61 protein-coding genes and 1 tRNA gene (1 of these 62 running past the window's edge) are annotated in these 53,963 nt (G+C 66.1%); 28 read left to right on the top strand and 34 right to left on the bottom strand.

Going from position 1 to position 53,963, the window contains the following annotated elements:
• Positions 1-427, bottom strand: the 5' portion of a protein-coding gene (gene recO / locus GEU84_RS19955; protein WP_174540069.1) for a DNA repair protein RecO. It extends 296 nt beyond the left edge of the window; 427 of the gene's 723 nt are visible here — the first part of the coding sequence; the start codon lies at positions 425-427; its stop codon lies beyond the left edge, outside the window.
• 82 nt (positions 428-509) lie between these two features.
• On the opposite strand from recO, the gene GEU84_RS19950 reads away from it, so the two are divergent.
• The gene (locus tag GEU84_RS19950) at positions 510-1,109 is read left to right on the top strand and encodes a Pr6Pr family membrane protein (RefSeq protein WP_174540068.1); all 600 of its coding nucleotides are present in this window, start codon (positions 510-512) and stop codon (positions 1,107-1,109) included.
• Here GEU84_RS19950 and GEU84_RS19945 read toward each other — a convergent pair.
• Positions 1,099-1,428, bottom strand: a complete 330-nt coding sequence (locus GEU84_RS19945; RefSeq protein WP_174540067.1) for a DUF1491 family protein — start codon at positions 1,426-1,428, stop codon at positions 1,099-1,101. The genes GEU84_RS19950 and GEU84_RS19945 overlap by 11 nt on opposite strands.
• Before the next feature lie 73 nt (positions 1,429-1,501).
• On the opposite strand from GEU84_RS19945, the gene GEU84_RS19940 reads away from it, so the two are divergent.
• Positions 1,502-1,693: a hypothetical protein gene (locus GEU84_RS19940; RefSeq protein ID WP_174540066.1), complete on the top strand. Its 192-nt coding sequence runs from the start codon at positions 1,502-1,504 to the stop codon at positions 1,691-1,693.
• 4 nt (positions 1,694-1,697) lie between these two features.
• On the opposite strand, the gene era is transcribed toward GEU84_RS19940, so the two are convergent.
• From era to folK, 9 genes are all read right to left on the bottom strand, one after another.
• The gene (gene era, locus GEU84_RS19935; protein ID WP_217438615.1) at positions 1,698-2,705 is read right to left on the bottom strand and encodes a GTPase Era; all 1,008 of its coding nucleotides are present in this window, start codon (positions 2,703-2,705) and stop codon (positions 1,698-1,700) included.
• Entirely contained in the window at positions 2,698-3,387 is a 690-nt protein-coding gene (gene rnc / locus GEU84_RS19930) for a ribonuclease III (protein WP_174540065.1), read from the bottom strand. Before rnc ends, era begins: the two co-directional genes overlap by 8 nt.
• Positions 3,384-4,172 (bottom strand): signal peptidase I, encoded by a 789-nt coding sequence (gene lepB / locus GEU84_RS19925; RefSeq protein WP_174540064.1) that lies wholly within the window; start codon positions 4,170-4,172, stop codon positions 3,384-3,386. Before lepB ends, rnc begins: the two co-directional genes overlap by 4 nt.
• A 76-nt stretch (positions 4,173-4,248) precedes the next feature.
• Positions 4,249-4,662: a holo-ACP synthase gene (gene acpS, locus GEU84_RS19920; RefSeq protein WP_174540063.1), complete on the bottom strand. Its 414-nt coding sequence runs from the start codon at positions 4,660-4,662 to the stop codon at positions 4,249-4,251.
• A gap of 76 nt (positions 4,663-4,738) precedes the next feature.
• Positions 4,739-5,497, bottom strand: a complete 759-nt coding sequence (locus tag GEU84_RS19915) for a pyridoxine 5'-phosphate synthase (protein WP_174540062.1) — start codon at positions 5,495-5,497, stop codon at positions 4,739-4,741.
• Between the two features lie 33 nt (positions 5,498-5,530).
• Positions 5,531-6,163, bottom strand: a complete 633-nt coding sequence (locus GEU84_RS19910) for a DUF2062 domain-containing protein (protein ID WP_217438614.1) — start codon at positions 6,161-6,163, stop codon at positions 5,531-5,533.
• Positions 6,164-6,212: 49 nt separating this feature from the next.
• A complete protein-coding gene (locus GEU84_RS19905; RefSeq protein WP_174540060.1) occupies positions 6,213-8,330 on the bottom strand; it encodes a RelA/SpoT family protein in 2,118 nt (705 codons plus the stop codon).
• Positions 8,331-8,355: 25 nt separating this feature from the next.
• Positions 8,356-8,709: a DNA-directed RNA polymerase subunit omega gene (gene rpoZ / locus GEU84_RS19900; RefSeq protein WP_174540059.1), complete on the bottom strand. Its 354-nt coding sequence runs from the start codon at positions 8,707-8,709 to the stop codon at positions 8,356-8,358.
• A gap of 79 nt (positions 8,710-8,788) precedes the next feature.
• Complete coding sequence (folK, locus tag GEU84_RS19895) at positions 8,789-9,382, bottom strand: 2-amino-4-hydroxy-6-hydroxymethyldihydropteridine diphosphokinase (protein ID WP_174540058.1); 594 nt, start codon at positions 9,380-9,382, stop codon at positions 8,789-8,791.
• Positions 9,383-9,510: 128 nt separating this feature from the next.
• On the opposite strand from folK, the gene GEU84_RS19890 reads away from it, so the two are divergent.
• The 7 genes from GEU84_RS19890 (at position 9,511) to GEU84_RS19860 (ending at position 15,957) form a co-directional block, all read left to right on the top strand.
• Positions 9,511-10,083: a LabA-like NYN domain-containing protein gene (locus GEU84_RS19890; protein ID WP_174540057.1), complete on the top strand. Its 573-nt coding sequence runs from the start codon at positions 9,511-9,513 to the stop codon at positions 10,081-10,083.
• A 339-nt stretch (positions 10,084-10,422) separates the two neighbouring features.
• Entirely contained in the window at positions 10,423-11,373 is a 951-nt protein-coding gene (ispH, locus tag GEU84_RS19885; RefSeq protein ID WP_174540056.1) for a 4-hydroxy-3-methylbut-2-enyl diphosphate reductase, read from the top strand.
• Positions 11,370-11,816, top strand: coding sequence for a DUF3429 domain-containing protein (locus GEU84_RS19880; RefSeq protein WP_174540055.1), 447 nt, complete (start codon positions 11,370-11,372; stop codon positions 11,814-11,816). The genes ispH and GEU84_RS19880 overlap by 4 nt, the downstream gene beginning before the upstream one ends.
• 96 nt (positions 11,817-11,912) lie before the next feature.
• A complete protein-coding gene (locus GEU84_RS19875; RefSeq protein ID WP_174540054.1) occupies positions 11,913-14,147 on the top strand; it encodes a caspase family protein in 2,235 nt (744 codons plus the stop codon).
• Positions 14,148-14,275: 128 nt separating this feature from the next.
• Positions 14,276-14,746, top strand: a complete 471-nt coding sequence (gene rnhA / locus GEU84_RS19870) for a ribonuclease HI (RefSeq protein WP_174540053.1) — start codon at positions 14,276-14,278, stop codon at positions 14,744-14,746.
• Positions 14,743-15,372 carry a trimeric intracellular cation channel family protein gene (locus GEU84_RS19865; protein ID WP_174540052.1) on the top strand — a complete coding sequence of 210 codons (630 nt, stop codon included), beginning with the start codon at positions 14,743-14,745 and terminating at the stop codon, positions 15,370-15,372. Before rnhA ends, GEU84_RS19865 begins: the two co-directional genes overlap by 4 nt.
• A gap of 78 nt (positions 15,373-15,450) precedes the next feature.
• A complete protein-coding gene (locus tag GEU84_RS19860) occupies positions 15,451-15,957 on the top strand; it encodes a transcriptional regulator (protein ID WP_174540051.1) in 507 nt (168 codons plus the stop codon).
• 21 nt (positions 15,958-15,978) lie between these two features.
• Here GEU84_RS19860 and GEU84_RS19855 read toward each other — a convergent pair whose 3' ends face one another.
• The 6 genes from GEU84_RS19855 to GEU84_RS19830 form a co-directional block, all read right to left on the bottom strand.
• On the bottom strand, positions 15,979-16,218 hold the full coding sequence (locus GEU84_RS19855) for a GlsB/YeaQ/YmgE family stress response membrane protein (protein ID WP_174540050.1): 240 nt from the start codon (positions 16,216-16,218) through the stop codon (positions 15,979-15,981).
• A 112-nt stretch (positions 16,219-16,330) separates the two neighbouring features.
• Positions 16,331-17,227 carry a methionyl-tRNA formyltransferase gene (gene fmt / locus GEU84_RS19850; protein WP_174540049.1) on the bottom strand — a complete coding sequence of 299 codons (897 nt, stop codon included), beginning with the start codon at positions 17,225-17,227 and terminating at the stop codon, positions 16,331-16,333.
• On the bottom strand, positions 17,224-17,739 hold the full coding sequence (gene def, locus GEU84_RS19845) for a peptide deformylase (RefSeq protein ID WP_174540048.1): 516 nt from the start codon (positions 17,737-17,739) through the stop codon (positions 17,224-17,226). Before def (GEU84_RS19845) ends, fmt begins: the two co-directional genes overlap by 4 nt.
• Positions 17,736-18,227 carry a peptide deformylase gene (def, locus tag GEU84_RS19840; protein WP_174540047.1) on the bottom strand — a complete coding sequence of 164 codons (492 nt, stop codon included), beginning with the start codon at positions 18,225-18,227 and terminating at the stop codon, positions 17,736-17,738. Before def (GEU84_RS19840) ends, def (GEU84_RS19845) begins: the two co-directional genes overlap by 4 nt.
• Positions 18,227-18,757, bottom strand: a complete 531-nt coding sequence (gene def, locus GEU84_RS19835) for a peptide deformylase (protein ID WP_174540046.1) — start codon at positions 18,755-18,757, stop codon at positions 18,227-18,229. Before def (GEU84_RS19835) ends, def (GEU84_RS19840) begins: the two co-directional genes overlap by 1 nt.
• Positions 18,754-18,918 (bottom strand): hypothetical protein, encoded by a 165-nt coding sequence (locus GEU84_RS19830; RefSeq protein WP_174540045.1) that lies wholly within the window; start codon positions 18,916-18,918, stop codon positions 18,754-18,756. Before GEU84_RS19830 ends, def (GEU84_RS19835) begins: the two co-directional genes overlap by 4 nt.
• A 58-nt stretch (positions 18,919-18,976) precedes the next feature.
• Here GEU84_RS19830 and GEU84_RS19825 point away from each other — a divergent pair, with 58 nt between their 5' ends.
• A complete protein-coding gene (locus tag GEU84_RS19825) occupies positions 18,977-20,149 on the top strand; it encodes a MalY/PatB family protein (RefSeq protein ID WP_174540044.1) in 1,173 nt (390 codons plus the stop codon).
• 3 nt (positions 20,150-20,152) lie between these two features.
• On the opposite strand, the gene GEU84_RS19820 is transcribed toward GEU84_RS19825, so the two are convergent.
• Together GEU84_RS19820 and GEU84_RS19815 are read right to left on the bottom strand one after the other, a co-directional pair.
• Positions 20,153-20,647: a hypothetical protein gene (locus GEU84_RS19820; RefSeq protein WP_174540043.1), complete on the bottom strand. Its 495-nt coding sequence runs from the start codon at positions 20,645-20,647 to the stop codon at positions 20,153-20,155.
• On the bottom strand, positions 20,616-20,966 hold the full coding sequence (locus GEU84_RS19815; RefSeq protein WP_174540042.1) for a hypothetical protein: 351 nt from the start codon (positions 20,964-20,966) through the stop codon (positions 20,616-20,618). The genes GEU84_RS19820 and GEU84_RS19815 overlap by 32 nt, the downstream gene beginning before the upstream one ends.
• 225 nt (positions 20,967-21,191) lie before the next feature.
• Between GEU84_RS19815 and GEU84_RS19810 the strand changes: the two genes are divergently transcribed.
• The 5 genes from GEU84_RS19810 to GEU84_RS19790 all read left to right on the top strand — a co-directional run bounded on the left by GEU84_RS19810 (position 21,192) and on the right by GEU84_RS19790 (position 25,724).
• Complete coding sequence (locus tag GEU84_RS19810) at positions 21,192-22,142, top strand: threonine-phosphate decarboxylase (RefSeq protein WP_338144845.1); 951 nt, start codon at positions 21,192-21,194, stop codon at positions 22,140-22,142.
• Entirely contained in the window at positions 22,139-23,050 is a 912-nt protein-coding gene (cbiB, locus tag GEU84_RS19805) for an adenosylcobinamide-phosphate synthase CbiB (RefSeq protein ID WP_174540041.1), read from the top strand. The genes GEU84_RS19810 and cbiB overlap by 4 nt, the downstream gene beginning before the upstream one ends.
• Positions 23,051-23,114: 64 nt before the next feature.
• On the top strand, positions 23,115-24,284 hold the full coding sequence (locus tag GEU84_RS19800) for a lytic murein transglycosylase (RefSeq protein WP_174540040.1): 1,170 nt from the start codon (positions 23,115-23,117) through the stop codon (positions 24,282-24,284).
• The gene (locus tag GEU84_RS21400; RefSeq protein ID WP_174540039.1) at positions 24,281-25,180 is read left to right on the top strand and encodes a glycosyltransferase family 2 protein; all 900 of its coding nucleotides are present in this window, start codon (positions 24,281-24,283) and stop codon (positions 25,178-25,180) included. The genes GEU84_RS19800 and GEU84_RS21400 overlap by 4 nt, the downstream gene beginning before the upstream one ends.
• A 4-nt stretch (positions 25,181-25,184) precedes the next feature.
• Positions 25,185-25,724 (top strand): MOSC domain-containing protein, encoded by a 540-nt coding sequence (locus tag GEU84_RS19790; protein WP_174540074.1) that lies wholly within the window; start codon positions 25,185-25,187, stop codon positions 25,722-25,724.
• 57 nt (positions 25,725-25,781) lie between these two features.
• Here GEU84_RS19790 and smc read toward each other — a convergent pair whose 3' ends face one another.
• Entirely contained in the window at positions 25,782-29,237 is a 3,456-nt protein-coding gene (smc, locus tag GEU84_RS19785; protein ID WP_174540038.1) for a chromosome segregation protein SMC, read from the bottom strand.
• A 180-nt stretch (positions 29,238-29,417) separates the two neighbouring features.
• Here smc and GEU84_RS19780 point away from each other — a divergent pair, with 180 nt between their 5' ends.
• The 7 genes from GEU84_RS19780 to GEU84_RS19750 all read left to right on the top strand — a co-directional run bounded on the left by GEU84_RS19780 (position 29,418) and on the right by GEU84_RS19750 (position 33,579).
• A complete protein-coding gene (locus tag GEU84_RS19780; RefSeq protein WP_174540037.1) occupies positions 29,418-29,801 on the top strand; it encodes a GFA family protein in 384 nt (127 codons plus the stop codon).
• Positions 29,798-30,256, top strand: coding sequence for a GNAT family N-acetyltransferase (locus GEU84_RS19775; RefSeq protein ID WP_174540036.1), 459 nt, complete (start codon positions 29,798-29,800; stop codon positions 30,254-30,256). The genes GEU84_RS19780 and GEU84_RS19775 overlap by 4 nt, the downstream gene beginning before the upstream one ends.
• Before the next feature lie 80 nt (positions 30,257-30,336).
• The gene (locus GEU84_RS19770) at positions 30,337-30,687 is read left to right on the top strand and encodes a CidA/LrgA family protein (RefSeq protein ID WP_174540035.1); all 351 of its coding nucleotides are present in this window, start codon (positions 30,337-30,339) and stop codon (positions 30,685-30,687) included.
• Entirely contained in the window at positions 30,684-31,400 is a 717-nt protein-coding gene (locus GEU84_RS19765; protein ID WP_174540034.1) for an LrgB family protein, read from the top strand. The genes GEU84_RS19770 and GEU84_RS19765 overlap by 4 nt, the downstream gene beginning before the upstream one ends.
• Before the next feature lie 87 nt (positions 31,401-31,487).
• Positions 31,488-32,030 (top strand): NADPH-dependent FMN reductase, encoded by a 543-nt coding sequence (locus GEU84_RS19760; protein WP_174540033.1) that lies wholly within the window; start codon positions 31,488-31,490, stop codon positions 32,028-32,030.
• A gap of 153 nt (positions 32,031-32,183) precedes the next feature.
• Positions 32,184-32,537: a cupin domain-containing protein gene (locus GEU84_RS19755; protein WP_174540032.1), complete on the top strand. Its 354-nt coding sequence runs from the start codon at positions 32,184-32,186 to the stop codon at positions 32,535-32,537.
• A 61-nt stretch (positions 32,538-32,598) separates the two neighbouring features.
• Positions 32,599-33,579: a P1 family peptidase gene (locus GEU84_RS19750; protein WP_174540031.1), complete on the top strand. Its 981-nt coding sequence runs from the start codon at positions 32,599-32,601 to the stop codon at positions 33,577-33,579.
• Positions 33,580-33,601: 22 nt separating this feature from the next.
• Here the strand turns inward: GEU84_RS19750 and GEU84_RS19745 are convergent, their stop codons facing one another.
• The 3 genes from GEU84_RS19745 to pgsA are packed head-to-tail and all read right to left on the bottom strand — an operon-like array spanning position 33,602 to position 34,957.
• The gene (locus GEU84_RS19745; RefSeq protein ID WP_174540030.1) at positions 33,602-34,042 is read right to left on the bottom strand and encodes a molybdenum cofactor biosynthesis protein MoaE; all 441 of its coding nucleotides are present in this window, start codon (positions 34,040-34,042) and stop codon (positions 33,602-33,604) included.
• Between the two features lie 4 nt (positions 34,043-34,046).
• Positions 34,047-34,295 (bottom strand): molybdopterin converting factor subunit 1, encoded by a 249-nt coding sequence (moaD, locus tag GEU84_RS19740; protein ID WP_174540029.1) that lies wholly within the window; start codon positions 34,293-34,295, stop codon positions 34,047-34,049.
• Positions 34,292-34,957, bottom strand: a complete 666-nt coding sequence (gene pgsA, locus GEU84_RS19735) for a CDP-diacylglycerol--glycerol-3-phosphate 3-phosphatidyltransferase (RefSeq protein ID WP_174540028.1) — start codon at positions 34,955-34,957, stop codon at positions 34,292-34,294. The genes moaD and pgsA overlap by 4 nt, the downstream gene beginning before the upstream one ends.
• A gap of 319 nt (positions 34,958-35,276) precedes the next feature.
• On the opposite strand from pgsA, the gene GEU84_RS19730 reads away from it, so the two are divergent.
• Together GEU84_RS19730 and GEU84_RS19725 are read left to right on the top strand one after the other, a co-directional pair.
• Complete coding sequence (locus GEU84_RS19730; RefSeq protein WP_174540027.1) at positions 35,277-35,612, top strand: hypothetical protein; 336 nt, start codon at positions 35,277-35,279, stop codon at positions 35,610-35,612.
• Positions 35,613-35,759: 147 nt separating this feature from the next.
• Positions 35,760-36,737, top strand: coding sequence for a Bug family tripartite tricarboxylate transporter substrate binding protein (locus tag GEU84_RS19725; protein WP_174540026.1), 978 nt, complete (start codon positions 35,760-35,762; stop codon positions 36,735-36,737).
• A 75-nt stretch (positions 36,738-36,812) separates the two neighbouring features.
• Here GEU84_RS19725 and uvrC read toward each other — a convergent pair whose 3' ends face one another.
• From uvrC to GEU84_RS19705, 4 genes are all read right to left on the bottom strand, one after another.
• The gene (uvrC, locus tag GEU84_RS19720) at positions 36,813-38,687 is read right to left on the bottom strand and encodes an excinuclease ABC subunit UvrC (RefSeq protein WP_174540025.1); all 1,875 of its coding nucleotides are present in this window, start codon (positions 38,685-38,687) and stop codon (positions 36,813-36,815) included.
• 313 nt (positions 38,688-39,000) lie between these two features.
• Complete coding sequence (locus tag GEU84_RS19715) at positions 39,001-39,792, bottom strand: SDR family oxidoreductase (protein ID WP_174540024.1); 792 nt, start codon at positions 39,790-39,792, stop codon at positions 39,001-39,003.
• A 5-nt stretch (positions 39,793-39,797) separates the two neighbouring features.
• Positions 39,798-39,998, bottom strand: coding sequence for a hypothetical protein (locus GEU84_RS19710; RefSeq protein ID WP_174540023.1), 201 nt, complete (start codon positions 39,996-39,998; stop codon positions 39,798-39,800).
• Position 39,999: 1 nt separating this feature from the next.
• Positions 40,000-40,794: a S49 family peptidase gene (locus tag GEU84_RS19705; protein ID WP_174540022.1), complete on the bottom strand. Its 795-nt coding sequence runs from the start codon at positions 40,792-40,794 to the stop codon at positions 40,000-40,002.
• Between GEU84_RS19705 and GEU84_RS19700 the strand changes: the two genes are divergently transcribed.
• The gene (locus tag GEU84_RS19700) at positions 40,786-40,923 is read left to right on the top strand and encodes a hypothetical protein (protein WP_174540021.1); all 138 of its coding nucleotides are present in this window, start codon (positions 40,786-40,788) and stop codon (positions 40,921-40,923) included. The two genes, GEU84_RS19705 and GEU84_RS19700, sit on opposite strands and share 9 nt — an antisense overlap.
• Positions 40,924-41,043: 120 nt before the next feature.
• Here the strand turns inward: GEU84_RS19700 and GEU84_RS19695 are convergent.
• From GEU84_RS19695 to GEU84_RS19685, 3 genes are all read right to left on the bottom strand, one after another.
• Positions 41,044-41,120, bottom strand: a tRNA-Arg gene (locus GEU84_RS19695).
• Positions 41,121-41,538: 418 nt separating this feature from the next.
• Entirely contained in the window at positions 41,539-41,952 is a 414-nt protein-coding gene (locus GEU84_RS19690; RefSeq protein WP_174540073.1) for a DUF1489 family protein, read from the bottom strand.
• A 186-nt stretch (positions 41,953-42,138) separates the two neighbouring features.
• On the bottom strand, positions 42,139-43,149 hold the full coding sequence (locus GEU84_RS19685; RefSeq protein WP_174540020.1) for a Hint domain-containing protein: 1,011 nt from the start codon (positions 43,147-43,149) through the stop codon (positions 42,139-42,141).
• Positions 43,150-43,498: 349 nt separating this feature from the next.
• Between GEU84_RS19685 and GEU84_RS19680 the strand changes: the two genes are divergently transcribed.
• A complete protein-coding gene (locus GEU84_RS19680; protein ID WP_174540019.1) occupies positions 43,499-45,775 on the top strand; it encodes an adenosylcobalamin-dependent ribonucleoside-diphosphate reductase in 2,277 nt (758 codons plus the stop codon).
• Between the two features lie 25 nt (positions 45,776-45,800).
• Here the strand turns inward: GEU84_RS19680 and hisG are convergent, their stop codons facing one another.
• The 3 genes from hisG to hisS are packed head-to-tail and all read right to left on the bottom strand — an operon-like array spanning position 45,801 to position 49,266.
• Complete coding sequence (gene hisG, locus GEU84_RS19675; RefSeq protein WP_174540018.1) at positions 45,801-46,511, bottom strand: ATP phosphoribosyltransferase; 711 nt, start codon at positions 46,509-46,511, stop codon at positions 45,801-45,803.
• Positions 46,508-47,602, bottom strand: coding sequence for an ATP phosphoribosyltransferase regulatory subunit (locus tag GEU84_RS19670; protein ID WP_174540017.1), 1,095 nt, complete (start codon positions 47,600-47,602; stop codon positions 46,508-46,510). The genes hisG and GEU84_RS19670 overlap by 4 nt, the downstream gene beginning before the upstream one ends.
• Positions 47,599-49,266, bottom strand: coding sequence for a histidine--tRNA ligase (hisS, locus tag GEU84_RS19665; protein ID WP_174540016.1), 1,668 nt, complete (start codon positions 49,264-49,266; stop codon positions 47,599-47,601). The genes GEU84_RS19670 and hisS overlap by 4 nt, the downstream gene beginning before the upstream one ends.
• Positions 49,267-49,407: 141 nt before the next feature.
• Between hisS and GEU84_RS19660 the strand changes: the two genes are divergently transcribed.
• Entirely contained in the window at positions 49,408-49,608 is a 201-nt protein-coding gene (locus GEU84_RS19660; RefSeq protein WP_174540015.1) for a SlyX family protein, read from the top strand.
• A 126-nt stretch (positions 49,609-49,734) separates the two neighbouring features.
• Here GEU84_RS19660 and dnaE read toward each other — a convergent pair whose 3' ends face one another.
• Positions 49,735-53,190, bottom strand: coding sequence for a DNA polymerase III subunit alpha (gene dnaE, locus GEU84_RS19655; protein ID WP_174540014.1), 3,456 nt, complete (start codon positions 53,188-53,190; stop codon positions 49,735-49,737).
• A 231-nt stretch (positions 53,191-53,421) separates the two neighbouring features.
• Here dnaE and GEU84_RS19650 point away from each other — a divergent pair.
• On the top strand, positions 53,422-53,963 hold a 542-nt coding region (locus GEU84_RS19650; protein WP_174540013.1), incomplete at its 3' end, for a 2Fe-2S iron-sulfur cluster-binding protein.

Below are 53,963 nucleotides of genomic sequence, written 5' to 3'. Positions count from 1 at the left end.
CCACCTCTTCCAGCAGCAGCACCTCCCACCGCAGATAGGCCAGGGGCCAGTCGGGCGATGCCCCCAGCGCATCCAGCAACGCCACTGTCATCACCCACAGATGCGGATGCGCCGCGCGTTCGGGCAGCGCCACATGCAGCAGCGCACAGATCGCGTTCAGCCCTGCCAGCGCCAGCCGGTCGCCCAGCAACCCGGCGCGCGACCGCACAGGTTCCACCGTGAAGATGCCGATGTGATCCTCCAGCCGCGCCCGCCAAGAGACATCCAGTTGCGCACCGGGTTGCAGGATGGGCGACATCCGGCGCGAGGCCCCGCCCCGCACCACCCCCGCATGCCGGCCATGGGCCACGGTGAACACCTCGATGATCGCGGCGCTTTCGCCATGCCTGCGCATGGTCAAAAGCACGCCTTCGTCGCGCCAATCCATCCCGGCACTATCGCGGGCCGCGTGCGGCAGGGCAAGGGTGCCACCCCTTGCGGCAAAGGCGGTTCCGGCGCAGAAATGCGGAATGATGCCCTTGCGACGCACCACGGCCCTGCTGATCGCGCTGACCGCCGGGCTTTCGGTGCTGGCGCAGGGCATCTATTCCTATGGCAGGCTGGCAGAGCCGGATCTGCTGGCCGAAATCTGGCGCATGGCGGGCTATTTCACCATTCTGACCAATAGCGCCGTTCTGGCGCATTTCGCGGCGCTGGCCGCAGGGCGACAGTTCAGCGCGGCCCGGCATGGCGGGCTGTTGGTGGCCATCGGCATGGTGGGGCTTTACGGGCAACCCTCGATCACCGGGGCGGGGCCGCCGCCGGGTCTGGGCTGGTGGGCGGATCAGGGGCTGCATACCGCCGTGCCGGTCATGGTGGCGCTGTGGTGGGCGGCCTTCGCCCCCAAGGGCGCGCTGCGCTGGCCGGTCATGCTGATGTGGCTTGTCTGGCCGCTGGCCTATTTCACCTATGCCATCGCGCGCGGCATGCTGACCGGCTTCTGGCCCTACGGATTTCTGGATCTGCACCAGCTTGGCCCTGCCGCCGTGCTGCGCAACATGGCGCAGGTTCTGGCGGCTTTCGCGGTGCTCGGCGCCACGGTGTTTGCCGTCGCGCGGATCAGCCGCTGAGTCCATCCTCATCCAGCAGGTGGCGGCCTTGCCGGTCTTCGACCTCGATCACCCACAGATCGGGGTCAAAGCGGCGCTGGCGGGCAATGGCTGCATCCACCTCGGCCTCGGCCCCCGCGGTCAAAGTAACCCATACCCGCGCGCCCGACATCAGATCAAACGAGCGTTGAAACGCCTGTGCCTGCCCGTCCAGCGTGGCCAGTTTCACCAGAACCGCCCCCGCCGTGGCATCGCCCTTCGCGGTGACAAAGGCCGGGATCGCGGCCAGACGCAGGCGGTTCAGATAGGCGCGCACCCAGAAATCGGCAGTCAGTTTCATGACGGGATTCTTCACTTGAGTTGTGATGCGCCCCGGCTAAAGTCGGGTCAGCGAAAGAACAGGAGCCTTTTCAATGACCACACCATTCCGCATTCCGCTGGGCGCGCGCCTTGTGCTGCTGGTGTTCATCGCCGTGCAACTGCTGATGCTGTTTGACGTGTTCGGTCTGGAGGGCAGCCCTGCGGCACAACTGGCCTCGGGTCTGGCGGGGTTGATCGCAATAGGGTGGATCATCCTCGCCTTCCTGCGCCACCGCAAGGGGTAGGGGCTCAGTTCCCGTCCTTGAAGTCCAGCCCCATTTCGGAATAGCGCTCGGGCTCTTCCAGCCAGTTCGGGCGCACCTTTACCTGAAGGAACAGGTGCACTGGCCGGTCAAGGAAATCGACCAGATCAATCCGCGCGGCCTGGCCGATGGATTTGATGGTTTCGCCCTTGTTGCCCAGCACGATGCCCTTGTGGCCGTCGCGGGCGACATAAACGATCTGGTCGATGCGCACCGAACCATCGGGGCGTTCCTCCCATTTCTCGGTCTCGACGGTCAGTTGATAGGGCAGTTCCTCGTGCAGGCGCAGGGTCAGCTTTTCGCGCGTCACCTCGGCGGCGATCATGCGCAGCGGCAGGTCGGCGATCTGGTCTTCGGGATAGAACCACGGGCCTTCGGGCAGTTCACCTGCCAGCCAGTGTTTCAGCTTGTCCACGCCATAGCCCTTTTCCGCCGAGATCATGAAGGTTTCGACAAAGGGAAAGGCGTTGTTCATTTCCTCGGTCAGCGCCAGCAGGGTTTCGGCCTTGACCCGGTCGATCTTGTTGATGGCCAGCGCCACCGCCTGCCCGCGCGGAATGCGGTCGCGCATGCTGTCGATGATGGATTTGGTGCCCTCGGTCAGCCCGCGGTGCGCCTCGATCAGCAGCACGATGATGTCGGCATCGGCGGCCCCGCCCCAGGCGGCAGCCACCATCGCGCGGTCAAGCCTGCGGCGCGGGCGGAACAGGCCGGGCGTATCGACGAACACGATCTGCGTCTGGCCATCCATCGCCACACCACGGATGCGGGCGCGGGTGGTCTGCACCTTGTGCGTCACGATCGACACCTTGGCACCCACCATGCGGTTCAAGAGGGTGGATTTGCCCGCGTTCGGCTCGCCGATCAGGGCCACGAAACCGGCGCGGGTGTTGCCGTCGCCACCCACGGCGCTGCCATCGGGGCCGGGCGCATCGGGATGAGGTTTTTCCGGGTGAATGCCGTCCGGCTGCGGGGCTTCGGGTTCGTCAGTCATCGGTCGTCTCCATCCGCGCCAGAAGCGCCCTTGCCGCTGCCTGTTCGGCCAGCCGTTTCGCCCCGGCTGTCGCCGTTTCCGCAGCGCCATTGTCAAGCCGCACCTCGACCGTGAACACCGGCTGGTGATCGGGGCCAGAGCGCGCCATTTCGGTATAGGCCGGGGGTGGCAGGCCACGCGCCTGCGCCCATTCCTGCAACGCGGTTTTCGCGTCGCGGGCGTCCTGTTCCACCGCGCCGATCCGGTCAGCCCACAGCCGCAAGATGGTCGCCCGGGCCGCATCGAACCCGCCATCCAGATAGACGGCGGCGATCACCGCCTCCAGCGCGTCGCCGAGCAGCGCCTCTTTGCGCCGCCCGCCCGACATCATTTCGGACCGGCCCAGTTTCAGCACATCGCCCAGCGCCAGCGCCCGGGCCACATCGGCGCAGGTTTCCTTGCGCACCAAGGCGTTGAAGCGGGGCGCAAGCTGCCCTTCGGTCGCACCCGGGTCGGCGGCCAGCAGCGCCTCCGCCATCACCAGCCCCAGCACCCGGTCGCCCAGAAACTCCAGCCGCTGATTGTCGGGCCTTGTGGCGGATGACAGTGAGGCATGGGTGACGGCGCGCAACAGCAGTTCAGGCGTGCGGAAATCGTGCCCCAGACGGCCCGAAAGGGCCTGAAGATCGGATGAAAGCCTCACTCCACCGCCTTGAAGAAGCGGTCGGAACGCCAGGTCCAGAAATACAGCATCGACCGGCCAGCGGAGGAAAACATGATCCGGTCGGCGCGGCCGATCAGATGGTCGGCGGGAACAAATCCAACGCCACCAACGGCCTGGCCAAAGCGGCTGTCCTGGCTGTTGTCGCGGTTGTCGCCCATGAAGAAGTAATGCCCGGCGGGCACGGTGAACACATCGGTGTTGTCGGCAAAACCGTTGGTGTCGATGTTCAGGATGTCATGCGTGCGCCCGCCCGGCAGCGTTTCGGTGAAGCGCGACGCGGTGCAGGTGCCGCCCTCGCCCACCGGGCCGTTTTCGCAGCGCGGCAGTTGCCCCATCGGGCCCTGCGGTTCCATCAGTTCCTCGAACGTGCCGGCCGGGGTCTGCGGCACTTCGGCGCCATTCAGGATCAGCACGCCATTGCGCATCTGCACCGTGTCACCGGGCAGGCCCACCAGCCGCTTGATGAAATCAGACCCGTTGACCGGGTGGCGGAACACCACCACATCGCCGCGTTCGGGTTCAGAAAACAGCAGCCGCCCCGAGAAGGGGCAGATCGAGAAGGGGCAGGAATAGCGCGAATAGCCATAGGCCATCTTGTTTACAAACAGGAAGTCACCGATCAGCAGCGTATCCTTCATGCTGCCCGATGGAATCCAGAACGGCTGAAAGAACAGGGTGCGGAACACGCCTGCGATCAGCAGGGCATAGACGATGGTTTTCACCGTCTCGACAATGCCGCCGTCGGATTTTGCCTTGCTAGCCATGCGTCCTGCCTTTTTGGGCTGCGGCGCCACGGGGCGCGCAGGGTTTGGCGCTACATGCGCGCGGGGCGCGCGGGAGTCAAGTTGGGGGAGGCAGGGGTCGCGCCTCGATCACCACAAAGGCCTGCGCCCAGGGGTGGTCGTCGGTCAGGGTGACGTGAACGATGGCCTCGTGGCCCGGGGGGGTCATGGCCGCCAGCCGTTCCGCCGCCCAGCCGGTCAGGTGCATCACCGGCTGGCCCGTGCGCAGGTTGGATACCGCCATGTCTTTCCACGCGATTCCCATGCGTAACCCGGTGCCCAAGGCCTTTGAGCACGCCTCTTTCGCGGCCCAGCGTTTGGCATAGGTGGCGGCCACGGCGCGGGGACGGCTGGCGGCCTTGCGCTGTTCGCGTTCGGTAAAAACCCGGTGCAGAAAACGGTCGCCAAAGCGGGCCAAGGTGCCCTCGATCCGTTCGATGTTGCACAGATCCGTGCCGATGCCGAGGATCATTGCGGGGCGATTCCGGCGATGCACAGGCCATGCACAGCCGATGCACGCATGATGCAGACGGTTTTGCGGGCGATTGTCACGCCTGCGCCTCGCAGGCCTCGTCCATCCGGCGGCGCATTTCCTCGATCGCATTGCCTAGGCCGCGGAAAATCGCCTCGCCGATCAGGAAATGGCCGATGTTCAGTTCCATCACCCCGGGCAGCACGGCAAGTTCGGCCACGGTGTCAAAGCTGATGCCATGGCCTGCATGCACCTCCAGCCCCAGCCCGTGCGCGAGGGTGGCACCCTGGCGCAACGCCTGCAACTCTGCCGCCGCTTCGGCCAGATGGCCATCGGCCACCAGATCGCAATAGGTGCCGGTGTGCAGTTCGACCACCGCCGCGCCGACACGGGCCGAGGCCTCGATCTGGCGGGGATCATGGCCGATGAACAGCGACACCCGTGCCCCCGCCGCGCGCAGGGGCGCTATGTAATCGGCCAGACGATTCTGGTCGCTTGCCACATCAAGCCCGCCTTCGGTGGTGCGTTCCTCGCGCTTTTCCGGCACGAGGCAGACGGCATGCGGCCGGTGTTTCAGCGCGATGGCCTGCATTTCCGCCGTGGCGGCCATTTCAAAATTCAGCGGCACGGAAATGCCCGCCATCAGGGCCGCAATATCCTCGTCCCGTATATGGCGGCGGTCTTCGCGCAGGTGGGCGGTGATGCCGTCGGCCCCGGCCGCCTCGGCCAGCAGGGCGGCGCGCAAAGGGTCGGGCCAGGCAGAGCCGCGCGCGTTGCGCACTGTGGCCACATGGTCGATGTTCACACCCAGCCGCACCCTGCCCTGCGATGTCATCATGCTCTCCTTCGCGTTTGTTCAAGCCTAGCGTCAGTCCGGCGTGCCGTCAGCCCCCGGCGTTGCCGCAGGGGGCGCAGCCTTGCTCTTGCGGCGCGCGTCGATCCGGTCGCGCAGTTTCTTGTCGCGCAGCTTTTGATAGGCGTTGGCCAGAGGGATTGTGATGTAATAGGCCATGGTCGAGATGATCAGGCCGGGAATGATGCTGCCCACCAGGTAGGGGAAGTAGACGCGCCGCCAGAATTCGGCCAGCGATCCCCATTCCGTCGGCGCGTCGGTGAACATCGCCTTGAAATTGCGCCACAGTTCCCCCCCTGCATCGCCAAATGCGGCCACGATGGAAAGAAACGTCAGCGATTCGTCGCGCCCCAGCATCCAGTAGCCGAGTTCCAGCGAACCCACGGCGATGATGGGCGTTGTGATCGGGTTTGACAGGAACGTGCACAGCACCGCCGCAAGGATGTTGCCCCGCATCACCCAGGCCAAGGCAATGGCCGACAGCGCCTGCACGCCAAAGATCGGCGGAAAGTTCACGAATGTGCCGGCAAACACCCCGCGCGCGATCTTGTGCGGCTTGTCGGGCAGGCGGCGCATGCGGTGAACGATGTATTGCGTGGCGCGGCGGAAACCGCCGGTCGGGTAGACAAATTCCCGCGCGTTCTCCATCAGGGAGCGTCGGTTGCGCCGCTTGAAGACCACGTTGAACCCCCGCCCCTCAGGGCTTTCGTGTCATGTCCCGGTGCCGGGCAATCTGCGCCACGTCGGTTTCCGCCTCAAGCGCGGTCATCACCATGTGCAGATGTTCGACATCGCGCAAATCGACATCGGCCAGAAGGCGGTAATAATCCGGTTTGCGGTCGGTGAACCGCAAGTCCGAGATATTGGCCTTCTGCTCGCCGATCAAGGTGCAGATCCGGCCCAACACGCCCGCGTCATTGGAAATCGTCAGATCCAGCGTGATGGTGTGCTTGGCGGCATGGCGGCCGGCGTGCCAGTGCAGATCAACCCAGCGGGCGGGCTGCTCCTCGAACTCTTCCAGCGCGCGGCAGTCGATGGCGTGGATCACCACGCCCTGCCCGCGATAGGTGATGCCCACGATCCGCTCACCCGGGACCGGCTGGCAGCATTGCGCGCGGCGGAACGACTGGTCGGCGGGCAGGCCCACGACGGGGCGCTGCGCGTCGACCTCGGGGGCGGTGGAGCGCGCCAGTTCCGGGTAAAGCGTTTCGACCACGCGCCGGGCGGTCAGTTCGGCGCTGCCAAGCTGCGCCAGAAGTTCGGTTTCATCCGACAGGCCCAGCATCTTGGCCGCCGTGCGCAAAGCCTTGTCGGTGGCCTTGCGGCCCACATGGTCAAACGCGGCGCGGGCCAGTTCCTGCCCCAGTTTCACGAAACGGCCCCGGTCCTCTTCGCGCAGGCTGCGGCGGATTGCAGCCTTGGCGCGGCCCGTGGTCACGATGTCGATCCAGGACGCCTGCGGGCGCTGGCCCTCGGCGGTGATGATCTCGACCGACTGGCCGTTTTTCAGCCGGGTCCACAAGGGCACGCGGATGCCGTCGATCTTGGCCGACACACAGGAATTGCCGATGCGGGTGTGGATGGCATAGGCGTAATCCAGCGGTGTGGCCCCGCGCGGCAACTGGATCACATCGCCCTTGGGGGTGAAGCAGAACACCTGATCGGTATACATCTCCAGCTTCACGTTTTCCATGAACTCGTCATGGTCGTCTTCGTCCAGCCGTTCGGTCAGGCCGGAGATCCATTTGGCCGGATCGACGGCAAAGGGGTTCTGCACCCGCACGCCCTCACGGTAGGACCAGTGCGCGGCGACGCCGGCCTCGGCCACCTCGTGCATCTGCCGGGTGCGGATCTGCACCTCGACCCGTTTGCCGTCGCGGCCTGACACGGTGGTGTGGATCGAACGGTAGCCGTTGGATTTCGGCTGGCTGATGTAATCCTTGAACCGGCCCGGCACCGCGCGCCAACGCTGGTGGATCACGCCCAGGATGCGGTAGCAATCAGCCTCGGACCCGCAGATGACGCGGAAACCGTAGATGTCGGACAGGCGCGAAAAGGCCAGATCCTTTTCCTGCATCTTGCGCCAGACGGAATAGGGTTTTTTCGCCCGGCCATAGACATCGGCCTCGATCCCCGCGCGTTCGGTTTCCAGCAGGATGTCGGCGCTGATCTTGTGCACCACATCGCCGGTTTCGCGTTGCAGGGTGATGAAGCGGCGGATGATGGAGTTGCGCGCCTCGGGGTTCAGCACGCGAAAGCCCAGATCCTCCAGTTCCTCGCGCATCCACTGCATGCCCATGCGGCCGGCCAATGGCGCAAAGATGTCCATCGTCTCACGCGCCTTTTGCGCCTGCTTTTCCGGCTTCATACTTTTGATGGTGCGCATGTTGTGCAGCCGGTCGGCCAGTTTCACCAGGATCACCCGCAGATCCTTGGACATGGCCATGAACAGCTTGCGGAAGTTTTCCGCCTGTTTCGACTGGGTGGAGGTGAGTTCGAGGTTGGTCAGCTTGGTCACGCCATCGACCAGTTCGGCGATTTCCTCGCCGAACAGGCGCGCCACCTCGGTGTAGGTGGATTTGGTATCCTCGATCGTGTCGTGCAGCAGGGCGGTGACGATGGTGGCATCATCCAGCCGCTGTTCGGTCAGTATCGCGGCCACCGCCACGGGATGCGTGAAATAGGGCTCGCCGGAATGGCGGAACTGCCCCTCGTGCATCTGCCGGCCATAGGCATAGGCCCGGCGGATCAGGGCATCATTGGTGCGCGGATTGTAGTTGCGGACAAGGGCGATGAGATCTTCAACGTCGATCATGCCCCTGCCGCTTTCCGTTCCGGACTCAGTTCTGGCCCTGCGCTTCCATCAGGGCGCGCAGCAGTTTTTCTTCGGACATGTCGTCCTGCATCGGGCGGTCATTCTCGCCACCCATCAGCAGGGCCATCTGGTCGTCCTCGGGTTCGTCCACCTCAATCTGGGTCTGGTGGCTTTCGATCATCCGCTCGCGCAGGGCCTCGGCGCTTTGCGTCTCGTCGGCGATTTCGCGCAGGGACACGACCGGGTTCTTGTCATTGTCGCGGTCCACCGTCACGGGCGAGCCTGCGGCGATTTCACGGGCGCGGTGCGCGGCCAGCATCACCAGCTCGAACCGGTTCGGCACTTTGTCAACGCAATCTTCAACCGTCACGCGGGCCATGGGATACTCCAGTTTCGGACAGGGGGCACGGAACGGCCTATGTAAGCCCTGCCAATTCCCTTGACAAGCGCAAATGCCCTTACGCCAGAGGCACCACCGCAGCCCTGTCGGCCGCGGGCAGCGCGGCCAGCATCTGCACCACCGTCAGCCCCAGCAGCGGGTGGTGCCAGTCGGGCGCCACATCGGCCAGCGGGACCAGCACAAAGGCGCGGTCCTGCATCCGCGGATGCGGCAGGATCAGCCGGTCGGGTGTGGTGGCGATCTGCGCACCGGGGGCCAAGCAGCGCCAGCGGGTCTGCTCTGCCGGATCGGGCAAAACCGAATCGCCCACCGCCAACAGATCAAGGTCAAGCGTGCGCATCCCCCACCTTTGCTGGCGTTCGCGGCCAAAGCGGGCTTCGATCCTGTGCAACTTTTCGAGAAGTAACGCCACGTCACAAGACATAGGAAAAGTGACGGCAGCAGCAGCGTTTACATAATCGGGTCCGGCCCCCGCCGGAAAGCAGGGCGTGGAAAACAAGCGGCTGAGGCCAGTGATCCCAATGCCTTCGTCGTGAAAACCCGCCACAGCCTGCCGGATTGTTGCAGCCGGAGGCTGTCCGTCAAACGACAGGTTTGCCCCAAATGCAACCAGTGCGTGCTTTGCAGATGCTGCGTGCGATGATATACTCATGAGAGGTGCCGCTTGTCGGTGCCTTATTTTGACTGATATTGGTTCAGTCATGTTTCGGCGATTTTCCTGCAATACCTGTTCCACACCGGAAGGATGATTGTCGAGACAGACTTTGAGGGGACAAGCTAATGTTTTACAAGGACGAACGGCTCGCGCTGTTCATTGACGGGTCGAACCTTTACGCAGCTGCAAAGGCGTTGGGGTTTGACATAGACTACAAACTGTTGCGGCAGGAATTCATGCGCCGTGGCAAGCTGTTGCGTGCCTTCTACTACACTGCGCTGCTGGAGAATGACGATTATTCGCCCATCCGGCCGCTGGTGGACTGGCTGCATTACAACGGCTTTACCATGGTTACAAAGCCCGCCAAGGAATACACCGACAGCCAGGGGCGTCGCAAGGTCAAGGGGAACATGGATATCGAACTGACCGTCGATGCCATGGAACTTGCGCCGCGCGTGGATCATATCGTGTTGTTTTCCGGGGATGGCGATTTCCGTCCGCTTGTCGAAAGCCTGCAAAGGCAGGGTGTCCGGGTGTCGGTGGTGTCAACCATCCGCAGCCAGCCGCCGATGATCGCCGATGAACTGCGCCGTCAGGCAGACAATTTCATCGAGCTGGACGAACTGCGTGACGTGATCGGCAGACCGCCGCGCGAACCGCGTTTCGACCGTGAAGATGTGGCCGTCGAGGCAAAGTAACAGCCGCACCGCCGGTAGATGGGGATGAGAGAAATGGGCGCGCATCGCAAGGTGCGCGCTTTTTCCATGGTGGCCGTCCCGCGGTGGCTGTTCTGTGGCGCGTTCAGCGCATTACCAATGGAAAACAATATCTTGCCAGACAGAGCCATGCCTGTGGCCCCGCTGTGCCATCGCCTGACACCCGCCGATGTGCTGGCCTTGCCGTGCCTGGCCGACCTGCGGGCCTTTGCTGCCCTTCGGGATGAATAGTCACAGCGCGCGGCGGCCTGAGGCGGGCTTGGCACTGGACCTTGGCCCGCCATCGCCTTACTTCTGCTGTGAGGAACCGACGAGGCCGCCATGACCCTGCCCCCGCTGACCCTGTATCTGGCCGCGCCGCGCGGGTTTTGTGCGGGCGTGGACCGGGCGATCAAGATCGTGGAGCTGGCGATCCAGAAATGGGGCGCGCCAGTTTATGTGCGCCACGAGATCGTGCACAACAAATATGTGGTGGACGGGCTGAAGGCCCTTGGTGCGGTGTTCGTCGAGGAACTGGATGAGGTGCCGCCCGACCGCCCGGTGATCTTTTCAGCCCATGGCGTGCCCAAGGCGGTGCCAGCCGCCGCCGAGGCGCGGCAGATGGTGTATGTCGATGCCACCTGCCCCCTGGTCAGCAAGGTGCATATCGAGGCGGAGCGCCACCACGAGGCGGGCCTTCAGATGGTGATGATCGGTCATGCGGGCCACCCCGAAACCATCGGCACCATGGGGCAGTTGCCCGAGGGCGAGGTGCTGCTGGTGGAAACCCCCGCCGATGTGGCCGGGCTCGTGGTGCGCGACCCGCAGCGGCTGGCCTATATCACCCAGACCACGCTTTCGGTGGATGACACGGCGGCGGTGGTGGCGGCGTTGCAGGCGCGGTTTCCGGCCATCATCGGGCCGCACAAGGAAGACATCTGCTATGCCACGACCAACCGGCAGGCGAGCGTCAAGGCGATTGCCGGGCGGATTGATGCGCTGCTGGTGATCGGCGCGCCGAATTCCAGCAATTCCAAGCGGCTGGTCGAGGTGGGGCGCGCGGCGGGCTGCGGCTATGCGCAACTGGTGCAGCGGGCGGCGGAGATCGACTGGCGCGCTTTGGATGGCATCCGGTCAGTGGGCATCACGGCGGGGGCATCTGCCCCCGAGGTGCTGGTGAACGAGGTGATCGACGCCTTTCGCGCGCGGTTCGCCACCACGGTCGAACTGGTGGAAACCGCCAAGGAGCGGGTGGAATTCAAGGTGCCCCGCGTGTTGCGCGAACCGGCATGATCCCGCGCGCCGCATTGCTGCTGGGTCTGGCCGGGCTGATCCCTTTCCTGTGGGGGGCCGCCACCGTGTTGTCGCCCGCGCTGGGTGACTGGGGCGCGCGGGCGCTGGGGCCGCGTTTCGTTGGGCCCTATGTGGGGCTGGCCTATGGCACGGTCATCCTGTCGTTCATGTCGGGGGTGCTGTGGGGCTTTGCCACCAAGGCAAATGGAACCGAGGCGGCGTTTGGCTATGCTTTGTCGGTGATCCCGGCGCTGTGGGCGTTTTTCCTGGTGGGCGGCGGGCCTGTGTCGGCGGCGATCTGGCTGGCGGCGGGGTTCGTCCTGCTGCTGGGGCTGGATGTGATGTTCTGGCGGCAGGGGCTGGCCCCGCATTGGTGGCTGCGGCTGCGGTTTGGCCTGAGTGCGGTGGTGGTGGCGTGCCTGATGGTGCCGGTGTTTGCCTGAGGACGCCTGCGCGGTGGAAAATCCGCATGACGGACAATTTCATGTGACGCAGAGCGCGCTCCCCCGCTAGTCTGGCAAAAAGCCAAAGGGGTGCCGATGCTGAAACTGCTGTGCTTGTGTCTGGGTCTTGCCGCCGCGACAGGCGCTGCGATTGCGGGTGTGACCGAGGATGCGGGTGCCGCCGAACCGGCGGACCTGGTTGGGGATGCCGCCGAACCGGCGGGCGTGGCCGGGGATGCCGACCTTGCTGACATGGACGAGTTGTTCACGCTTTACGAGCAACTGCTGGCGGCGCAGTTCGTCGGGCTGGAAACGCCGGTGCTGGCCGGGCCTGACACGCCGCCGCCCTGTGCGCCAGGGCGGGCGGGGGTGACGCGCGGCCTCCTTGTGGCAGCGGACCAATGGACAGGGCACGAGCCGTCATGGCTGCAAGGGCCAGTCAATGATGTGGCCTTTCTGCGCAACGCCATGGTGGCACGCGGGGCAGCGTCCGAAAATCTGCACATGCTGCTGGGTGATGATGCCACGCGCGCCGGGTTTGATGCGGCTGCCGCACAGCTGCTGGCCGCTGCCGGCTGTGGCGATTCGGTGATGCTGCACATCTCGGGCTGGGCATTTGGCGCGGAAATCATCGCGCCTTCGCTGGGCGATGGCGGCCCCTTTGACAGCGATGAGATTGCCCCGACGCTGGCGGAACTGGCTGCGCGCAGCCTTGAGGGCAACCGCTTTGACCGGCTGGCCGCCGCCGGACCGTTCGTGATCCTGAATCAGAGCGCACCGGGCGTGGCCGATGTGCTGTCGCCTGCGGCGCTGTCCGATTACATCACCGCGCTGCGTAACCGGGGCGCGGATGTGACGGTGATCCTTGACACATCGGATGCCGAAGCCCTGCGGCTGGAGGACCGGCAGGCACAGGTGGACCCGGCCCGCCTGTGGCGCGAAACCGTGCGGGCGGGCAGCACCGCGCCCGTGGCCCCGCCTGCGATGCTGTCGGCGGGGGCCGGGGCCATGACGGTGTATTACGGCACCGGCATTGGCGAGTTGACGGTGGAAATGCTGCTGCCACGCGGCGCGCCTGACCGGCGCTATTACGGCGTGTTCAGCTTTCGCCTTGCCACGGCGCTGTTGCAGGCAGAACGAACCTCGCCCCCCGCCCTGTCGCGGATGATCGCCACGCTGGAGGCGGATGGCCAGGTGGACCGGCAGTGGACCCATGTGTTTTCCACCACCGACCCGGAACGCGACCTGATCGCCGAAAGCCGCCCGCCCGCCAGCCAGCAGAAGGGCAGCATCCGCATCATCGACCCCGCCCCCACCCGCGCCGCCGCCCGGATGGACATGCCCCGCGTCACCCTGCGCGGGCAGGTGCAGGCAGCGGCGGAAACCATGATCGTGACGGTGAACGGCCAGACCGCCCTTTCGGCACCGGATGGCAGTTTCAGCCATGACATCGACCTGCAAGCCGGGGTCAACCGCATCGACGTTCTGGCGATGACGCGCGACAACCAGCCGCTGACGCATTCGTTTGAGCTGTATTTCGAGGGCGACATGGCGGCGCTGCGTGGCACGGGCACGCGCTATGCCCTGCTGATCGCCAATCAGGATTACCCCGAAGGCTCGGGGCTGGCCCCGCTGGAAACCCCGATCGGCGATGCCGAGGCGCTGGCGGCCTTGCTGACCGCCGATTACGGTTTTGTCACCGAAGCGGTGACACCCGAGGGCGAGGCGCTGCCGCTGTTCCTGCGCAATGCCGGACGGATCGAGATTGAAACCGCGCTTTACCAGATCAGCCGCATCGCGGGGGCGCAGGATACGGTGCTGATCTTTTACGCTGGCCACGGGATTTACGAACAGGCCACGCAGGGCGCGTTCTGGCTGCCGGTGGATGCGCGCGCCGGGCTGCCGTTTTCCTATCTTCCCGCCGCCGCGATCACCGATGCGATCCTGCGGATCGAGGCGGGGTCGGTGCTGGTGATTTCCGACAGCTGCTATTCCGGTGCGCTGCTGCGCGGCGAGGCGGTGGCCGAGGCGGTGGAGGGCGACCGGCTGCGCGCCTTGCAGCGGCTGGCGGCGAAACGGTCGCGCATCGTCATCGCCTCGGGCGGGAATGAGCCGGTGCTGGATGGCGGCGGGGGTGGGCATTCGGTGTTCGCCCGCGCGCTGCTGACAGGGCTGGCCGAAATGGAGGATGAGGCGTTTTCGGCGCGTGAGCTGTTCGACCGCTATCTGCTGCCCTTGGTGGTGGGTCAGGCGGCGCAGGAACCGCAATACCGCCCCATCGACCGCGCGGGCCATGAAGGCGGCGATGTGGTGCTGGCGCGGGTGGAGTAGCGGCGGGGCATCGGCAACCTGTGTGACACCAAAATCCTTCAAAGGACTTTGCCAAAAAGTTTCTGAAAACTTTTTGCCTGCGTCCCGCGCGGCTTGCCTCGCCCACGGCCTTCGGATACCCCGCCTGCATGCCAGAGCTTTACGCCTATACCGACGGTGCCTGCAGCGGAAATCCCGGCCCGGGGGGCTGGGGTGTGTTGATGCTGGCGCGCGACGGCGACAATGTGCTGAAGGAACGCACCCTGCAAGGCGGCGAGGCCGACACCACCAACAACCGCATGGAACTGCTGGCGGCGATTTCCGCGCTGGAGGTGCTGGAGCGGCCATCGACCCTGATCATCGTGACCGACAGCGCCTATGTGAAAAACGGCGTCACCACCTGGATCCACGGCTGGAAACGCAATGGCTGGCGCACGGCGGACAAAAAGCCGGTGAAGAATGTCGATCTGTGGCAACGGCTGGATCTGGCACAGGCCCGGCACAAGGTGGAATGGCGCTGGATCAAGGGCCATGCGGGCCATGCCGAGAATGAGCGGGCAGATGAATTGGCCCGCGCCGGGATGGCCCCTTTCAAGCCCGCGCCGCGGGCTGCAAAATGACGCTGCTGCTGGCGCTGGATTATGCGTCGGTGGCTGTGTTCGCGCTGACCGGGGCGCTGGTCGCGTCACGCTCGCAGCTTGACATCGTGGGTTTCATCTTCATCGCCTGCCTGACGGCGGTGGGGGGCGGCACTGTGAGGGATGCGCTGTTGAACCGCGAGGTGTTCTGGGTGCGCGACCCCGCCCTGCTGGCCGTGGCGGCGCTGGCGGCGGTGGTGGTGTTCTTTGCCGCGCACCGGCTGGAAAGCCGCTACCGCGCGATCCTGTGGCTGGATGCCTTTGCGCTGGCGGTGGCCGTGCCTGCGGGCGTGGGTGTGGCCATGGGGCTTGGCTGGCCGGTTGTGCTGGTGATGGGCATGATCACCGGCTGCATGGGCGGGCTGATGCGCGATGTGGTCTGCAACGAGGTGCCCTTGGTGCTGAAACAGGGCGAATTGTATGTGACGGCGGCCTTTGCCGGTGCGGTGGCGGCGGTGCTGGCCGGGGTCGCTGGTGCGGGTGACGCGGTCGCGCTGATGGCCTGCGCGGCGGTGACGCTGGTGCTGCGGGCGGGCAGCCTGCTGTTCGGCTGGCGCCTGCCGGTCTACAAGGCCCGCCCGCCCCGGCCGGAAACGCCAAAACGCTGACCGGCACTTGCGTGTATTTGTGTCGGGATACCGGGCTTTCGGGGTTGCATTACATGAACCAGCGTTCATAATTGCCGGATGCCACGCCCCCGCCTGATCCCCGATGCCCTGATTTTCTCTGCCATCCGCAGCCTGCTGGCCGCCGGGGGGGAAAAGGCCGTGGCCTTTTCATCCGTTGCGCGGGCCACCGGGCTGGCCGCGCCGACGCTGGTGCAACGCTACAAGTCGCGCGACCTGATGCTGCGGGCCGCGCTGGATGCGGGCTGGGACGCGCTGGAGGCCAGCACCACCGCCGCCGAGGCGGAGGCGGAGATGAGCGCAAAAGGCGCGCTGGCCTTGCTCAAGGCGCTGGGTGAGGTGGATATTGCGCTGCTGGCCGCCGATTTTCGCCATGCACGGCTGCGCCAGCGGGCGGCAGACTGGCGCGCGCGGGTGGAAACGGCGCTGGCGCTGCGGCTGGGTGGCGGGGCAAAGGGCCGCGAAACGGCGGCCGCCCTGTTCGCGCTGTGGCAGGGGCAGGCGATGTGGAATGACGCTGGCGGCAAGACATTCCGCCTGAAAGAGGCGGTGAAGCGGCTGATCTGACGTGCAGCCCGGCGTTCTGGCTCAGCGGGCGATATACATCCGCCACAGCCAGATCAGCAGCATCGCCCCGATCACTGCACCCAGAAACATCGCCAGCCAGCCGGTCACGGCCACCAGAATGCGCAGGGCGACCCAGCCGATCACCGCGCCCGCCACGCCGATGGCGATGGTGGTGGGCACATCCGTCTGCACCCGCATGAAGCGGGTGGCCAGAAACCCCGCCGCCGCCCCGATGATGACGATCAGCAGAAACATGGGCATGGCTTGTCCTTTCAGCGGTCTGCGCCGGTCTGGCGCATCGCCAATATGGGGGGCGCCGGGCGGGCTGTGAAGCCCTGCGGTGCCACGTGATCAGGCGGGTTGCGTTGGCCGGTCAGCCCAACCGCTGCGGCAGCACCAGCCCGCGCAGAATCTCGGCGGCCTCCATCGGGCGCTTGCCCTCGCGCTGTGCGGTGGTGATCTCAACCGCGCCGGTGCCGCAGGCGATCGTCAGGCCGCCCATCACCTCGCCCGGTTGGCCCTGCCCCGGCACCACGCGGCTGGCCAGCAGTTTCAGCCGCTCGGCCCCCGCCATGGTCCAGGCACCGGGGAATGGCGACAAGCCCCGGATCAGCCGGTCAACCTGATCTGCCGGGCGCGACCAGTCAATTTGCGCCTCGGCCTTGTCGATCTTGGTGGCATAGGTGATGCCGGTTTCGGGCTGGGGTTCCGGCACCAGATGCGGCAGGCGGTCGAGTGCCTGCACGATCAGCGCGGCCCCCATGGCTGACAGCCGGTCATGCAAAGCGCCTGTCGTTTCCTCGGCCCCGATGGCCGTCGCCTGCCGCAGCAGCACCGGGCCGGTATCCAGCCCCGCCTCCATCTGCATGATGCAGATGCCGGTTTCGGCATCGCCCGCCATGATGGCGCGGTGGATCGGGGCGGCCCCCCGCCAGCGCGGCAAGAGCGATGCGTGGATGTTCAGGCAGCCCAGCGCGGGTGCATCCAGCACGGTTTGCGGCAGGATCAGGCCATAGGCCACCACCACGGCGATATCGGCCCCCAAGGCGGCAAATTCGGCCTGTGCGGCCGGGTCGCGCAGGCTGACGGGGTGGCGCACCGGCAGGCCAAGTGCCTCGGCCCGGGCCTGCACCGGCGAGGGGCGGTCATGCTTGCCACGACCGGCGGGGCGGGGGGGCTGGGAATAGACGGCCAGCACATCATGCGCGGCAAGCAGCGCGTCCAGCACCGGCACCGAAAACTCGGGCGTGCCCATGAAGACCACCTTCATGCCCGGCCCATCCGTTCAATGGCCCGCAGCTTTTCCGCCTTTGCCAGCAGCATCTTGCGCTTCAGCGGGCTGAGGCGGTCGAAATACATTTTCCCTGCCAGATGGTCGATCTGGTGCTGCACCGATGTGGCCCAGAGGTTCACGAAATCGCGGTCCTCCACCATGCCATCGGCGTTCAGATAGCGCACCGTCACGGCCCGGGGCCGGGTGATGACCGCCGACACGCCGGGCAGGTTGGGGCTGGCCTCGTCATGGTCGCGGGGCTGGACGGAGGCATGCAGCACCTGCGGATTGGCCAGCAATATCGCCTGCCCCCGGCTGTCGGAACAATCCACCACCGCCAGCGTCAGGCCGACGCCGATCTGCGGCGCGGCAAGGCCGTAGCCCGGCATCGCATCCATGGTTTCCACCATGTCGGCCCAGATGGCGCGGATGTCATCGGTGATGGCGTCAACCGGCTTGGCCGGGGTTTTCAGCACCTTGTGCGGGTAGGGGATGAAGGCCCGCTTCATCCGGCAAACTCTGCCTCGGCCAAGGCGCGGGCTTCAGGGGAAAGGCGGTGAAAGGTCACGATGCCGTCGAGGTGGTCGTATTCATGCTGCGCGCAGATGGCGGCAAAGCCGGCCAGCGTTTCCTCGCGCAGCGTGCCGTCCAGCATCGTCCACCGCATGGTGACAGACCGGGGCCGAATGATCTGCGTGGTGATGCCGGGGATCGACAGGCAGCCTTCGGGCCCTTCGGCCAGTTCGGGCGAGGACCACAGGATTTCGGGGTTCACCACCACCTCGGGCATGGGATTGCCGTCTTTCCAGCCCACATCCATCACGAATATCCGCAGCAGCACACCCACTTGCGGGGCCGCCAGCCCCCGGCCCGGGGCGGCATACATCGTGTCCAGCATGTCTGCCGCCAGCCGGTTCAGATCGTCGCACAGCACAGCGGGCGCGCAGACCGTGGCAAGGCGTGGATCGGGCCAGCGCAGGATCGGAAGCACCGCCATCAGCGCGCGCCAGCCTCGCGGGCCTTGTCGCGTTTCAGCTTTTCCATCTTGCGGGTGATCATCTGGCGGCGCAGCGGGCGCAGATAGTCGATGAACAGCTTGCCATCCAGATGGTCAATCTCGTGCTGCACGCAGGTGGCCCAGAGGTCAGCAAACTGTTCTTCCTGCACTGCGCCATCCAGATCCATCCAGCGCACGCGCACCTCGGCGGGGCGTTCAACCTCGGCATATTGGTCAGGGATCGACAGGCAGCCTTCCTCATAGGACGAGCGGTCTTCGGATGACCAGATGATTTCGGGGTTGAACAGCACGATGGGGCGCGGGGCCACCAGCGGATCCTTCACGCAATCCATCACGATGATGCGTTTCGTCACGCCGACCTGCGGCGCGGCAAGGCCGATGCCCGGCGCGTCATACATCGTGTCCAGCATGTCTTGCGCCAGTTTGGCAAGCTCGGGTGTCACCTGCGCCACCGGGTCGCAGATTTTTTTCAGGCGCGGGTCGGGGTGGATCAGGATCGGGCGTATCATGCCATGTGATTTAGGGGAATCACCGCAAACGCGCAATGGCGGGATGGTGGCGGGAAGGCCAGAGCAACTTCGGAATTCTCGCCCGAAATTGACAAGATTTTCGGGAATATTTTCCACACTTGAATCAAGTTTTGGTAAATTTTCCCAATAATCAATTCCATATTGGAACTTCCTTTCCGGTTTGCTAGAAGCCGGCCAAACAGTGCAACGAGGCCCCGCATGAGCTTTGATACCCCCGTCAACCGCATCGGCACCCATTCGGTCAAATGGGACATGATGGAAAAGCTTTACGGCGTGCCTGCGGCCTCGGGCATCGCCATGTGGGTGGCGGATATGGAGTTTCGCCCCCCGCAGGTGGTGCAGGACGCAGTCGAGAAAATGGCGGCGCACGGCGTCTATGGCTATTTCGGCGATGACAGCCGGTATCTGGCCGCAATCCGCTGGTGGATGCAGACGCGGCATGGCTGGGATGTGCCGGCCGAGGCGATCTTCACCACGCATGGGCTGGTGAATGGCACGGCGCTGTGTGTGGATGCCTTTACGCAGCCCGGCGATGCGGTCGTGCTGATGACGCCGGTGTATCACGCCTTTGCCCGGGTGATCAAAGGCGCGGGCCGCAGCGTGACCGAATGCCCGCTGGTGATGCAGGACGGGCGGCAGATGATGGACTTCACCGCCTGGGATGCGCTGATGACCGGGCGCGAGACCATGCTGATCCTGTGTTCGCCGCACAATCCCGGCGGTCGGGTCTGGACGGTGGCGGAATTGCAGGGCGTGGCCGATTTCTGCGCCCGCCACAACCTGCTGCTGGTGTCGGATGAGATCCATCATGATCTGGTGTATCCCAGCCAGAAACACACCGCCATGCCATTGGCCGCCCCCGGCATCGCCGACCGGCTGGTGATGATGACGGCCACCACGAAAACCTTCAACATCGCGGGGGCACATATCGGCAATGTCATCATCACCGATCCGGCGCTGCGTGCGCGCTTTGCCGAACGGATGAACGCGATGGGCATTTCGCCCAATGCCTTTGGCATGCACATGGCCACGGCGGCCTACAGCCCCGAGGGCGCGGTCTGGGTCGATGGGCTGATGGCCTATCTGGACGGCAACCGGCAGATGTTCGATGCGGCGGTGAACGCCATTCCCGGCCTGCAATCGACGCCGCTGGAGGCGACCTATCTGGCATGGGTCGATTTTTCCGGCACGGGCATGACGCTGCCCGAAATGCTGGCGCGGGTGGAAAAGGGCGCGGGCATCTGCACCAACCATGGCACCAGTTTCGGCACCGGGGGCGAGACATTCCTGCGCTTCAATCTGGCCGCCCCGCGCGCGCAGGTGGCCGAGGCGGTGGCGCGCCTGCAACGCGCCTTTGCCGATCTGCAATAGCCCTCAGTCGCAGCCGGTCAGATACCAGATTTCATCGGCAAGGATGACCGGCTCGGCACCCCCATTGGTGGCATACCACAGCGCTGACCCCAGCCCCGTGATGAAGATCGCATCCGGGGCGCGGGCGCTGCCCTGCGGCAAAAACTCCGGGTAGGGCACAAGGCGGGCATCGGGGCCGGTGGCAAGGAACAGCACCGGAAAATCCAGATCGGCAAGGCGCGGGCCGTCGGCCAGCAGATAGGTGCCGCCAAAACCCTGCGACTGTTCGGGCCGCAGCACCTCGGGCGGGCGCCCGGCGATCAAAAAGTCAAGCTCCAGATCCGAATAGGCGGTCGGGTGGTCCACCAGCCGCAAGTGCAGGCGGGCCATGCTGCCTTCGGGGTCGCTGGCGGGCACATATTGCGCGCCTGCCCCCAGACATTCCGCCTGCGCCACCCCTGCAACCAGCAGCAGAGCCAGCGCAAGATCAGTTCTTTGAAAGATAGCCCACGGGCGCATTTTCATCTTTCCAGAAATCCAGCGGGGCCACGTCGCGCACAAGGGTGGATCGTTTGAAATCGCAGATCAACTCGCCATTCTCGACGTTGGAGGCCACGATCAGGCATTGGCAGATGTGCCGCGCGCCGTCATAGACATCGACCAGACCGCGCAACCGGGGCGTGCGGGCAGCATCAAGGGCAAAGCCTTCGTCCCACAGCCGCAGCACGGGAAACACCGCATCGCCCAGTTGCACCCGCAGCCGCGACTTGCGTTTCCTGTCACGCTTGCGCGCGGCTTCCAGCCCTTCACGGACTTCCTTCGGCAGAAACTCCAGCATCACACCCTCCCGTGCGTAAGGTAAGCCTCTGCCAATGCTGCGAAAAAATCAAGCCCAGCCGCTGTGTTGCGCAAGATCCACATGTAGCGTGCCGAAAAAGCCACGGGTGGGCGGGGTGACACGCTGCTGCGCCGCCAATGCTGCGACTGCACCTTCGCTGCGCCAGAATGGTTGCCTTGCGGCGGTGAATGCGCTTTCTGTGGCGCGACAGCGAAGGAGTCGCCCGTGACCCTGCCCTACCATCATGACGCGCCTGACCATGGCGGCGACATCGACGCAGCGGTGGCGCGTTTCGGCGGCGTGCGGGAGGGCTGGATCGACCTGTCGACCGGCATCAACCCGCAGCCCTACCCGCTGCCCGATTTTGCGCCGGATGTCTGGGCGGCGCTGCCCGACCGGGCGGCAGAGATGGCCTTGCAGACAGCCGCGCGGCGGTTCTGGCGCGTGCCCGAGGGGGCGGGGGTGCTGGCGGCCCCCGGGGCCTCGGCGCTGATCGCGCAATTGCCGCATCTGGTGCCGCCGGGGCGGGTGGCCATTCCGGGGCCGACCTATAACGAGCATGGCCGGGCCTTTGCGGCGGCGGGGTGGCGTCTGGGCGCAGGCGATGCGCTGGTGCTGGTGAACCCGAACAACCCTGATGGCCGGGTCTGGGCCGTAGCCGAGGCTGAGGCGCCGTTCTGCATCATCGACGAGAGTTTCTGCGATGTGGGCCCTGACGCATCGCTGATTTCGCTGGCCGCGCGGCCCGGCACGGTTGTGCTGAAAAGTTTCGGCAAATTCTGGGGGCTGGCGGGGTTGCGGCTGGGCTTTGCCATCGGTGATCCGGCGCTGCTGGCGGGGCTGGCGGCGCGTCTGGGGCCTTGGCCCGTATCCGGCCCCGCGCTGGTGGTGGGGGCGCTGGCGCTGGCGGATGAGGGCTGGGCTGCGGCCACCCGCGCCCGGCTGGATGTTGACGCCGCGCGGCTGGATGCGCTGGTGCCCGCAGCACTGGTAGGGGGCACGCCGCTGTTCCGGCTTTACGACACGCCCGATGCCGCGCGCTGGCAGGCGGCACTGGCCCGGCATCATGTCTGGAGCAGGGTATTCCCCTATTCCGCACGCTGGCTGCGCCTTGGTCTGCCCGGCACCGGCCAATGGGACCGGGTGGCTGCCGCATTGAGAGAGGTGAACGCATGAGTGCCGCCCTGCTGATCCCCGCGCTGCTGCTGGACGCGGCCTTGGGCGAACCGAAATGGCTGTGGAACCGCTGGCCGCATCCGGCGGTGCTGATGGGCCGGGCCGTGGACTGGGCCGATGCGCGGCTGAACCGGGGCGAGGGGCGCAAGGCGCGCGGCATTGCGGCGATGGCCGGGCTGGGGCTGGCGGCGCTGGGGCTGGGCTGGGCGATCCACCTGATCCCCGACTTCGGGCTGCTGGAGGTGATCGTGGCCGCGATGCTGCTGGCGCAAAGATCGCTGGTGGATCATGTGCGGGCGGTGGGCGATGCGCTGCGGCTGTCGCTTAACGACGGGCGGCGCATGGTGGCGCGGATCGTGGGGCGCGACACGGCCGCGATGGATGAACCCGCCGTAGCCCGCGCGGCGATTGAAAGTGCTGCGGAAAACCTCAGCGACGGGGTGATCGCCCCGGCCTTCTGGTTTCTGGTCGGCGGGCTGCCCGGGCTGCTGCTGTACAAGATCACCAACACGGCCGACAGCATGATCGGCCACCGCACCCCCCGGCATGAGGAATTCGGCTGGGCCGCCGCGCGGTTCGATGATCTGCTGAACCTGATCCCGGCGCGGCTGACGGCCCTGCTGATCGCCGTCACGCACTGGCGGCCGGATGCGGCATCGCCCGTGCTGCGTGACGCGCCGCTGCACCGTTCGCCCAATGCGGGCTGGCCCGAAGCGGCGATGGCCGTGGTGCTGGACGTGCCGCTGTCAGGGCCGCGCAGCTATCACGGGGCGCTGCGCGATTACCCTTGGGTCTATCCCGAGGGGCTGCGGGTGCCGGGGCCGGATGCCATTGACGCCGCCTGCGCCGCGCTGTGGCGGGCCTGGGGTGGGCTCTTGGTCATCGGGGTGCTGCTGGCGCTGATCTGACCAAGGCGGTTGCCTGATTTGCCCATGCTGCTAGGGTGGAGGCAGAATTTTACCGGAGTGTCCCATGCGTTTGCCCGTTTTCGCGCTGATCGCCGCCCTTGCCGCCGCCCCGGCGCTTGCCGCGCCCTGCGGCGGTGGTTTCAACGATTTCATCCGCGCCATGAAGGCCGAGGCCGTGGCCAAGGGCCAGCCACAGGCCGATGTGGATGCGTTTTTCGCCAACGTGAAACAGGACAGCCGGGTGATCAAGGCCGACCGCTCGCAAGGCGTGTTCCGCAAGACCTTCATCGATTTCTCGCGCAGCCTGATCAGCCAGAACCGGATCAGCAACGGCGCGGCCAATTCCCGCAAGTTCGACAGCACATTCAAACGAGCCGAGCGCGAGTTTGGCGTATCACGCGGCATTCTGCTGGCCTTCTGGGCGTTCGAGACCGATTTCGGCGCGGTGCAGGGTGATTTCAACACGGTGAACGCGCTGGTCACGTTGGGCCATGACTGCCGCCGGCCGGAACTGTTCCAGCCACAGGTGCACGCGGCGATTGAGCTTTTTCGTCAGGGCATGATCGACCCCGCGCGCACCACCGGGGCCTGGGCGGGCGAGATCGGCATGGTGCAGATGCTGCCTGCCGACATTCTGGCGCGCGGGGTGGATGGCGACGGGGATGGCAAGGTATCGCTGAAAACCTCGGCCCCTGATGCGCTGCTGTCGGGCGCGCGGATGCTGCAACACCACGGCTGGCGCGCGGGTGAGCCCTGGCTGCAAGAGGTGGTTTTGCCCGCCAACCTTGACTGGTCAAAGACCGGGCTGGATACCACGCTTTCCACGAATGACTGGGCAAAGATGGGTGTTCAGGCGCGTGAGGGCGGATTGCCCCGGGGGCTGCCCGCGTCAGTATTGCTGCCGCAGGGGCGCAAGGGGCCGGCATTTCTGGCCTATCCGAATTACAAGGTGCTGTTCGAATGGAACAAGAGCTTTGTCTATGTGACCACCGCCGCCTATTTCGGCACACGGCTGGAAGGCGCGTCGGCCTATGACGCGGGCAATCCGGACGAGGCGCTGTCGGAAAGCCAGATGAAATCATTGCAACAGAAACTGGCGGCGCGCGGGCATGACGTGGGCGCGATCGACGGCATTCTGGGCGCGTTGAGCCGGGCCGCGGTGCAGAAGGAACAGGTCAGGCTGGGCTTGCCCGCCGATGCCTGGCCCACGCGCGAGTTGCTGAACGCATTGTGAGTGGCTGGGGCATCTGCACCACGGTCAAGGCCCCGCCCGATCAGGTGCGGGCCTTTGCGGCCTATCATCTGGGGTTGGGGGCGGCGCGGATCTGGCTGTTCTTTGACGACCCCGATGACCCGGCGGCGGCTGTGCTGGAGACGTGGGACAGGGTAGAGGTGACGCGCTGCACCGAGGCCTGGTGGCACGCCACCTGCAAGCGGCGGCCCGAACGGCACCAGAACCGGCAGGCGCGCAACATGCAGGCGGTCTATGCGCGCACTACCCTGCCTTGGGTCGCGCATGTCGACGTGGATGAATTTCTGTTGCCCGATCTGCCGGTGGCCGAGGCTTTGGCCGCGATGCCCGACGACCGCGCGATGCTGCGCATGGCCCCGTGGGAGGCGCTGCACGACCCCGGCCTGCCCGATGACATCTTTACCGCGCGGGCCTTTCGGTCGGCGATCAAGGGACCACAGCGGCAGGCGCTGCGCGATCTGGCCTTCGGGCCTTACGCGCCGTTGCTGCCAGATGGGGTGCTGAGCCATTCAGCCGGAAAGTGCTTCTTCCGCACCGGCGTGTCGCGGATGGAGCCGCGGCTGCATGGCGCTTTCCGCGCCGGGGTGCGGATGGAGGGCGGGGCCTTTCACCCCGGCATAGCCTTGCTGCATTTCCATGCCGAAGACCCCGCGCGCTGGCAGGACCGGCTGGCCTTTCGCCTGTCGCATGGGGCCTACAACTACAACCCGGCGCTTCAGGCGCATCTGCTGGCCACCGATGCCGACGGGGTGGCGGATTTCTATGCGCGCGTGCAGGCCCCGGATGCCGATGTGCGGGCGGGGCTGGCTGCGGCGGGGATTTTGCGTGAAGCCGAACTTCACCTGCGCAAGGGGCTGTCGGCGTTCGAGGGGGGCTGAGATGATGGGTGTGAACGAGGCGGAACTGATGGCAGCCCTGCCGCATGTGCTGGCTGCGCCAAAGGATACGGGGGTGATCGCCAGCCTGTGTTTTCGCCCCGGCTACAACCTGCGGCAGTTTCCCGACCGGCTGCGGCTGACCCGGGCCGAAGGCGTGCCGGGCGAGCGTTGGCTGACCGCGCCCTGGCTGCGGCAGGCCGATGGGTCGCCCGATCCGCGCATCCAGGTGTCGATCCTGCCTGCGCGGGTCTGCGATCTGGTCTGGCGTGACCGCGAAGGCACGCCGCACCCCGGCGACACGATTGTGGCCGATATGGACATGACCGAGGCGAACCTGCCCGCGGGCACGCTGGTGCAGGCGGGCACGGCGGTGCTGCGTGTGTCGGCGGTGTTCAACGACGGCTGCGTGAAATGGAAAGCCCGCTATGGCGCAGCGGCTAAGGATTGGATCATTGCCCATCCGGCCCTGCGCCTGCGGGGCGTGCTGTGCGCCGTGGAGCGGGATGGCGAGGTGCACCTGGGCGACGTGCTGCGGAAGCTCTGACCATTCGCCATGGATCGCAGCGGTGACAGGCGTAGCGGAGTGTGATCGACAACGACGTCAGGCGACCAGCGCCTCGGCCCTCTTCAGGTCCACCGATACAAGCTGGCTGACCCCCTGTTCGGCCATGGTCACACCGAACAGCCGGTCCATCCGGGCCATGGTCACGGCATGGTGGGTGATGATCAGGAAACGGGTTTCGGTGCGGCGGGTCATCTCGTCCAGAAGGTCGCAGAACCGCGTCACGTTGGCATCGTCCAGCGGCGCATCCACCTCGTCCAGCACGCAGATGGGCGAGGGGTTGGCCAGGAACACCGCAAAGATCAGCGCCATGGCCGTCAGCGTCTGTTCGCCCCCTGACAGCAGCGACAGGGTGGAAAGTTTCTTGCCCGGCGGCTGGCACATGATTTCCAGCCCCGCCTCCAGCGGGTCATCGGATTCCACCAGCACCAGCTTGGCCTCGCCACCACCGAACAGATGGGTGAACAGCGTGGCGAAACTGGCGTTCACCTGCTCAAACGCGGTCAGCAGGCGCTCGCGCCCCTCGCGGTTCAGGCCCGCAATACCGGCGCGCAGTTTCTTGACCGCTTCGGTCAGATCGAATTTTTCCTGCGCCAGCATGTCATGTTCGGCCTGCACCGCTTTCGCATCCTCCTCGGCGCGCAGGTTCACGGCACCAAGCGATTCACGCTGGCGTTTCAGGCGGTTCACATCGGTTTCCAGCGCCTCGGCGGCGGGCATGCGGTCGGGTGGCAGGCCCAGACTGTCCAGCAATTGCTGGGGGGTCTGTTCGGCCTCTTCGCGGATGCGGGTTACGGCGGCGTCGGTGGCCTGTTCTGCCGCATCGGCGCGGGCCTCGGCGCGGGCCCGTGCCTCGCGCGCCTCGCCAGCCAGCCGTTCGGTGTCGCGTTCCTGCGCCTGTGCCGCGCGCAGGGCGGCCTCGGCGGCTGCCAGAGCCTCGGCGGCACGGGCGCGACGGTCCTCGGCGGCCTCCATCGCCTCGGCAAGTTCGGCGCGCTTTTCGGCGATTTCCTCGGGGGCGGCGGCGGCTTCGCGCAGTTCCTCTTCGGCATCGGCCTTGCGTTCGGCCAGTTCGGCGCTGCGGCGTTCGGCCGTATCCAGCCGCTGGCGCCAGTTGGCCAGTTCCTTGAACACCTCTTGCTGGCGGCGCAGCCGGGCCTCGCCCTCGCGCCGCAACTCGTCATGCGCCGAGCGGCGGGCCATCATCGTGATGCGTGCCGCCTCGACGGCGGTTTTCAGCGTCTCGACCGCCGCGCGGGCGGCCCCCAGATCAGGCAGGGCGGTGGCAGAATCGGTGGCTTCGCGCAGGCGGGCGCGGGCCGCCATCGCCTCGTCCTCGTGCCGGGTGACGGCCAGCCGCGCGGCCTCCAGCTTGCCAGTGGCGATCGATCGGTCGGCCTCGGCCCGCGACAGCGCGCGGTTGGCCTCGGTCACGCGGGCATCGGCGGCGCGGCGGGCGTCGCGCGCCATCTGGTCGGCGCGGGCCAGATCGGCAAGCCGGGCCTGGAGCTGTTCATGCACCGCTTTGGCGGCGTCGGCGCGGGCGGCCACATCCTCCAGCTCGGTTTTCAGGGCGGCCAGCCGGTTCAGCTGCCGCAGCCGCAGCGCAGCGGCAGAGGGCGCATCCTCGGCCCCTGCGCGAAAACCGTCCCAGCGCCAGAGATCGCCTGCCAGTGACACCAGCACCTGCCCGGGCAGCAGCGCCGGTTGCAACTGCGGCCCCTGCCCCGGCACCACAAGCCCGATCTGGGCCAGACGGCGGGTCAGCACGGCGGGCGCGGTGACATGGGCGGTGATCGGCGCGGCCCCGGCGGGAAGCGGCTGGGCTGCGTCATAGTCCGGCAGGGCGGCCCAGCCGGATCGCGCATCGCCCGCCACTTCGGGCGCGCGCAGGTCATCGGCCAAAGCGGCCCCCAGCGCCGCCTCATAGCCCGGCACCACTTGCAACCGGTCCAGCAGTTGCGTGCCTGCGGTGCTTTCGCGGTCCACCAGACGGGCCAGCGCGGCCACCTCCGCACGCAGGGCATTCGCCTCGCCTTCCGCAGATGACCGCGCAGCGCGGGCCTCGGCCTCGCGCCCTTGTGTCTCGGTGCGGGCGTCTTCGGCGGCGGCAAGCGCCTCTTCGGTGGCCTCGGCCAGTTCCGCAGCCTCGGTCTGGGCCTGTTCGGCGGCCTCGAAGGCCTCGGCGGCGGCTTGTTGTGCTGCGCTGGCTGCATCCACGGCGGCGCGGGCGCGTCCCGCTTCGCCCTCGGCGCGCTGCAAGCTGGCCTCGGTGTCCTGCGCAAGCCGCTGCGCCGACTGGTGGCGGGCGGCCAGCCGGGCCACATCCTCGGCCTGTTCCGCCTGCATGGCCTCGCGGTCTGACAGGATCGCGGCCGCCTCGCGCGCCACATCCTGCGCCTCGGCCAGCCGGGCATCGTGGCCATCATGCGCGCGGGCCAGTTGTGTCTGTTCCCAATCCAGCCGGGCGATGGTGTCTTCGGCGTCACGGTTCAGCCCCGCCTCGCGCTCGGCATCGCGGCTGAGTTGGTCGATGCGGGCCATCAGACTGTCCATCGCGGCGCGGGCACGGGCCTCTTCGGCGCTCAATGTATCGCGCTGCACGGTCAGGCGTTGCAGGATGGCGCCCGCAATCGCCTCTTCCTCGCGCCGGGGCGGCAGGGCGGCGTCAGCGGCATCGCGGGCGCTGGTCGCCGCACGCGCCGCAGCCTCGGCCTGTGCCGCCGCCAGCAGCCGTTCGCGCAAGGCGGTGTCGGCCTCGGACCGCGCCTGATCGGCCTCGCGCCAGCGGCGGTAAAGCAGGCTGCCCTCGGCACGGCGCAATTCCTCGCCGATCTCGCGGTAGCGGGCGGCCTGCCGGGCCTGCCGGGCCAGCGTGGCCAGTTGCTGCGCCAGCGCCTCGATCACGTCATCGACGCGGGCGAGGTTGGTCTCCGTCGCCGACAGCCGCAATTCCGCCTCGTGCCTGCGCTGGTAGAGGCCGGAGATGCCCGCCGCCTCTTCCAATATCCGCCGCCGGGATTTGGGCTTGGCGTTGATCAGCTCGGCAATCTGGCCCTGCCGCACCAATGCGGGCGAATGCGCCCCGGTCGAGGCATCGGCAAACAGCATCTGGATGTCGCGCGCGCGCACATCCTTGGTATTGGCCTTGTAGGCCGAACCCGCATCGCGGGTGATGCGGCGCACAATCTCGATCTGGTCCTGATCGTTGAAGCCTGACGGGGCCAGCCGGTCGGCGTTGTCGATGACCAGCGCCACCTCGGCAAAGTTCCTCGCGCCGCGCGTGGCGGCCCCGGCAAAGATCACATCCTCCATCCCGCCGCCGCGCATCGCCGTAGGGCGGTTTTCACCCATGACCCAGCGCAGCGCCTCCAGCAGATTGGATTTGCCGCAGCCATTGGGGCCGACCACGCCTGTCAGCCCCTCCTGGATCACCAGATCCGTGGGGTCCACAAAGCTTTTGAAGCCGTTCAGGCGCAGGCGGGTGAACCGCAAGGGGCAGCTCCGGGTCGGGGTGGGGCCGGTGATTCCGACAAGCTGCTATCCTCTGGCCCGTCGGCGGGCAAGTCAACCGCAGGCCCGCAGGATGTGGCGGTGCGGCTGGGCTTATCCCCAACATCTTGGCGGATTGACGCCATCCGTCCCCATAGTGAGTATGCGGAAAACGGAGGACGCATGACACCGCCCTATTGCGGCCATTGCCTGTGCGGGAAGACACGCTTTGCCTGCGACGCGGCTCCGCTGTGGCAGGGCCACTGCCATTGCGAAAGTTGCAGGCGGGCCACGGGGTCGCCCTTCACATCGTTTCTGGGGGTCGCGGATGGTCACTGGCGCTGGGTGGGGGCAGAGCCTGCCATCTATGCCTCCAGCCCCGGGGTCACGCGGTATTTCTGCCAAGGTTGCGGCACGCCGATGGCGTTCCGGGCCGAGCGGTTTCCGGGCGAGATGCATTTTTACGCCGCCACGCTGGATGCGCCGGAAACATTCCAGCCGACCCGGCACTACTTTGCCGCCGAACGCCTGCCATGGGTGCATCTGGCCGATGGCCTGCCGGAATGACACCGTTCCGCGCCGTTGCGCCTTTTGACTGGGCCGGGCTGCTGGCGCTGATCCAGCGCGCCTTTGCCGGGATGGAGGGGCGGATCGACCCGCCGTCATCGCTGCACGCGCTGACACCCGCCGACATCGCGCGCAGCGCGGCAGAGGGCGAGGTCTGGGTGATCGGCACCCCGCCCTGCGCCTGCGTGATACTGACGCCAAAGCCCCATGCGCTTTATGTCGGCAAGCTGGCGGTGGAGCCTGCGGCGCAGCGGCAGGGGCATGCGCGGCGGCTGATGGCGGTGGCCGAGGACAGGGCAAGGGCGATGGGCCTGCCGCTGCTGGAACTGTCGGCGCGGGTGGAACTGGTGGAGAACCACGCGACATTCCGCGCGCTGGGGTTTGAAAAGGTGGCGGAAACCGCGCATCCGGGGTTTTCGCGCACCACATCGCTCACCTTTGCAAAGCGGCTGTAGGCGCATGCCTGCCCTGCGCCGACGCCCGCTTCCCAGTGCCTCTGCCCGCCGCTAGGCTGGGTAAAAACCCGGAGGCTGCGATGATCCCTGCCCTGCTGACCCTGCTTATGTGCCAGTTGGCGGGCGAGGCTGCTGCCCGCGCGCTGGCCCTGCCCCTGCCCGGCCCGGTGCTGGGGATGGTGCTGCTGCTGGCGGGGTTTGCCGTCTTTCCCCGGCTGGTGGATGTGGTGCGCCCGGTGGCGCAAGGTATACTGGGGCATCTTTCGCTACTGTTCGTGCCTGCGGGCGTGGGGGTGGTGGGGCATCTGGGCCTGCTGGGCCAAAGCGGCCTGCCGATCCTGCTGGCGCTGCTGGTGTCAACCGTTCTGGCCATCGCGGTGGGCGCGCTGACCTTTGCCGCCGTGGCGCGCTGGACCGGAAACACGCCATGAGCGATTTCACCGAGATATGGAGCTATCTGAGCCAGGGGCCGCTGTTGTGGCTGACCGCCACGCTGGCCGCCTATGCGCTGGGGGATGCGGCCTTTCGCGCGGCGGGGCGGCGGCCGTTCGTGAACCCGGTGCTGGTGGCGGTGGTGCTGCTGGGGGTGGTGCTGTGGGCCACGGCCACCCCCTATGCCACCTATTTCGAGGGCGCACAGTTCGTGCATTTCCTGCTGGGCCCCGCCACCGTCGCGCTGGCCTTGCCGCTGTGGGACAATCTGGCCCATGTGCGGCGCGCGGCGCTGCCGATTGCGGCGGCGCTGCTGGCGGGGTCGGCCACGGCGGTGGTTTCTGCGCTGGGCATCGCCTGGGCTTTTGGCATCCGGGGCGAGGTGCTGATCTCGCTGGCTCCCAAATCGGCCACGGCGCCGGTGGCCTTGGGTATTTCAGATGCCATCGGCGGGTCGCCCACATTGACGGCGGTGCTGGTGATATTGACCGGAATCACCGGGGCGATTGTCGCCACGCCGCTGCTGAACCTGCTGGGCCTGACCGACTGGCGGGCGCGCGGCTTTGCCGTGGGGGTGGCCGCGCATGGCATCGGCACGGCGCGGGCGTTTCAGGTGAACCCGCTGGCCGGGGCCTTTGCGGGGCTGGGGATGGGGCTGAACGCGGTGCTGACGGCCTTTCTGGCCCCGGCGCTGCTGCGGCTGTTCCTTTAGGCGGCGCGAAGCCCTGCGGGCAACGGCGCGGGGTTGCCTTGCCGCCTCCGCGCTGTAGGTTCCGGGCAGGCACGACAAGGAGCATCCATGACCGACCTGACCCTGCTGGGCATCCCCGGCGCATTGCGCAAGGCGTCAACCAACCGGCTGCTGCTGGCCGAGGCGCGGCGGCTGTTCGGCGATGCCACGCATACCGAAGCCGATCTGCGGCTGCCGCTGTATGACGGCGATCTGGAGGAGGCGGAGGGCATACCCCCTGCCGTGCAGGCATTGGCCGACCAGATCAAGGCCGCCGATGTCATCGTCATCGCCACGCCGGAATACAACAAGGCCCTGCCCGGCGTGTTGAAAAACGCGCTCGACTGGGTCAGCCGGGTGCCGGGCGGGGTGTGGCGTGACAAGCCGGTGGCGATCTGTTCTGCCGCCGGGGGCCGTGCGGGGGGCGAGAGGTCGCAGTTTTCGCTGCGCCTGTGCCTGAACGCCTTCCGCCCCCGGCTTATAACCGGGCCCGAGGTGATGGTGGCGGATTCGGGCAAGGCCTTTGACGCCGACGGGCGGCTGCTGGATGCCCGCACGGTGAAGGGTCTGACGGAGTTGATGCAGGGGTTGCGGGCAGAGGCGCTGCGCTAGCCCTGCGCCCTGTGGCGCTGCGCCAGGGGTTCACACCCCCGAGGCCCGGCCACGGGCCAAGCATTCTTCGGGTAAACCCGCAACTGGAGGGTGTCTTATCTTTCACCACCCCGTAGGATGCTTCAACCACGATGAAAGCAAAGGGGGTGCCGCATGCAGGACGCAGTCAACCTGGCGGAAAAGCTGGCGCAGTTCAACACGCATTGGTCGCCGCGCATCGTGGCGGGCTACAATGGCAATGACGTGATGGTGGTGAAGGTGCAGGGCGCATTCGTCTGGCATGCGCACCCGGATACGGATGATTTCTTTCTGGTGCTGAAGGGCGAGATCGACATCGAGTTGCGCGACCGGGTGGTGACGCTGTGCGCGGGCGAGATGTTCGTGGTGCCTGCGGGGGTGGAGCATCGCCCCGTCGCGCGGGAAGAGGCGCATCTGCTTCTGATCGAGCCGCGTGGCACGCCGAACACCGGCGATCCGGCGACGGCGGCGGTAAAGGTGCAGATATGAGCGTGCTTCAGGGCGGCGCAGGGGCTGGTTCGGATGTGCTGCCGGGCCGGAGGGCACACTGATGCGCCCCGGTCCACGCAATCTGATCACCGATGTGGCGGGGCTGCGGGTGGGCAATGCCGCTGACTCAGGCCTGCGTTCCGGTGCCACGGTGCTGCTGGGCGACGCGCCCTTTATCGCCGCTGTCAGCGTGATGGGCGGGGCGCCCGGCACGCGGGAAACCGATCTGCTGGCCCCGGACAAGCTGGTGCATGGGGTCGATGCGCTGGTGCTGTCGGGCGGGTCGGCGTTCGGGCTGGATGCGGCGTCGGGCGTGGCCGATGGCTTGCGGCTGATGGGGCGCGGTTTTGCGGTGGGGGTTCAACGCGTGCCCATCGTGCCGGGCGCGATCCTGTTCGATCTGCTGAACGGCGGGGCAAAGGACTGGGCCGAGAACCCCTACAAGGCGCTGGGGCGGGCGGCTTTGGCGGCGGCGGGCGCGGAGTTTGCGCTTGGCACGGCGGGGGCGGGCTTTGGCGCGATGACCGGGCGGTGGAAGGGGGGCCTTGGGTCGGCCTCTTGTGTGCTGGAAAATGGGGTGACTGTGGGGGCGCTGGTGGCAGTGAATGCGCTGGGGTCGGTGACGGTGGGCGAGGGGCGGCAGTTCTGGGCCGCGCCATGGGAGCTTGACGGCGAATTCGGCGGGCTGGGCCTGCCCGGGGCTTTCCCCGCCAATGCTGAACCCGCACCGCGCAAGCGCATGGGCGAGGCCACGACCATCGCCATCGTGGCCACCGATGCGGCGCTGACCAAGGCGCAGGCGCAGCGCATGGCCACGGCGGCGCAGGACGGCATGGCGCGGGCCATCGTGCCATCGCATACGCCGTTTGATGGCGATCTGGTGTTTGCTGCGGCAACCGGGGCGCATGAGCTGGCCGACCCGCTGGCTGACAGTTTTCTGCTGGGCCATGCCGCAGCCTGCTGTCTGGCGCGGGCCATTGCGCGGGCGGTCTATCTGGCGCGGGCGATGCCGGGTGATCTGCAACCGGCCTGGGCGGGCTGAACAGGCTACCTGTTCGGGCGGGCTACCAGCGGTCGAGAGCATCTTCGTCGGCATCCTTGGCCGCCACCCATTCCGCACCCGTCGCGGTGATTTCCTTTTTCCAGAACGGCGCGCGGGATTTCAGGTAATCCATCAGGAATTCGGCGGCGGCAAAGGCCTCGGCCCGGTGCGCGGCGGCGGTGGCGACCATCATGATCGGCTCGCCCGGGCCAAGGCGGCCATGGCGGTGGATCACCAGGGCATCCAGCAGGTGCCAGCGGGCCACGGCCTCGGCCAGGATGCCCGCGATGGCGCGTTCGGTCATGCCGGGGTAATGCTCGATCTCCATCGCTGCCAGGGTGCCCGTGGTATCGCGCACCACGCCGGCAAAGGTGACGACAGCCCCCACACCGGGCATGCCCTGCCCGAAACCCGTCGCCTCATGCCCCGGATCGAACGCTTCTGCCTGCACGGCCACGCGCATCGCGTCAGCCCCCGGTCATCGGCGGAAAGAACGCCACTTCGCGCACACCGGCCAAGGGCGCGGAAAAATCGGCCAGCTCCTGATCCAGCGCCACGCGCAGGGCGGATGTATCGGCAAAGGCGGCGGCGTAACGTTCTTCACGCGCCACCAGTTCGGCCACCAGATCGGCCACGGTTTCTGCCGCCGTGTCCAGCCGTTCGCGCGGCAGGCCGATGCGTTCGCGCACCCAGGCGAAATACAGCACGTCGATCATGTGTCATCCCGCAGATAGGGCAGGGATTTGCGGAAATAATCCCAGCCGGTCAGGGCGGTCAGGATGGCCGCCAGCCAGATCAGGGCAAGCCCCGCGATGGTCGCAACTGACGAACAGCCCCGCGCGCCGCAGCTGCGGATCGGGTCGGCCAGACCGTCGCTGACCGCACGGGCATATTGCTCCATCGTCATGCCCTGGCGGGCGATGCCCTCCAGATGCTCCAGCCCGGTGCCCAGGAACAGCACGGCGATGGCCACCATCTGCGCCGTGGTCTTCCACTTGGCCAGTTTGGTGACGCTCAGCAGACCCGCCTTGGCCCCCAGAAACTCGCGCAGGCCCGACACGAACACTTCGCGGAACAGGATCACGGTGGCGGGCAGGATGAGCCAGGGATTCATGCCGGAATAGCCGGTGATGATGACCAGCGCGATGATGACCATCGCCTTGTCGGCGATCGGATCCATCATGGCGCCGAACTTGGATTCCTGCTTCCACAGCCGGGCCAGATAGCCATCGAAATAGTCGGTGATCGCCGCCGAGATGAACAGCGCAAGCGCGAACCAGTCGGCCCAGGGGCGGTGGAAATACAGGAACATCAGCGCCACGCCGGGCGCGGCCAGCAGGCGCAGGACGGTCAGGGTGTTGGGCAGCGTCCATCTCATAGGCCGAGTGGTAGCTGATGGTCAGGCAGTCGGAAAGGGGGAATGCGGCAGGCGGCATCGCGGTTGGCGGTTTCCGCCTGCGGGTGAAGGCTGTGATCACCGGTGCAGATGCTGCAAAACAAGGCAATTCCGAAGAAAATACCCGGCAGAGGTTTACCGAATGTTAACTATTTTGCCGGAGCGTGCCAGCATGCCGCCCGTGGCGCGGTTGAAGCGCCCCTGCACGGGACATGCAGCGGGGGCTTTACCAGCAACCAGTGCCATGGGCGGCAGCCCCCGCAAAGGGGCCTGCCGGGACGTTCGTTGGTGGGGGACAGACATGACGACGATGACGGTGCAGGAGGCAAAGCATGCCTTCGGCAAGATGATGGATGCGGCGCAGCGCGCGCCGGTGATCATCACGCGCGACGGCCAGAATTTCGGAGCGGTTTTTGCCATGGCGGATCTGTTGGCCATGGCCCAGGCGTTTCTGTCGCCACCGCTGCGCGACAGCTTGCGGGCCGGTCGCATCACCATCAGCGAGGCGCTGTTGCGCGAGGCCGAGTTGGCGATGCAGGCCGAACGTCTGCGGGTGGAAAAGGCCGAGGCCCGCAAACGAGAGCAGGCCAGATCGGTGATCCCGCTGCACAGCGCATCGCGGCGATCGGTGATCTGAACGCCGCGCCCTGCTGCGGTCGTATAGCGGCGCGCATCCTGCCTGAAGCTGAAACCGCAAAGGGGATTTTCGCTCAGAAGCAGATCCGCGCTTGAGTTTTGCGCCAGTGCCTTCATCCTTCGCATTGATCAATGGGAGGATCTGCACATGCCACACCCTGTTACCCGCCGCGCCGTTCTGGCGGTTTCGGCGCTTTTTCTGGCCGCCGCCGCTGCCCCGGCAGCCGCCGAATACCCCGAAAGCCCGGTCACGCTGGTGATCCCCTTTGCCGCGGGGGGCTCCACCGATGTGGTGGGGCGCATCGTGGCCGAACGCATGGGTGCCGAACTGGGGCAACAGGTGATCGTGCAGAATGTGGGCGGCGCAGGCGGCTCGCTGGGCGCGGGCCAGGTGGCACAGGCAGAGCCTGACGGCTACACCATCCTGATGGGCACGGTGGCCACCCATGCGCTGAACCCGCTGATACTGAAGCAGAAACCCTATGACGCCGTGACAGATTTTGCCCCGGTGTCGCTGCTGGTGGTGGTGCCGAACGTGCTGGCGGTCAACCCGGAACTGCCGGTGACAACGGTGCAGGAGCTGATTGATCTGGCGAAATCCGATCCGACGCTGCTGGCCTATGCCTCGTCCGGCAACGGCACGCCGCTGCACCTGTCGGGCGAATTGTTCAAGGCGATGGCGGGAGTTGAGATCACGCATATCCCCTACAAAGGGTCGGGCCCCGCGCTGACCGACGTGCTGGGCAATCAGGTGCCGGTCATCTTTGACAACCTTCCTTCCGCCTCGGGGCACATGACCAGCGGCGGGTTGCGCGCGCTGGGGGTGACGACGGCGGAACGCGCGCCATCCTTCCCCGATCTGCCGTCGATCGCCGAAACCCTGCCGGGCTATGAAACCTACACCTGGAACGCGCTGTTTGCGCCCGCAGGCACCCCGCCCGAGGTGGTGGCCCGGCTGAACGACGCCGCCAAAGTGGCGATGGCCGACCCGGCGGTGGTGGCGCGGATGGCGGAATTCTCGGCCACCATCGTGGCATCAACGCCCGAGGAACTGGCGGCGCATGTGGATGACGAGATTGCCAAATGGACGCCGGTTGTGGCGGATGCCGGGGTCAGCATGGATTGAGGCACCGGGCCGCTCATCACGCCTGACGGCTTGCACCGCTTGGCTAAGTTGCCCGTCAGGGCGGATGAGCGGCCGCTACCCCCGGTCGTGAAAGAAGTCATGGATGCTTTGCGCCATGGTGGCCGAAATCCCTTCGACCGCCTGCAAATCACCCAGACCGGCCCGGGCCACCGCCTTGGCCGATCCGAAATGCGCCAGCAGTGCCTTTTTGCGCGCCGCCCCCACGCCCGGAATGTCATCCAGCGGCGTGGCCGACACCGCCTTGGCCCGTTTGGCCCGATGCGCGCCGATGGCCCAGCGGTGCGCCTCGTCCCGCAGGCGCTGGACGAAATACAGCACCGGGTCGTTCATGCGCAGGGCAAAGGCGGGTTCGCCCGGGCGGTGGAATTCCTCCTTGCCCGCGTCGCGGTCCACCCCCTTGGCCACGCCGACCATGGCAATGTCATCCACCCCCAGTTCGGCCATGATCCCCGCCACCGCCGACACCTGCCCCGCCCCGCCGTCGATCAGCAGAAGGTCGGGCCAGGCATCGGATTTCCGCTCGGGGTCTTCCTTGATCAGCCGTTCAAAGCGCCGGGTCAGCACCTCTTTCATCATGCCGAAGTCGTCGCTGTTCGCCCCCGCCTCGGACCGGATGTTGAACTTGCGATACTGGCTTTTGATGAAGCCCTCGGCCCCCGCTACGATCATGCCGCCCACGGCATTGGTGCCCTGGATATGGGAGTTGTCGTAAACCTCGATGCGTTTCGGTGGGGCGTCCAGATCGAACGCCTCGGCCAGACCGGCCAGCAGCTTGTTCTGCGTCGCGCCTTCGGCCATCCGCCGGGCCAGGCTTTCGCGGGCGTTGCGCGCGGCGTTTTCCACCAGTTCGGCCTTTTCGCCGCGCTGCGGGATGCCCATCGTGACCTTGCGCCCCGCGCGTTCCGACAGCAGCGCCTGGACCAGATCGGGGTTGTCTACCGGATGGCTGAGCAGGATCAGCCGCGGCGGCTCCTTGTCATCATAGAATTGCGCCAGAAACGCCTCCATGATCTCGGGCTCCTCTGCCCCCGCGCCGGTGCGCGGATAGAAGTCGCGGTTGCCCCAGCTTTGGTTGGCGCGGATGAAGAACACCTGCACGCAGGCCTGCCCACCCTCCAGATGCAGGGCGATCACATCAGCTTCGGCCACGCCGCGCGGGTTGATGCCCTGGGATGATTGCACCTGCGTCAGCGCCTTGATCCGGTCGCGCAGGGCTGCTGCGCGCTCAAATTCCATCGCGTCCGACGCGGTGGACATTTCGCGCGCCAGATTGGCCTGAACGGCTGTGGTGCGGCCTTCCAGGAACCGCTGCGCATCGGCGACCAGATTGGCATAATCGGGCGCGGCGATCTTGCCCACACAGGGCGCGGCGCAGCGTTTGATCTGGTAAAGCAGGCAGGGCCGCGTGCGCGATTCAAAACTTGAATCAGTGCAGGTGCGCAAAAGGAACACGCGCTGCAACTGGTTCAGCGTGCGGTTCACCGCCCCAGCCGATGCAAAGGGGCCGAAATACAGCCCCTTCTCCGACCGTTTGCCCCGGTGCTTTTTCAGCATCGGAAACGGGTGGTCGGTGGGGATCAGGATGTTGGGAAAGCTCTTGTCGTCGCGCAGCAGCACGTTGTAGCGGGGCTTCAGCTGCTTGATCAGGTTCTGTTCCAGCAGCAGCGCCTCGGTTTCGGTGCGCGTGGTCAGGAACATCATCGAACAGGTTTCGCGGATCATCCGCGCAATGCGCCCAGAATGCCCCGAGGGGCGCGCATAATTCGATACGCGCGCGCGCAGGTTGCGCGCCTTGCCCACATACAGCACTTCGGAGGCCGCATTCAGCATGCGGTAGACGCCGGGTGATCCGTCCAGCGTCTTCAGATAGGCCTGAATGCACTCATGCCCCGTCAGCCCCGAAGCCTGTTCGTCGTCCTCACCCTGCACGTTGGTTCCCGCCCTTTCCGGCCCTCACGATTCCCGGACCTCGCTGCAATGATCTTGCCCCGGGGGCAAGAGAAAACCTATCCACCGTTTCTGTGGATAACTCTGCGCAAAACATTCTGCGAGGGGCAAATTTTCGTTGTTTTTGGCCCGCTTCCTGACTTTGCCCATTTTTTAGGCTACTTTGTAACCATATGAAAATAAACACAATAATTATTAACTTTGCGCAAATCCCTGAAAACCATGGGGAATTTGTAACGCCAGCGTGAACGCAATGCGAAAAGTGGACAACTTTCCCTACGTCACCCTGGCGACATCACTCCACCCCTTGCACATCGGGGGTTTGCCAGCCCAGATGCTGCCCGCCATCGACGCAGATCAGTTGCCCCGTCACCCCCGGCGCATCAAGGAAATAGCCCAGCGCCGCCGTGACATCCGCCGGATTCGCCCCCCGTTGCAGGATCGTGGCAGCCCGCTGCCCGGCGAAATGCGCCGCCGACTGGCGCGCGCCCTGCATCGTCGGGCCGGGGCCGATGGCATTTACCCGCACCTGCGGGGCCAGCGCCTGCGCCGCCGTCTGCGTCAGCGCCCACAGGCCCATCTTGGCCAGCGTATAGGTCATGAATTCCGGCGTCAGCTTGCGCACGCGCTGGTCGATCATGTTCACCACCAGCCCCTGCGCCACAGGCTCGCCCTGCATATCGGTCAGCGGCGGTGGCACCTGTGCCGCGAACCCTTGCGTCAGCACGAAGGGCGCGCGCAGATTGCTGCCCATGTGCCTATCCCAGCTTTGCCGGGTGGCACTGGCAAGATTGTCATACTCAAAGATCGAGGCGTTGTTCACCAGCAGGGTCAGCGGACCGCCAAGCCCCGCCGCCGCCTGCCCCACCAGCGCAGCCGTGGCATCCTCATCCAGCAGGTCGGCCTGCACCGCCACCGCCCGCCGCCCCATGGCGCGGATGAGATCGACCACCTCAACCGCCCCGGCCTCTGACCCCGCATAATGCACCACCACGTCATGACCGCGTTCGGCCAGATACAGCGCCATGGCGCGGCCAAGCCGTTTTGCGGCCCCTGTCACCAGTGCCCGTTTCGCCGCTGCCGCCATGCCTGTCACCCCTTGCGCGCCGGAGGTTTGCAGCCGGTGCAGCCGCCGCCCCCGATGATGTATCTGCCGCATTTAGGGCAGGTCGCGGGCTTGGCCACCCTGCCGCGCCGCAACTGCCGCGACAGCGCACCGGGAAACAGCCAGTTGCCGATCATGGCCACAATGGCCATGCCGCCCAGAAACAGGATGATGGCCTTGATCAGCATGTCACAGCCCGTAGCGCGCCCAAAGCGCGCGATCCTCTACCTCGGCCAGCGCCGAGCCCAGCAGGCCCGCGCCAAAACGGCTCAGCAGCCCGCGCTTTTGCCCGTAAGGCACCAGCCGCACCTTGTCGCCGTAAAGCTCTTTCAGCTTGGGCACCAGATGGGCGACACCATCGACCAGCCCCACGGGAACGGCACCCGCCCCCACCCAGATGTCGGCATTGAACAGATCGGCATCGGGGTTCAGCCGCGTGCCACGCCGCGCCTTCACATGCGCGATGAAGGCCTGATGGATCGGCTCTTGCAGCGCCTTCAGCCGGGCCACATCCTCGGGCTTTTCCGGCAGGAACGGGTCGGCCAGCGATTTCGACCGCCCCGCCGTCACCACCCGCCGCTCGATCCCCTGCCGGGCCATCAGTTCGGGAAAGCCGAAGCTGGCAAAGATCACCCCGATGGACCCGACGATCGAGCTTTCATCCACCCAGATCTGATCCCCCGCGCAGGCCAGCCAATAGCCACCCGAGGCCGCCACATCCTCGACAAACACATGCACGGGAATGGATTTTTCATCCGCCAGCCGCCGGATGCGCGCAGCAATCAGGCTGGACTGCACGGCCGATCCGCCGGGCGAGTTGATCACCAGCGCCACCGCCGCCGGTTTTCCCCGCGTAAAGGCGCGCTCGATCACCGGGGCCAGCCCCGAATCCGACAGGTTGCGCGCGCCGGAACTGATGGTGCCTTGCAGGCGGATCACCGAGACGACCGGCGGTTTCTTGATGAAGGGAATGAGATGTTTCATGCCACAGATGTAGAGGGCGGCAGCCCCGCGAACAAGGCTGCGGTGGCGCGGCCAGTCAGCAATCTGCACCACAAGCGTCTGGGTGCCATCGTCGCCCGTGTCGCACCGACCGGAACGCGGGTGGCATGATGAAGGAAACGCTGCGCATCCACAGCCAGCCGACGATCCGCAAATGCGACTGCCGCCCGCAAATCCGCCACCCGAACGGGTGCAGATTGCAAAGCCGTGGAAAGCAACTGAACGAAGATGTGGCGATCCCGGGACGACTCGAACGCCCAACATCCTGATTAGAAGTCAGGTGCTCTATCCAGTTGAGCTACGGGACCGTGATTCCATTGATAGCGGGTAAGAAAACGGTTCGCAACCTGCTGCGCTTTTCCTAACCAGTTGTCATTGCGCCCTTATTTAAACAGGGCGCCTGTATTCAGGCATCTTTTGCGCTGACGGGCCGCCCCGGGCAGGGTCGCATGCCAGATTGGCGCGCTGTGCATGCCGACATCCTGTGGCCGGTTGCGCAAAATTGGACATCTGACATGACAATGACGCGAGAGCCGATGCGAAAAGGAAGCCCTGCCATGCGCAGGCTGTCAGGCGGTCGGCAGACAGATGCGGCGCGTGGCATAGGCGGCCAACACCGGCCGCTTCTCGCGCAGGGCCTGGACCGGTATCCGGGGCGGCAAGTGAAATCCTTGCGAGAACCGTGGCCGCGCAGGGCCTGCCTTGATGGTGGCCGCGAGCCCCGCCCTAACGCAGCCCGATTTCCGCCAGCGCGCGGGCCAGTTCGGGGGGCAACGGCTCTTCCCGCGCGCGGCCCTGCGGCAGGTCGCGGGGGGCCTCGCCCGCGGGCAGATAGCGCCAGCCCTGAAACGGGCGGCGCGGGGCGCCTTCGGTGCGGATCACCGCCGGGTCCAGCCTTATGGCGCAACGGGTGATGCCATCGCTGCCCTGCACCTGTTCCAACCCCTTGATCGCCTGGCGGGCCAGCACAACGCCCTTGAACACCCAGTAAAGCGACCCGCCATCCAGCAGCTCATCGGCGCGTTTGGGCCACATGCGTGTGACATGCGCCGGGGTGCCGCCGATCCAGTGGCCCTGCCGGCTTTGCTGCCAGTCGATCAGATCCTCGACTTTCTCTGCGCCGACGCAGAGTTTGATCATGTGAAGCGGCACGAATGTCCCCCTGCGCGGCCCCGTGCGGGCGGAGGCAGAACCTAACCCCCTGCGGGGCAGAGGCAAGGGCCTTTGCGCCGCAGCGGTGGCAAGTGCGCTTCGCTTGGGCTTTTGGCCCGGTTTGGCAGGCTGATGCCGGGCGACCGCGGGGGGCCATCCTTCGGGCGTCAGGGTTCAGCGCGCGGCGCGGGCCACCGGGCGCAGCATGCGGCCCTCGCGGATGCGCAGCATCGGGTAATCGCTGTGCGGCTGGAACGGCACGCGCATGTCGGCCAGATCGGAAAACAGCGCCTCGGCCTCTTCCCGTCCCGGGCGGGCCAGCGCATCCTGGGCGATGGCATCCTTTGCGACGGGGCCGGGATACAGGCTTTCAGAGGGCAGCCCGTTCGCCATGAGGATGACGTGGCGGCGACACAGGATGTGATAGTAGGTGACCTGGCGCAGGTCGCGATCCAGCGCCACCACATCGCCCAGCAAGGCCTTGGCGGGCACCAGCACACGCGCATCGCCGAACAGCAGTTCCGGCCCCGAACCTTCGATCATCAGGCGGTGCTGCTGCGACACCAGCAGGTCGCGGGTGGGGCAGCCCGGCCCGAACGCCTCTGCAGGCACGCGCACTGGCAGCCACCTTACATAATCAGGACAAAGGCCGATGGGCAGATCCATCCTGCGCCCACCGATCCAGAGGATCTCATGCGGGGCACCATCGATGTCGTTCACCTGATCGCCGACATTCAGGGTTTCGATCAGCCGATCACCGTCCGGGGTCGCGATCCATGTGCCTTCGACAAAGCAGACCGGGTTGAACACGCTGTAGGGGGCCGAGGTGATGTTCGTCACAAGCGCAACCGCGCCCAGCAGGTTGGGCGGGCCCTGCGGAAAGTGGAAGTAGATCTGGCCACCCGCCTCGAATACAACCACCGGCTTCGCAACGCCCAGGGGCACTGTGACCCCCAGCACATTGACCCCCGGCTGCACCGTGCCGCTGCCGATGTAGTTCAGGCTGGCCCCGTTGAAGCTGGACAGACCGTCATCGGCATCGCTGAGCGTGCCGTCATTGTCGGTGAGCGTGCCGGAAAAGCTGCTGCCAAAATTGTTCAGCACCAGCGTGCGTTGCGCCGACAGAAGTTGCGCGCCGATCAGCGAGCCATTGTATGGTGTTACAGAAACGTTTGCATCAGGCATCGGGATCTCCTGTGTGCTGTACCAGTTAACGAACGTGCCGGCTCCGGTTGTAGTGTTGCATTGGTCTGTTAACTGCAACTTAAGCGCGAAATGTGTCTGAATGGGGGCCGAGATCGCGGCGAGAAACCGGCACCGCAGTTGCGGCGGCTGTGCTGCGGTCGAAACCGCCGTTCCTGTCAGGCGGAATGTCGCAGTGTGGCCGGGCGTCAGCACGGGTTGCCGGTGACAGGGTGACAATATATGGTGGTCTCTGGCCTTTGGACCACCGCCGCAGGCCCCGACCTGCGGGGCAATGCAACGCGTGGCCGGTACCAGCCCAGCGCAACCCGCCAGACCAAGGATCGCATCAATGACCCGTTTTTCCGCCCCGATTGCCGAACAGATTTGGGACATGAAGTATCGGCTGAAGGATGCGGCGGGCAGCGTGCTTGACGGCACGGTCGAAGATACCTGGCGGCGAATCGCCCGCGCGCTGGCCGAGCCCGAAGCAGAGCCCGCGCTGTGGGAGGACCGTTTCTATGCCGCGCTGGAGGGTTTCAAATACCTGCCCGCCGGGCGGATCATCGCGGGCGCTGGCACCGGGCGGGCGGTGACGCTGTTCAACTGCTTTGTCATGGGCACGATTCCCGATGACATGGCAGGCATTTTCCAGATGCTGAAAGAGGCCGCGCTGACCATGCAGCAGGGCGGCGGCATCGGCTATGATTTTTCCACCATCCGCCCGCGCGGGGCCGAGGTGAAGGGCGTGGCCGCCGATGCCTCGGGCCCGCTCAGCTTCATGGATGTGTGGGATGCGATGTGCCGCACCATCATGTCGGCAGGCAGCCGTCGCGGCGCGATGATGGCCACCATGCGCTGCGACCACCCCGACATCGAAAACTTCATCGACGCCAAGAAAGACCCCGCGCGGCTGCGGATGTTCAACCTGTCGGTGCTGGTGACAGACCCGTTCATGGCGGCGGTCAAGGCCGATGGGCCCTGGGATCTGCAATTCGGCGGCAAGGTTTACAAGACGCTGCAAGCGCGCGACCTGTGGATGCGCATCATGCGGTCCACCTATGACGTGGCCGAACCGGGGGTGATCTTCATCGACCGGATCAACGCGATGAACAACCTGAACTATTGCGAAACGATCGCGGCGACGAACCCCTGCGGCGAACAGCCCCTGCCGCCCTATGGCGCCTGCCTGCTGGGGTCGATCAACATGGCCACGCTGGTGGCCGACCCGTTCGGCCCCGGTGCCGCGCTGGACATGGACAAGCTGGATGATCTGGTGCGCCTTGCCATCCGCATGATGGACAATGTGGTGGATGCCAGCCGCTTCCCCCTGCCCGAACAGGCGGCCGAGGCGCAGGCGAAACGCCGCATCGGGCTGGGCGTCACGGGCCTTGCCGATGCGCTGCTGATGGTGGGGTTGCGCTATGGCTCGGCCGAGGCGGCGGCGCAGACCGAAGCCTGGATGAAGGCCATCGCCCGCGCGTCCTATCTGGCGTCGGTGGGGCTGGCGCAGGAAAAGGGGCCCTTCCCGCTGTTTGACGCCGAGGCCTATCTGGCCTCCGGCTCGCTGACCCAAATGGATGCCGATGTGCGTGACGCGATCCGCCAGCACGGCATCCGCAACGCGCTGCTGACCTCCATCGCGCCCACCGGCACAATCAGTCTTTACGCGGGCAATGTCAGTTCGGGCATCGAACCGGTCTTTGCCTATGCCTATACCCGCAAGGTGCTGCAAAAGGACGGCTCGCGCACCGAGGAAGAGGTGGTCGATTACGCCGTGCGGCTGTGGCGCGAGAAATTCGGCGACACGCCCCTGCCGGATTATTTCGTGAACGCTCAGACCCTGCCGCCGCTGGACCATGTGCGCATGCAGGCCGCCGCCCAGAAATGGGTGGACAGCTCGATTTCCAAAACCATCAACTGCCCCGCCGACATCAGTTTCGAGGATTTCGCCGATGTCTACATGGCCGCCTGGGATCAGGGCTGCAAAGGCTGCACCACCTACCGGCCAAATGATGTGACAGGATCGGTGCTGACCGTGTCGGAAACCGCCGATTCCGCCCCGGTGCCCGCCGCCACGCCGATGCCGGACGAAGGCGGCGAGGTTGTGTATCTTTCCGAACCGCTGGATCGACCGGCGGCGCTGGAAGGCGCCACCTACAAGGTGAAATGGCCGGGCTCGGAACACGCGCTTTATATCACCATCAACGACATCATCATCGCAGGCCACCGCCGCCCGTTCGAGGTGTTCATCAACTCCAAGAACATGGAGCATTTTGCCTGGACGGTCGCCCTGACGCGGATGATCTCGGCGGTGTTCCGGCGCGGCGGCGACATTTCCTTTGTGGTGGAGGAACTGAAAGCCGTGTTCGACCCGCGCGGCGGCGCCTGGATGGAGGGGCGCTACATCCCCTCAATCCTCGCCGCCATCGGCGGGGTGATCGAGCGGCATCTGGTGGCCATCGGCTTCATCGCGGGCGAGGGGCTTGGCCTGAAATCCGACCCCAAGGCCGAGGTCGTGGCGGTGGGTGCCAAGGGCAAAAGCTGTTCCTCCTGCGGCAGTTATGACCTGCGGATGGTCGAAGGCTGCATGACCTGCGCCAGTTGCGGATTTTCCAAATGCGGGTGACGCCCCAGCGCATTTGAACCACGGTTCAGCGGTGATCCGGCTGCGCCACACCGATCAGACGCAGCAAATCGCCGTAGACCCGCGTCGTCTGCTCATCCCATTCCGCCGCCCGCGACGCGAACAGCACCGCCTGCGAGGCGTGAACCAGCGCGTCATCCAGAACCTTCAGGTGGTTGGCGCGCAGGGTTTCGCCGGTGGTGGTGATATCGGCAATCGCCTCGGCGGTCAGGTTTTTCACCGTGCCTTCGGTGGCCCCCTGGCTGTCAACCAGTTGATAATCGGCGATTCCCCCCGCGGTCAGATAGTCGCGCACCAGCCGGTGATACTTGGTGGCGATGCGCAGGCGAAAGCCATGCGCCGCGCGAAACGCAGCCGCCGCCGCATCCAGATCGTCCAACGTATCGACATCAATCCAGCAGGCGGGCACGGCGATGATCAGATCGGCATGGCCAAAGCCAAGCGGGGCCAGTTCGGCCACCTGCCTGTCCCAGTCGGCCAGCTTGTCGCGCACAAGGTCAGACCCGGTCACGCCCAGGTGGATGCGCCCGGCGGCCAGTTCGCGCGGCACCTCGCCTGCTGACAGCAGCACCAGTTCCACGCCCGCGATGCCCTCGACACTGCCCGCATATTCCCGCTCGGCCCCGGACTGGCGCATCTGCACGCCGCGTTCGCCGAACCAGTCAAAGGTTTTCTCCATCAACCGGCCCTTGGAGGGCACGCCGATCTTCAGCATCACAGGGCCCCCTTCAGCGCGGCAACCAGATTGGGCCGGATCACGCCCCCCACGGCGGGGATCGAGCGGCCCTGCCCCAGCACCGCCGTCAGCGCATCATAACGCCCGCCCGAAGCGACGGGCGGCAAGGACGGATCGGCGGCATGGAAGGTGAACACAAAGCCGTCGTAGTATTCCAGCGTGCTGCGGCCATGGCTGGCCTCGAAGGGCAGTGTGGCCGGGTCGATGCCCCGCGCGGCCAGCGCATCCAGCCGGGCTGCGAAACTGTCGAGCGCAGGGGCCATAGCGGGCATATGCCCGACGATCTCGCGCAGCCGTGTCTGCGCCTGTGCCGCGGGTGCGCTCAGCGCCAGCAGCGCATCCAGCATGGCCGCCTCGGGCGCAGGCAGGGGGGGCGTGGCGGCATCGGCCACCAGCAGCGCGGCGCGGGTGGCTATGTCGGTGGCGCTGCGCAGGCCAATCTGCGGCCCGGCACCCTCGATCAGCGCATCCGGCGAGGCCTGGGCCAGCCGTTCCAGCAGGCGCAGGCGGCTGGGCGCGGGGGCGGCACGTCCGGCAAACCGATCCAGCAACGCGCGGAACCGGGCAGGCCGCCAGATGTGGCGCAGCAGGGCCGCCTTGCGCTGACTAGTGGTGGAAAGGCTGCGCACCGCCGCCATCAGGATGCCCAGATCGCCGGTGGCCGGGCGCAGGCCCAGCGGCGCCAGGAGGCCCGCGAACAGGGCGAACACCTCGGCATCCGCCGCCTCGGGTGCATCGCGGTCGAAAATCTCGAAGCCGACCTGCAGGTATTCCGAGGCGCGGTCGCCCAGGTGATCCTGTTTGCGGAATACCTCGCCCATATAGGTATAGCGTGCGGGGTCGGCGCCATGCGCCATATGTGCCTGCACCACCGGCACGGTAAAGTCTGGCCGCAGCATCATTTCGCCGCGCAGCGGGTCTTGCGTCACATAGGCGCGGGCGCGGATATCCTCGCCATAAAGGTCCAGCAGGGTGCCTGCGGGCAGCAATATGTCGGCCTCCACCGGCACCGCCCCCGCCGCCTGAAAGGCCGCGAACAGCGCCGCCGCCTCGGCCCTTATCGCGGCTTTCATGCCAGCATCGCCCGGGTGGCGGCGACCAGATCGGCCAGCGGCACCTCGACCTGCGCGGGGCGGGATTTCCATTCCTCCAGACTGGCCCCGGCAGCGATTTTCGCGCCCAGGATCAGGTCTTTCAGGATCACCACACCGCGCGCCGCCTCGTCCGCGCCCTGGATCACGGCGACGGGGGAATTGCGTTTGTCGGCGTATTTCAACTGGTTGCCGAAATTCTTGGGGTTGCCGAGGTAAAGTTCCGCCCGGATTTTACCTTTGCTTGGGTCATTCGGATCAATATCCGCCTGCCGCAGCGCGCCGACCATGGACATGTAATCTGCCATCCGGTCACGGTCCATCACCGTGACCACCACCGGGCCAACCGCCGCCTCGCCCGCCCGCCCCTTGGCGCGCAGCGCGGCCAACAGCCGGTCCACCCCGATGGAAACGCCGGTGCCCGGCACGGTCTGGCCGGTGAAGCGTTTCACCAGATCATCATAGCGCCCGCCCCCGGCGACAGAGCCGAACTGGCGCTTGCGGCCCTTTTCGTCAAGAATTTCAAAGGTAAGCTCAGCCTCGAACACCGGGCCGGTGTAGTAGCCGAGACCACGGACGACGGAAGGGTCGATGCTAATCCTATCAGATTCATAGCCTTGGGCACGAAGCAAGTCGGAAATAACTTCGAGTTCCCCCACGCCTTCCTTGCCGATTGAAGATTCAGCAACAAGATTTCGGAGATAACTGACAGTGAAGTCATTGCGCAGGTCGCCATCTGTTTTTGAGCGCGGCAAGAACGAGAAGTTAGAGTCGTTGAGCCAGCTTGCTGTTCGCAAGTCCAAAGAAAGGTTTTTGCTATGAGCATTAACCGAACGAGAGGCAGCTAGGAGTGCGTCGTCAACGGCTGCATTTGCGCCGACGAACTGCATTATGACATCGGCCTGTTCACCCGACAGACCCGCCCCCTTGGTGAAGTCGCCGCTTTCGTCCTTGCGGCCCTCGCCCAGCAGGGCGCGCACGCCCTCCACCCCCAGCCGATCCAGCTTGTCGATCGCCCGCAGAACGATCCCCCGCTCGGCGGAAAAGCGTTCGGGATCAAGGGGATCAAGGACGCCCGCCACCTCCATCACCCCGTTCAGCACCTTGCGGTTGTTCACCTTGACCACATAATCGCCACGCTCAATCCCCACGGCCTCCAGCGCGTCGGCCAGCATGGCGCAGATTTCGGCATCCGCCGCCACCGAAGCCGAACCCACCGTGTCCGCATCGCATTGATAAAACTGGCGAAAACGGCCCGGCCCCGGCTTTTCGTTGCGCCACACGGGCCCCATCGCATAGCGGCGGTAGGGGGTGGGCAGGTCGTTTCGGTATTGGGCGGCGACGCGGGCAAGGGGGGCCGTCAGGTCATAGCGCAGCGCCAGCCAGTCGGCGCCCGATCCGGTGTCATCCTCTTGCCAGGCGAACACGCCTTCATTCGGGCGGTCAACGTCTGGCAGGAATTTTCCAAGCGATTCAACGGTTTCCACCGCAGAAGTCTCCAACGGGTCAAAGCCGTAGCGGTGATAGACCTCGGCGATACGGTCGAGCATGGCCTTGCGTTCGGTCACTTCGGCCCCGAAATAGTCGCGGAAGCCGCGCGGGGTTTCCGCGCGGGGGCGGCGGGGGGCTTTTGCAGTGTCAGCCATGATCGGACCCTTCGCTATGCGTCGCGGGCGGTGTATCGGAAGGGGCGTTGCGGGACAAGCGGGGCGCAAATGCGGGCAGTATGATTCCCGTGCACGGATGATGCACAGGTGATGCACGGAATTTCGGGCAAGGGGGCGGGCATGGACCAGCGGGCGGCGGAAGAACAGATCGCGCATCTGACGCGGGCGGTGGATGACCTGTCAGAGGTGGTGGCGCGGCAACAAGCCGAGATCGACCGGCTTGCGCGGCGCGTGGGCCTGCTGCTGAGCCGCGAGGCGGAGCGTGAGGCCGAGAGCGGCGGCGGCGTGCCGCTGGCCGACCAGCGCCCGCCGCATTGGTAGGCTGGCGCTTTAGGCCAATACGCCGGGCAGGCTGCCACGGAGGAGCCTGATCGGGCCGGGCGTGGCCCTTGCCAAGGTGCTTTCCGGGCGGGCGGAGCAGCGTCGCCCGCATGTGCGGAGCAGCGTCTAAATCTCCTCCACCATCACCACGCCCTGCATCGCCTTGATCGCGCCCTTGATCTGGGGGGTGACGGGGTAATCCTGCGGCAGCGCCAGGTCGATCTCCTGCCCGGCGTCATCGGGCACGCAGATGGTGATCTGCCCGCGAGCGCGCCCGCCCTCGGCCGCAACCCGGGCGAACAGGGCGGCGACCGATGCCGCCGCCTCGGCCCGGTTCAGGTGGATGCGCAGGCTGGTGCCCCCGGCCTCGGCGGCGACGCTGTCAATCGGCTGGGCGGCGCGGGCCAGCAGTTTCAGGGTTTCGCCTTCCAGATTGGCCTCGACTGTCAGCACCACATGGCGGCCGGGTTCCAGCAGGTCGCGCGCGGCCTCCAGCGTGTCAGAGAACACGGTGACTTCGTAAAGCCCGGTCGGATCGCTGAGCTGCACAAAGGCGAAACGGTTGCCCTTGGCCGATTTGCGTTCCTGTTTTGACGACACCGCGCCCGCCAGCTTGGCCACCATCGGGCCGTTCTGCGCGGCGGCGGTCAGTTCGGCCAGCGTCACCACCTGCCGCCGTTTCAAGGGGCCCATGTAATCGTCCAGCGGGTGCCCTGACAGGTAGAACCCGATGGCCTGATGTTCCTGCGTCAGGCGTTCCACCGGCAGCCAGTCGTCGCGAGAGGCAAGGCGCGGTTCGGGCAGGTCGGCCCCAGCCTCGCCGAACAGCGATACCTGCGCCGAGGCACGCGATTCGTGAATGGCGGCGGAATACGCCACCAGCGCGTCCAGCGCCTCGAACACGCGGGCGCGGTTGGCATCCAGCACATCAAAGGCCCCGGCGCGGGCCAGCATTTCCAGCGGGCGCTTGCCCACACGTTTCAGGTCCACCCGGCGGGCCAGATCGAACAGGGTGGCAAAGGGCCGTGTGACGCCGTCCTTGCCATCGCGGGCCTCGACGATCAGGCGCATCGCCTCGACCCCCACGCCTTTCAGCGCGCCAAGGCCGTAGATCACCGCGCCGTCGCGCACGGTGAAGGTGGCAAGGCTGGCGTTCACGCAGGGGGCTACGGTGCGGATGCCCAGCTTGTCCACTTCGCGTTTATACACGGCCAGCTTGTCGGTCAGATGGATGTCGCAGTTCATCACGGCGGCCATGAATTCGACCGGGTGATTGGCCTTGAGGTATGCCGTCTGATAGCTGACCACCGCATAGGCGGCGGCGTGCGATTTGTTGAAGCCGTAGTTGGCGAATTTCTCCAAGAGGTCGAACACCTCGCCCGCCTTTTTGGCGTCGATGTTGTGGGTCTTCTTGGCGCCTTCAATGAACTTGGGCCGTTCCTTGGCCATTTCGGCGGCGATCTTCTTGCCCATGGCGCGTCGCAGAAGGTCAGCCCCGCCCAGCGAATAGCCCGCCATGACCTGCGCGATCTGCATCACCTGTTCCTGATAGACGATGATGCCCTGTGTCTCGCCAAGGATATGGTCGATGGTGGGGTGGATCGATTCCAGATCGCGCAGGCCGTTCTTCACCTCGCAATAGGCGGGAATATTTTCCATCGGGCCGGGACGATACAGCGCCACCAAGGCCACGATATCCTCGATGCAGGTGGGTTTCATGCGGCGCAGCGCATCCATCATGCCGCTGGATTCCACCTGGAACACCGCCACCGTCTTGGCCGCCGCGTAAAGTTCATAGCTGGGCGCATCATCCAGCGGGATCAGCGAAATGTCGATCTCGATGCCGCGCAGGCGCAGAAGATCCAGCGCGTTCTGGATCACGGTCAGGGTTTTCAGCCCCAGAAAGTCGAATTTCACCAGCCCCGCCGCCTCGACCCATTTCATGTTGAACTGGGTGGCGGGCATGTCGGACCGCGGATCCTGATACAGCGGCACCAACTCGTCCAGTGGCCGGTCGCCGATCACCACACCGGCGGCATGTGTGGATGCGTTGCGCAGCAGCCCTTCGATCTGCATGCCGTAATCCAGCAGGCGCTTCACCACCTCTTCCTTGGCGGCCTCGCGCAGGCGCGGCTCATCGGCCAGCGCCTTCTGGATGCTTACAGGTTTCACCCCCTCGACCGGGATCATCTTGGACAGCCGGTCTACCTGACCGTAAGACATCTGCAACACGCGCCCCACGTCGCGCACGGCGGCCTTGGACAAAAGCGCGCCGAAGGTGATGATCTGGCCCACCTTGTCGCGCCCGTATTTCGCTTGCACGTATTGAATGACCTCTTCGCGCCGGTCCATGCAGAAGTCGATGTCGAAATCGGGCATGGACACCCGTTCGGGGTTCAGGAACCGCTCGAACAGCAGCGCATAGCGCAGGGGGTCAAGATCGGTGATGGTCAGCGCATAGGCCACCAGCGACCCCGCGCCCGAACCGCGCCCCGGCCCCACCGGAATGCCCTGTTTCTTGGCCCATTGGATGAAATCGGCCACGATCAGGAAATAGCCGGGAAATCCCATCTGCTCGATCACGCCCAGCTCAAACTCCAGCCGGGCCTGATATTCGGCGGGTGTCACCGCATGCGGGATGATGGCCAGCCGGGCCTGCAACCCCTCATTCGCCAGACGCCGCAGTTCGGCCACCTCGTCATCGGCGAATTTCGGCAGGATCGGGTTGCGCTTGTAGGCCTTGAAGGCGCAGCGGCGGGCGATTTCCACCGTGTTCTCCAAGGCCTCGGGCAGGTCGGCGAACAGCGCGCACATCTCGGATTCGGTTTTGAAGTAATGCTGCGGCGTCAGGCGGCGGCGCGGGGCCTGCTGATCGACATAGGCGCCTTCGGCAATGCAGATCAGCGCATCATGCGCCTCATACATGTCCGCCTTGGGGAAATAGACATCATTGGTGGCGACCAGCGGCAGGCCCATGGCATAGGCCATTTCCACCAGCCCCTGTTCCGACGCACGCTCGGCCTCGGTCAGCCGCCCGCCCTCGCCGGGGTGGCGCTGCAATTCCACATACAGCCGCGCGGGGTAAATCGTGGTCAGCCGCGCCAGAAAGCCTTCCGCGCGGGCCCGCTGCCCGGCTTGCAGGAACCGGCCCAAAGGCCCGTCCGGCCCGCCGGTCAGGCAGATCAGGCCCGCGCCATGGGCGGCCAGTTGCTCCACCGTCACCTCGGGCAGCGCGCCGCCCTTGTCGATGTAAAGGCAGGAGTTCAGCTTCATCAGGTTCATGTAGCCGGCCTCATCCTGCGCCAGCAGCACGACGGGCGCGGCGGGGCGCGGCTTTTCGCCCGGGCCCGCCGGGTCATGCACGACCGAGATCTGGCAGCCGATGATGGGCTGCACCCCGGCCCCCGATGCCGTCACCGAAAACTCCAGCGCGGCGAACATGTTGTTGGTGTCGGTCACGGCCACGGCGGGCATCGCGCCCGCCACGCACAGATCGACCAGCTTCTTGACGGGAACCGCGCCTTCCAGCAGGGAATGTTCGGTATGGGTGCGCAGGTGGATGAATCGGGGGGTATGTGCCATGCGCACAGCCTAACGAAGCCGCAGCCGATGCGAAAGCCTGCCCCAGTTTTCGGCAAATCACGAAAGTGCTTCACCGAAAGGGGAAAAGGTTCTGCTTGCCATGTGACAGGCGGGCAGGCTTCATGGAACGAAGGATAAAAGGGCGCGTGGCCCGCTTTACGCCGCATCGGGCGGTCACGCGCTGGCTAGCCACAATAGCCAGCACCGGGGAGTAAGGCGGCAGGTTTTCACATGTCGGATATCGCGTTTCACCTGAACGGAACGCCGGTGCGTGTTTCGGGGACGAACCCCACACGCACCCTGCTGGACTGGCTGCGCGAGGAACGCGGGCTGACCGGCACCAAGGAGGGCTGCAACGAGGGCGATTGCGGCGCCTGCACCGTGATGGTCACGGATGAGAACGGGCCGCGCGCGCTGAACGCCTGCATCCTGTTCCTGCCGCAGCTTCACGGCAAATCGCTGCGCACGGTCGAGGGGATCAGCGGCCCCGACGGTGAAATGCACCCCGTCCAGCAGGCGATGGTGGACCATCACGGTTCGCAATGCGGCTTTTGCACCCCCGGGTTCATCGTGTCGATGGCCGTGGGGCATGCTTTGGGCCGCAAAGACCATGACGACGTGCTGGCAGGCAACCTCTGCCGCTGCACCGGCTATGCGCCGATCATCCGCGCGGCAAAGGCTGCGGAATCTGCCCCGGTGCCGAAATGGATGCAGGCCCCCCTTGCGGTTTCCCAGAGCGAAATATCCTCGGGGGTGGGGTCCGGGGAGGGGGA

The sequence above is a fragment of the Fertoeibacter niger genome (assembly GCF_009380135.2).
Taxonomy (GTDB): Bacteria; Pseudomonadota; Alphaproteobacteria; order Rhodobacterales; family Rhodobacteraceae; genus Fertoeibacter; species Fertoeibacter niger.
Note: the sequence above shows the minus strand (reverse complement) of the source record. Positions and strands in the feature narration are given on the sequence as shown.

Bases quoted from the DNA above. Each gene is read 5' to 3' on its own strand.
- era (WP_217438615.1), bottom strand. From the start codon at position 2,705: ATGACTGACGAACCCGAAGCCCCGCAGCCGGACGGCATTCACCCGGAA.
- GEU84_RS19705 (WP_174540022.1), bottom strand. From the start codon at position 40,794: ATGAAACATCTCATTCCCTTCATCAAGAAACCGCCGGTCGTCTCGGTG.
- GEU84_RS19730 (WP_174540027.1), top strand. From the start codon at position 35,277: ATGACGACGATGACGGTGCAGGAGGCAAAGCATGCCTTCGGCAAGATG.
- GEU84_RS19750 (WP_174540031.1), top strand. From the start codon at position 32,599: ATGCGCCCCGGTCCACGCAATCTGATCACCGATGTGGCGGGGCTGCGG.
- GEU84_RS19685 (WP_174540020.1), bottom strand. From the start codon at position 43,149: ATGCCTGATGCAAACGTTTCTGTAACACCATACAATGGCTCGCTGATC.
- GEU84_RS19825 (WP_174540044.1), top strand. From the start codon at position 18,977: ATGAGCTTTGATACCCCCGTCAACCGCATCGGCACCCATTCGGTCAAA.
- def (WP_174540048.1), bottom strand. From the start codon at position 17,739: ATGAAGCGGGCCTTCATCCCCTACCCGCACAAGGTGCTGAAAACCCCG.
- lepB (WP_174540064.1), bottom strand. From the start codon at position 4,172: ATGGCTAGCAAGGCAAAATCCGACGGCGGCATTGTCGAGACGGTGAAA.
- GEU84_RS19875 (WP_174540054.1), top strand. From the start codon at position 11,913: ATGCTGAAACTGCTGTGCTTGTGTCTGGGTCTTGCCGCCGCGACAGGC.
- dnaE (WP_174540014.1), bottom strand. From the start codon at position 53,190: ATGGCACATACCCCCCGATTCATCCACCTGCGCACCCATACCGAACAT.
- GEU84_RS19690 (WP_174540073.1), bottom strand. From the start codon at position 41,952: ATGATCAAACTCTGCGTCGGCGCAGAGAAAGTCGAGGATCTGATCGAC.
- cbiB (WP_174540041.1), top strand. From the start codon at position 22,139: ATGAGTGCCGCCCTGCTGATCCCCGCGCTGCTGCTGGACGCGGCCTTG.
- GEU84_RS19700 (WP_174540021.1), top strand. From the start codon at position 40,786: ATGTTTCATGCCACAGATGTAGAGGGCGGCAGCCCCGCGAACAAGGCT.
- GEU84_RS19865 (WP_174540052.1), top strand. From the start codon at position 14,743: ATGACGCTGCTGCTGGCGCTGGATTATGCGTCGGTGGCTGTGTTCGCG.
- GEU84_RS19800 (WP_174540040.1), top strand. From the start codon at position 23,115: ATGCGTTTGCCCGTTTTCGCGCTGATCGCCGCCCTTGCCGCCGCCCCG.
- GEU84_RS19855 (WP_174540050.1), bottom strand. From the start codon at position 16,218: ATGCCCATGTTTCTGCTGATCGTCATCATCGGGGCGGCGGCGGGGTTT.
- GEU84_RS19780 (WP_174540037.1), top strand. From the start codon at position 29,418: ATGACACCGCCCTATTGCGGCCATTGCCTGTGCGGGAAGACACGCTTT.
- GEU84_RS19940 (WP_174540066.1), top strand. From the start codon at position 1,502: ATGACCACACCATTCCGCATTCCGCTGGGCGCGCGCCTTGTGCTGCTG.
- GEU84_RS19910 (WP_217438614.1), bottom strand. From the start codon at position 6,163: ATGGAGAACGCGCGGGAATTTGTCTACCCGACCGGCGGTTTCCGCCGC.
- moaD (WP_174540029.1), bottom strand. From the start codon at position 34,295: ATGATCGACGTGCTGTATTTCGCCTGGGTGCGCGAACGCATCGGCCTG.
- GEU84_RS19950 (WP_174540068.1), top strand. From the start codon at position 510: ATGATGCCCTTGCGACGCACCACGGCCCTGCTGATCGCGCTGACCGCC.
- GEU84_RS19820 (WP_174540043.1), bottom strand. From the start codon at position 20,647: ATGCGCCCGTGGGCTATCTTTCAAAGAACTGATCTTGCGCTGGCTCTG.
- GEU84_RS19905 (WP_174540060.1), bottom strand. From the start codon at position 8,330: ATGATCGACGTTGAAGATCTCATCGCCCTTGTCCGCAACTACAATCCG.
- pgsA (WP_174540028.1), bottom strand. From the start codon at position 34,957: ATGAGATGGACGCTGCCCAACACCCTGACCGTCCTGCGCCTGCTGGCC.
- GEU84_RS19660 (WP_174540015.1), top strand. From the start codon at position 49,408: ATGGACCAGCGGGCGGCGGAAGAACAGATCGCGCATCTGACGCGGGCG.
- GEU84_RS19725 (WP_174540026.1), top strand. From the start codon at position 35,760: ATGCCACACCCTGTTACCCGCCGCGCCGTTCTGGCGGTTTCGGCGCTT.
- GEU84_RS19760 (WP_174540033.1), top strand. From the start codon at position 31,488: ATGACCGACCTGACCCTGCTGGGCATCCCCGGCGCATTGCGCAAGGCG.
- hisS (WP_174540016.1), bottom strand. From the start codon at position 49,266: ATGGCTGACACTGCAAAAGCCCCCCGCCGCCCCCGCGCGGAAACCCCG.
- GEU84_RS19860 (WP_174540051.1), top strand. From the start codon at position 15,451: ATGCCACGCCCCCGCCTGATCCCCGATGCCCTGATTTTCTCTGCCATC.
- GEU84_RS19770 (WP_174540035.1), top strand. From the start codon at position 30,337: ATGATCCCTGCCCTGCTGACCCTGCTTATGTGCCAGTTGGCGGGCGAG.
- GEU84_RS19790 (WP_174540074.1), top strand. From the start codon at position 25,185: ATGGGTGTGAACGAGGCGGAACTGATGGCAGCCCTGCCGCATGTGCTG.
- def (WP_174540046.1), bottom strand. From the start codon at position 18,757: ATGATACGCCCGATCCTGATCCACCCCGACCCGCGCCTGAAAAAAATC.
- GEU84_RS19890 (WP_174540057.1), top strand. From the start codon at position 9,511: ATGTTTTACAAGGACGAACGGCTCGCGCTGTTCATTGACGGGTCGAAC.
- GEU84_RS19830 (WP_174540045.1), bottom strand. From the start codon at position 18,918: ATGGAATTGATTATTGGGAAAATTTACCAAAACTTGATTCAAGTGTGG.
- GEU84_RS19880 (WP_174540055.1), top strand. From the start codon at position 11,370: ATGATCCCGCGCGCCGCATTGCTGCTGGGTCTGGCCGGGCTGATCCCT.
- folK (WP_174540058.1), bottom strand. From the start codon at position 9,382: ATGAGTATATCATCGCACGCAGCATCTGCAAAGCACGCACTGGTTGCA.
- GEU84_RS19765 (WP_174540034.1), top strand. From the start codon at position 30,684: ATGAGCGATTTCACCGAGATATGGAGCTATCTGAGCCAGGGGCCGCTG.
- GEU84_RS19755 (WP_174540032.1), top strand. From the start codon at position 32,184: ATGCAGGACGCAGTCAACCTGGCGGAAAAGCTGGCGCAGTTCAACACG.
- GEU84_RS19945 (WP_174540067.1), bottom strand. From the start codon at position 1,428: ATGAAACTGACTGCCGATTTCTGGGTGCGCGCCTATCTGAACCGCCTG.
- rnhA (WP_174540053.1), top strand. From the start codon at position 14,276: ATGCCAGAGCTTTACGCCTATACCGACGGTGCCTGCAGCGGAAATCCC.
- GEU84_RS19670 (WP_174540017.1), bottom strand. From the start codon at position 47,602: ATGAAAGCCGCGATAAGGGCCGAGGCGGCGGCGCTGTTCGCGGCCTTT.
- rpoZ (WP_174540059.1), bottom strand. From the start codon at position 8,709: ATGGCCCGCGTGACGGTTGAAGATTGCGTTGACAAAGTGCCGAACCGG.
- GEU84_RS19680 (WP_174540019.1), top strand. From the start codon at position 43,499: ATGACCCGTTTTTCCGCCCCGATTGCCGAACAGATTTGGGACATGAAG.
- GEU84_RS19715 (WP_174540024.1), bottom strand. From the start codon at position 39,792: ATGGCGGCAGCGGCGAAACGGGCACTGGTGACAGGGGCCGCAAAACGG.
- ispH (WP_174540056.1), top strand. From the start codon at position 10,423: ATGACCCTGCCCCCGCTGACCCTGTATCTGGCCGCGCCGCGCGGGTTT.
- acpS (WP_174540063.1), bottom strand. From the start codon at position 4,662: ATGATCCTCGGCATCGGCACGGATCTGTGCAACATCGAACGGATCGAG.
- GEU84_RS19775 (WP_174540036.1), top strand. From the start codon at position 29,798: ATGACACCGTTCCGCGCCGTTGCGCCTTTTGACTGGGCCGGGCTGCTG.
- GEU84_RS19745 (WP_174540030.1), bottom strand. From the start codon at position 34,042: ATGCGCGTGGCCGTGCAGGCAGAAGCGTTCGATCCGGGGCATGAGGCG.
- GEU84_RS19815 (WP_174540042.1), bottom strand. From the start codon at position 20,966: ATGCTGGAGTTTCTGCCGAAGGAAGTCCGTGAAGGGCTGGAAGCCGCG.
- GEU84_RS19710 (WP_174540023.1), bottom strand. From the start codon at position 39,998: ATGCTGATCAAGGCCATCATCCTGTTTCTGGGCGGCATGGCCATTGTG.
- fmt (WP_174540049.1), bottom strand. From the start codon at position 17,227: ATGAAGGTGGTCTTCATGGGCACGCCCGAGTTTTCGGTGCCGGTGCTG.
- GEU84_RS19915 (WP_174540062.1), bottom strand. From the start codon at position 5,497: ATGACATCGCAGGGCAGGGTGCGGCTGGGTGTGAACATCGACCATGTG.
- def (WP_174540047.1), bottom strand. From the start codon at position 18,227: ATGGCGGTGCTTCCGATCCTGCGCTGGCCCGATCCACGCCTTGCCACG.